This window comes from Paenibacillus sp. EKM10P, from assembly GCF_011800655.1.
GTDB lineage: Bacteria > Bacillota > Bacilli > Paenibacillales > Paenibacillaceae > Paenibacillus > Paenibacillus polymyxa.
This window is the reverse complement of the sequence record NZ_JAALET010000021.1, coordinates 1-56,774: the sequence shown is the minus strand read 5'-3', so window position 1 is coordinate 56,774 and position 56,774 is coordinate 1. Positions and strand designations below refer to the sequence as shown.

The window sequence follows — 56,774 nt, the reverse complement described above, 5'->3', positions numbered from 1 at the left end:
CTCACTTTGGTGCCAGAGAGCGTCAAATGATGCTCCTTGGGATGTGGGCATGTTTTACTTGAGGCCATATTTCCACATTGGGTGCAGTAAAAGCTGTGTTCAAAAAACAACGGGGTAATCCCCAGCTCTTCAGGTGTAAAGTGCTTGAAAATTTCCTGCGCTTCATAGGTACCGTAATAGTCCCCTACACCCGCATGATCTCTTCCGACAATAAAATGAGTGCAGCCGAAGTTCTTCCGCACAATAGCATGGAAAATGGCCTCTCTAGGACCAGCGTATCGCATGGCAGCAGGAAAGACCCCCAGAAAGGCTCGATCAGCCGGATAATAGTTGTCCAGCAACACCAGATAGCTCTTCATACGCACATCTGCTGGAACGTCATCTGACTTGGTCTCTCCAACGAGCGGATTTAGAAATAAAGCATCCACAATTTCCATCGCGCTTTTTTGGATGTACTCATGTGCTCGGTGTACCGGATTTCGTGTTTGAAAACCGACCACTGTCTTCCAGCCCTTTTCAGCAAAATAGCTACGTGTCTGTGCTGGTGTGTAATAAAATTCGCTAAATTGTGTGGGTTCTGGTCGATTCAGCACTTGCACCGTTCCACCTACATAGGTAGCAGGTCGTTCTAACAATTTATTTACGCCAGGATGGGCCGGGTCAGCCGTCTTGAATACACATCTGGCTTCCTCTGCCTGGTCAACCTGATAAATACTCTCAATATCAAGTACAGCATAGATGATACCATCTGTTTCCCCCACCAAAGCCACCTGCTGACCTAGTTTCAGTTCACTGGCTATGGTTTCTACTACTGCAAGAGTAATGGGAATACTCCAGACTGTACCATCAGCAAGACGCATATCCGTTACCACTGAACGATAATCTGACTCATTCATAAATCCCGTCAATGGAGAAAAGGCACCTACTCCAATTAAATCCAAATCAGAAATCGTCCATGAGTTTACAGGGATAGGAAACAATTCACCTGCAACCTGCAACAGTGCTTCTTGCTCCGGTCCTGTAATATTTCTATCAACGAGCGTTCCGCCATGCGGAAGAATTGCAGTCATAATGCACTTCCTTTCTATTCATAAATAAGTCTCAGAGCTACCTACATACCACTTTTTATTGGTGGAGCCCACACTCCGTTTTCTCATTGCCTGACCAACGGCCAGCACGTGGATCTTCACCTGGCAGGACTTCACGTGTGCATTGCTCACAGCCAATACTGGGAAAATTACGGTCATGCAATGGATTATACAATACATCATGAGTGCGAATATAGTTCCATACATCCTCGGAAGTCCAGCTTGCCAAGGGGTTAAATTTAACGAGACCAAACTTTTCATCATACTCTACCTTTTTTGCATTCGCACGCGTAGGAGCCTGATCGCGACGGATACCGGTAATCCATGCATCGTATTGAGACAGAATGCGTGTCAGCGGCTCAACCTTGCGTATACCACAGCATGCATTAGGATTTGATTTCCACAGCTCCTCTCCATGCTCCGCAGCTTGCTCTTCTGGAGTGATTAAGGGAGAGACTCTAACAAAATCCAAATTGTATCTAGCTTTCATCTGATCACGCGTATCATAAGTTTCTTGAAAATGAAAGTCAGTATCCAAGTAAAAAATATCGGTAGAAGGGCTAATTCTTTGTAGCATATCTACTAGTACTACATCTTCTGCTCCGAAGCTACAAGCAAAGGTGAGGTTGGGAAATGTATGAACAGCATATTGGATAATTTCTTCAGGCGTGGCCTCTTCCAGTTCACTTGCCTTGACTCTAATCAACGCTTCTTTCTCCAATAAATTCATTATCAATGCGCCTCCATATGAAGATTCATAAATAAGTGATACTTCAATGCCGACTAAACTAATAAGATTAAGTACAGTATAAAACTTTCATATTCAATGTCAATCCAAGCAAAATCGTCATACTGTAAACATTTATCATCCCGCATGAAGCAGGAACGTTGTTCTGTCAGCATTCTTAAACGCTCTCCTGCATATTCAACCAAGTTCAGTGGCTATATATAAAATATTCTTATACCAAACGTTTAAAAATTGCCTTAGATTGCTTAATAACTAAAAGTAACTAGTCATAGCAGAGGGTATGCCTGAACGTAAGTATTTTAGGTTAGCGAAAATGCTTCCTCTACTCCACCCGAGACAAAGATATACCCACTACTCGGCTGTCATCGTAATCCTGGATAGCTATGGCTATTATGATCAGGTAAAAATATCTGAGGATAAAAGCGCCCTTCCTTAGAGCCATGATTATCCTTGGATTTGGTCAAGGAAATATAATTAGGGTTCGTTCGTCATATTTACATTTGCATTCAAAGATGAAGCATACGTGGTCGTGCTCAGCTCAAGGTAAACCTGCTCTGACTATAAGGTTTACATCCGAAGAATCCCACTACCAAATCGGGAGCTCTGATGCTAATCGTGCTTCTATTAAGGAATATTACAAAGAAATGGCACCCAGATCGATAATAAGCCTCTCAACACTCCTATAGCGCTCACAGAGGCCCTCCCTGAGAAATTAAAGCATTCAGATATACAGATAGCCCTTAACGTAACTTGAGCCCTATTTTAGCCCATTCTCAATGGTTAAAAATACTCACATCATCATCGCTGCAATTACGGAAGCCGAGGAGATGGGCAGTACCAAGCTAAAGATTGCTCTGCAAAAGTTCCCTGATCTTTTTAATTAGTCACAGGTTGTGAACATTACAGGATAAACTGTGTTGAAATAGCAAACTATATTTGTGCATAAGTATACCGATCTTAGTTACATCGTGGATAACTTACGTATTCCAGATAGTATATGCACCTTTTTATGTATCGCAGGGCAGACGTAGCCATAAAATTCTAGTGTAGATCCATTTATCCACATGTAGTTAATGTGCAGCAAATGATCTAAATAAAAAAGAACCCTTTCCATAAGGAAAAGGTTCTTCTGTATTCGAAATATTAACGTTTCGAGAACTGTGGTGCACGACGAGCGGCTTTGAGGCCGTATTTTTTACGTTCTTTCATACGTGGGTCACGAGTCAAGAATCCTGCTTTTTTCAAAGCTGGACGGAATTCTGGGTCTGCTTTCAACAGAGCACGGGAAATACCGTGGCGAATTGCGCCTGCTTGACCAGAGATACCACCACCATGAGCGATAACGAGTACGTCATAGCTACCAAGTGTTTCTGTCAGATTCAGTGGTTGTTTTACGATCAGTTTGAGAGTTTCCAAACCGAAATATTCATTAATATCACGCTTATTGATGACAATGCGTCCTTCACCCGGTACGAGACGAACACGAGCTACCGAATGTTTACGACGACCTGTCCCATAGTATTGTACTTGTGCCATGAAACTGTCCTCCCTTTTAATTATCCGCGAAGTTCGTAAACTTCAGGTTTTTGTGCTGCATGTGGATGCTCTGTACCTCTGTAAGCTTTAAGTCTCAGCTTCATTTTGTCGCCTTGACGAGTTTTAGGAAGCATACCGTGAACAGCCAATTCCAACATACGTTCAGGTTTGTTCTTAACCATATCTTGTGCAACTGTTACTTTCAGACCACCTGGGTGCAGGGAGTGACGATAGTATTTTTTGTTCTCCATTTTTTTACCGGTCAATACGATTTTCTCCGCATTGATTACAACAACAAAATCACCTGTGTCCACATGTGGTGTAAACTGTGGCTTGTGTTTGCCGCGAATCAACGCAGCCGCTTCGCTTGCCAGACGGCCGAGCGTTTTGCCTTCGGCATCAATGATGTGCCAATTGCGCTCAACTTCATTTGGCTTCGCCATATACGTAGTACGCATGAAAAGTATCCTCCTTAAGTTCGTTAACAGAAATCATCATTTATCTTCGTTCGTTAAGTTGCTGCATTATCGATGGATTAGATGTTGCTATAAAGTGATTATCTTAATTGGGGCTGTGGGAAAGCCATTAAGAAAACACAACTTTTATATTACAGGATAACCATCAATTCTGCAAGGAAAAAATCAATGTTTTTTGATGTTTTCTTCGTACTCTACATTCCAGAGCGTTAAAGCGTGTCCAACGGCTGTAGGGCCAGCCTTTGAACGGTTTTTTGCTTCCAAAATGGAAGGAATATCATCCGGCGATTTTTTGCCTTCTCCCACTTCCAGCAAAGTCCCCATTATAATCCGAACCATGTGCTGCAAAAATCCGCTACCTGTAATATAAGTATGAATAATTCCCTGATCGTCCGACCCTGGACGTGAAAAGGAATGGTCTACCGTTATATAGGCTTCGTAAATAGTGCGAACATGATTCGTCTTTTGGGAACGTCGAGATGCGAACGAAGTATAGTCAAAGGTGCCCACTAAATGAGCCAACCCCTTTTCCATCGCTCTTACATCCAGACTCGTTGGATGATGGGCCTGTGTACGACGGTGAAAGATGTCTGGAAACCGGTTCGCATTAATACTGTACCGATACGTCTTCCGCTTCGCCATGCGGCGTGCATGAAAGGACAGTGGCACCTCTCTCGCATCCGTAACGATGATATCACGAGGCAGCCAGGCATTAAGTGCCAGACACCAGCGATGTATCGGAATCGGCGATTCAGTATGAAAATTGAATACCTGCCCGTATGCATGCACACCTGCATCTGTACGTCCTGAGCCCGTAATTTTAAGACGTTCGCCCGTCAATGAGTATATAGCATTTTCAAGACAGTCCTGAATGGTGTTGCCACTAGGCTGCGTCTGAAAGCCATCATAGTGGGTTCCATCATAGTTCACCTTCATGCACAAGTTCCGCATGCTTCTCACACCTTTGCAGGGGTATTCTCTGGTCTTACAGGAAATAACCGAACATAACAAAGGAGAAGCCCCTCAAGGACTCCTCCAAGAGAAAAAAAGGGTTGTTCAGAATCAAGCCGATTCTGTCCACCCTTCCCTCATCTTCGCCTGTTTACGCGCGGTCAACCAATTCCAGATATACCATTGGAGCGGCGTCGCCACGACGAGGTCCCAGTTTCAAGATACGAGTGTATCCACCTGGACGCTCATTGTAACGTGTAGCCAATTCGCTAAACAGCTTTTGGATTGCATCCTGCTCACCATCCAAAGTTTCACGGCGAACGAACGCAGCCACTTGACGACGTGCGTGCAGATCTCCTTTTTTCGCTTTGGTGATCAGTTTTTCAGCAATAGAACGAACTTCTTTCGCTTTAGCCTCAGTAGTTTGGATACGCTCATACAAGAACAGATCGGTTACCAAATCACGAAACAAAGCTTTACGGGCACTGGAATTACGGCCCAATTTTTGGTATGCCATGTAGTTTCCCCTCCTTCACAAAAACGTTGCTGTGCTATTCTTCCGTACGAAGTCCTAAACCAAGTTCCTCGAGCTTCTCTTGTACTTCTTCCAAAGATTTGCGACCCAAGTTACGGACCTTCATCATATCTTCTTCAGATTTAGTCGTGAGTTCTTGTACCGTATTGATACCAGCGCGCTTAAGGCAGTTATAGGAACGGACGGAGAGATCCAGCTCTTCGATCGTCATTTCAAGAACTTTTTCTTTCTTATCTTCTTCTTTTTCGACCATAATTTCTGCATCTTTTGCTTCATCCGTGAGACCCACGAATAGCATCACATGCTCGGTCAAAATTTTGGCTCCAAGGCTCACAGCTTCTTCAGGACGAATAGTTCCGTCTGTCCAAACCTCAAGTGTCAGCTTGTCATAATTCGTAACCTGGCCGACACGCGTATTTTCTACGCCGTAGTTCACGCGTGCAATCGGAGTGTAGATGGAGTCGACGGGAATGACGCCGATCGGCTGGTCATCACGTTTATTCCGATCCTGCTTAACGTAACCGCGACCGCGATTGGCAAAAATACGCATGTGAAGTCTCGAACCCGGTCCGAGCGTTGCAATGTGAAGATCCGGATTAAGAATTTCCACATCACTATCCGCACGGATATCACCTGCCGTTACAACTCCTTCGCCTTCCGCATCGATTTCGAGTACTTTCTCTTCATCTGAGTGGATTTTAAGCGATAAAGCTTTCAAGTTCAGAATGATCTCCGTTACGTCTTCCTTCACACCGGGAACCGTTGCAAACTCGTGCAGAACCCCATCGATCTGAACCGATGTGACTGCTGCCCCCGGTAACGAGGATAACAGAATACGGCGAAGCGAGTTCCCCAGCGTCGTACCGTATCCGCGTTCCAGCGGTTCTACTACGAATTTTCCATAGGTGCCATCATCATTGACGTCAACCGTCTCAATTTTCGGCTTTTCGATTTCTATCACTGCAATATCCCTCCTTCAAAACGTCGCTCCTATATGAAACATTCACCTTATCCATAGTCTATCATGCAGTATACCTAAACATCCATTCTTGGCAGTTTGTGCCGGATCTATACTACACGCAGAGGAGAAATCTCATTAGACGCGACGACGTTTTGGAGGACGGCATCCGTTATGAGGTACCGGAGTTACGTCTTTGATCAGGTTAACTTCCAGACCAGCAGCTTGCAAAGAGCGGATTGCTGCTTCGCGACCTGCACCAGGTCCTTTAACCATGACTTCGACTGTCTTCATGCCGTGTTCCATAGCAGCTTTAGCAGCAGTTTCTGCGGCCATTTGCGCTGCGAATGGAGTAGATTTACGGGAACCACGGAATCCCATGCCGCCTGAGCTGGCCCAAGAGATTGCGTTACCGTGTGGATCTGTGATCGTAACGATCGTGTTGTTGAACGTGGAACGGATGTGTGCCACGCCACTCTCGATATTTTTACGGTCACGGCGTTTTGTGCGTACAACTTTTTTCGGTTTAGCCATTGAATGTTATCCTCCCTTCTTATTTCTTCTTGTTCGCTACAGTCCGACGAGGACCTTTACGGGTACGAGCATTAGTTTTAGTACGTTGTCCGCGAACAGGCAATCCACGACGGTGACGAACACCACGGTAGCAGCCAATCTCAGTCAGACGTTTAATATTCAAGGAAATTTCACGACGCAGATCGCCTTCTACTTTAACTTCTTTGTCGATCGTTTCACGTAATTTGCTCACTTCATCTTCAGTCAAATCACGAACACGCGTGTTTGCACTGATGCCTGTTTCCTTCAAAATTTTCTGAGAAGTCGTCTTACCGATTCCGAAAATGTAAGTCAAGGCGATCTCAACGCGTTTGTCACGTGGCAAATCCACACCAGCTATACGAGCCATTTTACGCTACACCCCCTTCTATTAACCTTGTTTTTGTTTGTGTTTCGGATTTTCGCAAATAACCATTACATTCCCTTTGCGGCGAATGACTTTGCATTTCTCGCAAATAGGTTTTACAGAAGGTCTTACCTTCATGTTGATTACCTCCTCCAAGCTTTACCCTGGTAAAACTCGCTTCGTGAACATTCACATCGTTTTGCCGAGCAAAACAAGTTTTTTTAAATGACGTACGTTTAATAAAAACCTGCATGAATTACTTGCGGTACGTTATACGGCCTTTGGTTAAATCGTAAGGCGATAACTGTACAACCACCTTGTCGCCTGTCAAAATACGGATAAAGTGCATCCGCAGCTTTCCGGAAACATGAGCAAGAATTTGATGACCGTTCTCCAGCTCTACCTTGAACGTAGCGTTCGGCAGTGGCTCGATTACCGTACCTTCAACCTCAATGACATCTTCTTTGGCCAAAGTCAGTCTCCTTTCTCTTCAGCTTGGTATTCGGACGAGTCCAGGAAAGTTTTCACTGCATGCCGCAGTTTTCCGTTCGTCACCCGACCGCTTTCGTTTAAACTATTTACAATCTCGCTACTAATCTTTGGCTGAGGTACCAAATGAAGAACATTTTTCTTCTTCGCTTGATCAAACTTTCGTTTATCCCCATCCGCAATATACACAAACCTGCTATCTGCTATTGAAACGACAACCGCAATCTGTCCGGCACCTCTGCCCTTCAGAATCTTCACCAGCTGACCGATTTGCAGGTTTCCTTGCTGATTCATTCCAATCACCTACGCACTCAGTTTCGTGAAAATGTCCATGCCGTCCGCTTCGCCCGTCACCACTTGCTCAAAATGAGTACAAGGGATTACGTTCATCGTAACGACCGTCCAGTTGTCTTCCAGCGTCCCTACAAGGCGAGCACCTATTGGAATCATTGATTCAATAGCCAGCACAATGCCGATTTTCAGCCTCGGTCCCTGCTCAGGAATACCACGGTTTGGATTCTCAATATATTGCCGAATGGCATGCGACATTGTAAACTGGCGAGTTTTCGTAATGACATCGCCTTTGTTTAACTTGCGTTTGCCGGGAAATCCGTGCACCAGTTGTTCGTTGACTGAAGCGCAAATGCTAGCAGGAAAACCGTTATAACCTTTAAAAGACGGCACAGCTCCCTGACTGCGAATATACCGATCAGCTAAATGATCAAGTTCACCGGTCGTAATACCGGGCTCGATGTGTCCTGCTAAGAAATAACTCGTTGCCGAATTCATTTTCCTAGCTTTCCTCATAAAGCTTGATTCCGTCCCCGACTTGCAAATGATCATTACAGCTAACCCCGCAACAAGGACACGATATTTTGGGAAACCACATCAATATCCTGTTCTCCGTCAATATGACGCAGAAGATTCTGGTTCTCATAAAACGTGAGGAGTGGTGCTGTTTTATTACTATATTCGTCAAGTCGTGTTCTTACGCTATCTTCGTTATCGTCAGGACGCTGATAGAGTTCACCACCGTCTTTATCGCAAATGCCTTCAACCTTAGGAGGATTAAAGACAATATGATAGCTAGCTCCGCAGCTTTTACAAACTCGCCGTCCTGTGATTCGTGCCAACAAGTTGTCACGATCCACTTTCAGGTTGATGACATCATCCAGCTTCGTATTCAAACGGCCCAAAATTTGATCCAAGGCTTCAGCTTGAGCTAAAGTTCTTGGAAAACCGTCCAGCAAGAAACCTTTCTTGCAATCAGGCTGCTGCAGCCGTTCTTCAACAATACCGATTGTTACATCATCCGGAACAAGTTCACCCTTGTCAATATACTCTTTGGCTTTAATGCCAATAGGTGTTCCCTGTTTCATCGCTAGGCGAAACGCATCACCTGTCGAGATATGAGGAATGCCGAACTCCTTCACAATGACATCTGCTTGTGTACCTTTACCAGCCCCCGGAGGGCCCATGATCAAAATATTCACAATCTGTCACTCCTCAAGACGACCCCTACACAAGAAACAGCACAAAAGGTGCCGGTAAGCATGCGAACATCCTATGCCGGTACCTATTGCCTATTTGTTGATGAAGCCTTTGTAATGGCGTTTGATCAGTTGGCTTTCGATTTGCTTCATCGTATCCAATGCTACACCAATAATGATGAGCAATGAAGTACCGCCAATTTGCACGGAACGAGGCAAGCCCGAAAGCGAACCGAAGAATACCGGCAAAACGGATATGACTGCCAGGAACAAAGCTCCTGTCATTGTCAAACGTGACATTACTCGTGTCAAGTATTTCTCCGTGGCTTTACCTGGGCGAATGCCTGGGATATAACCGCCGTTTTTCTTCATATTGTCGGCCATTTGCTGCGGATTCATCTGTACAAAGGTATAGAAGAATGTGAAACCGATAATCATTACGACATACAAAACCATGCCCAGTGGCTTGTCATAATACAAGTAAGTGGTAATCCACTTAGCCCAAGCATGATCTGCCCAGAAACTCGCAATAATTGTCGGGAATTGCAGCAATGATACCGCAAAGATTACCGGAATAACGCCTGCCGCATTAATTTTCATCGGAATATGCGTATTCTGGCCACCGTACATTTTGTTGCCAACTACACGTTTTGCGTATTGTACTGGAATTTTCCGAATACCTTGCTGGATGTAGATAACACCAACGATAATCAGAACAACCACCAAGGCAATGATAATTGCCTTCAGAATATTCATAAACAGCTGATCTGCTTGAATAAACTGAGATTCTACAATCGTCCGAATATGTCTTGGAATACCTGCCGCAATCCCTGCAAAGATTACAATAGAGATACCATTACCGATTCCCTTTTCGGTAATTTGCTCACCGAGCCACATAAGGAACGTAGTTCCTGCAGTAAGCACAATGGCAATAACCAGATAATCAGCAAAAGTAGCACCTGGAATCATTGCTGCACCGTACAGTCGATTAAATCCAATCGACGTTCCGAATGCTTGGATTAAGCCCAGTATTACAGTACCATACCGTGTAATTTGAGCCAATTTCTTTTTACCATGCTCTCCTTGTTTAGCCCATTCCGCAAGTTTCGGAATCACGTCCATTGACAGCAGCTGTACAATGATGGACGCTGTAATATATGGCATAATCCCGAGGGCGAAGATCGAAAACTGATACAACGCGCCCCCTGAGAAGGTGTTAAGGAGTCCAAACAACTCGCTTCCTGCCTGATCCTGAGAAGTAAAGACTTGCTTATTCACACCGGGAACCGGCACGAAGGAGCCAATACGATATACAAAGAGTATAAACAGGGTAAACAGGATTCGGGTTCTAAGATCCTCAACCCGCCATATATTTTTCAGGGTCTTGAACATTAGATCACCTCGGTTTTACCGCCGGCAGCTTCAATTTTCTCTACCGCAGATTGAGAGAACTTGTTCGCTTTAACTGTCAATTTCACAGTGATTTCACCGTTACCCAGAATTTTAATTCCGGATTTCGCGTTCTTCACAATACCATTGTTCAGCAAAAACTCAGGGCTTACTTCTGTACCCGCTGCAAAACTGTTCAAATCTTCGATATTCAAAACCGCATACTCTTTACGAGTAGGATTTACGAAACCGCGTTTAGGCAAGCGACGATACAGTGGGTTTTGACCACCCTCGAAGCCCGGACGTACACCACCGCCGGAACGAGCGTTTTGACCCTTATGACCACGACCAGAAGTTTTACCCGTACCGCTACTAGGACCACGACCCAAACGTTTACGTTCTTTGCGGGAGCCTGGAGCTGGGGAAAGCTCATGTAACTTCATCGTTCGTTGCACCTCCTTGATTATTGTTAAAATACTTTATTTCTTAAGCTTCGATTTCTTTAACAGAAACCAAATGGCTAACTTGATTAATCATCCCGCGAATTGCTGCATTGTCGGGTTGAACTACTTTATGGTTGATTTTACGCAAGCCGAGCGTTTTAACAGTCGTTCTCTGAGTACCAGGACGGCCGATCAACGAACGAACGAGGGTAATTTCTAATTTCGCCATGATATTCCCTCCTTAGCCCAGCAGCTCTTCGATGGATTTGCCGCGCAATTTAGCAACATCTTCAGCGCGTTTCAAGCGGGACAAACCTTCCAAAGTCGCATTGACCATATTCATGGAATTCGAAGAACCCAAAGATTTTGTCAAGATATCACCTACACCAGCAAGTTCCAGAACTGCACGAACTGGACCACCAGCGATAACCCCAGTACCTTCCGATGCCGGTTTCAACAGAACCCGGCCAGCACCGAACTTACCTGTAACAAGGTGAGGAATTGTTGTGCCTACGAGTGGAACGTGAACCAGGTTTTTCTTAGCATCTTCAATACCTTTGCGAATCGCATCAGGTACTTCGCCCGCTTTACCGATTCCAGCGCCTACCCAGCCGTTGCCGTCGCCCACTACTACCAGAGCACTGAAGCTAAAACGGCGTCCGCCTTTGACAACTTTAGCTACACGATTAATATTTACTACTCTTTCAGTCAGTTCCAAAGTATTCGGATCTACACGCAAGTCGTTAACCTCCTTTTGAGAAATGTCTTAGAATTCAAGGCCTGCTTCGCGAGCTGCATCAGCCAAAGCTTGAATCCGTCCATGATACAAGTATCCACCACGATCAAATACGATGTTAGCATGGCCTTTTTCTTTCGCACGTTTAGCAACGAGTTCGCCAACCTTACGAGCTGCTTCTACACTACCACCGTTTTTGATTTCGCTGCTCAGTTCTTTATCCATAGTGGATGCAGAAACCAATGTTACACCAGCAACATCATCAATCAGTTGTGCGTAGATATGCTTGGAAGAGCGGAATACGTTCAAACGAGGACGTACAGCCGTACCTTCGATTTTCTTACGTACACGCAGATGTCTTCTGACACGTGCTTTATTTTTATCTTGTTTTGTAATCATCTCAAGTTTTCACTCCCTTCAGTTTGCCTTTTAAAACTTTATACTAAGACGCACTGGGTAAAAAAGAGTACAAGTCTTTCCAGTAGAAAGACCGCACAAAGTCGGTAAGAAACTTATTTCTTCTTACCGGCTTTACCTTCTTTACGGATGATGCGCTCGCCTTCGTATTTAATCCCTTTACCTTTGTACGGTTCAGGTTCACGAACGGAACGAATCTTAGCAGCATAGGCACCTACACGCTCTTTATCAATTCCGCGAACGATAATTTTAGTGTTCGAAGGAACTTCGAACTCGATGCCCGCTTCCGGTGTAATTTCAACCGGGTGAGAGTATCCAACGTTCAGAACGATTTTATCTCCGGATTTGCTTGCACGATATCCGACCCCAACCAGCTCCAGAGATTTTGAAAAACCTTCAGTTACACCACTTACCATGTTATTGACAACGCTGCGGGTTGTTCCATGCAAAGAGCGGTGAAGTTTATTGTCCGAAGGACGAACTACATTAATTTCATTATTTTCCACAGTAACGGACATGTCTTTATGAAGCTCACGAGTCAATGTTCCTTTAGGACCTTTAACTGTGATCACTGTGTTGTTCAAAGTCACGTCAACACCACTTGGTACTGTGATTGGTTTACGACCAATACGGGACATATCTGTTGCACCTCCTATCTTTTAAACGTTAAATTACCAAACGTAGCAAACCACTTCTCCGCCGGCTTTGGACTGACGCGCTTCTTTGTCGGTCATGATACCTTTGGATGTTGAAATGATTGCGATCCCGAGTCCACCCAATACGCGTGGAATCTCATTGCTCTTCGTGTAAACGCGAAGACCTGGTTTACTGATTCTTTTCAAACCTGTGATAACACGCTCGTTGTTCGCACCGTATTTCAAGAAAATACGGATGATCCCTTGTTTGCTATCTTCAACAAATTCCGCATCACGAATGAATCCTTCACGTTTCAGGATGTCGGCGATTTGTTTTTTCATTGTAGATGCAGGCATTTCTACTGTTTCGTGGCGAACAGTGTTCGCGTTACGAATACGAGTAAGCATATCTGCAATTGGATCAGACATAGTCATTGTGTATAAACCTCCTTCCCAAACAGGACTTTTTACCAGCTTGCTTTTTTCACGCCAGGAATCTGGCCTTTATAAGCTAATTCACGGAAGCAAATTCTGCAGATCTTAAACTTTTGCAGCACCGAATGTGGACGACCACAACGTTCGCAACGAGTATAAGCACGAACTTTAAACTTTGGTGCGCGTTGTTGTTTGACTTTCATTGAAGTTTTTGCCACTTAGCCTGACACCTCCTAAATAGTTTCGGAGAACAGGGAGTCTTTAAATCAGACGCCCGAAACGTTATGCCAACATTATTTCGCGAAAGGCATGCCCAGCTGAGTCAGAAGCTCACGGGACTCTTCGTCAGTCTTGGCAGTCGTTACGATAACGATGTCCATACCACGAACTTTATCAACTTGATCATACTCGATTTCCGGGAAGATCAACTGTTCTTTCAGACCAAGCGTGTAGTTACCACGTCCGTCGAAAGCTTTTGTTGATACACCATGGAAGTCACGTACGCGAGGAAGTGTAATGTTGAACAATTTGTCCAAGAAATAATACATACGCTCGCCACGAAGTGTTACCTTTACACCGATCGGCATGTTTTCACGCAATTTAAAACCTGCGATAGATTTTTTCGCGCGAGTGATAACTGGTTTTTGACCAGCGATCAGCTGCATGTCGTTGAGAGCCGAATCAAGCACTTTGGAGTTTTGGACTGCGTCACCAACACCCATGTTGATTACAACTTTCTCGATTTTAGGCACTTGCATCACTGTTGTATAGTTGAACTTCTGCATCAAAGCAGGAGTGATTTCTTTCAAGAAACGTTCTTTCATTCTTGTTGTTGCCATGAATCATAGTCCTCCTTTCTTCAAAAAATAATTAGTCGATCACTTCGCCTGAACGTTTTGCAATGCGCACTTTTTTTCCGTTGTCCAAAACCTTGTAACCCACACGAGTTACTTTTCCGCTCTTCGGATCAATGTGCATAACGTTGGAAACGTGAATCGGAGCTTCTTTCTCGATGATGCCGCCTTGTGGATTCAGCTGATTAGGCTTTTGGTGTTTTTTAATCATGTTAACACCTTCCACAAGCACACGGTTTTGACGAGGGTAAGCAGCGATAACGCGACCTTTTTTACCTTTATCTTTACCTGTAATCACCAGAACAGTGTCGTCTTTTTTGACGTGCAGCTTGTTGTTATGGGATTCCAGAACTTTTTTCACTTTTGGCATTTCGTACACCTCCTACGGGCACATTTTAAGGTGAATTTAGATCACTTCCGGAGCCAAGGAAACGATTTTCATGAAGTCCTTGTCACGAAGTTCGCGAGCAACTGGTCCGAAAATACGAGTACCGCGTGGGCTCTTGTCTTCTTTAACGACCACTGCTGCGTTCTCATCAAATCCGATGTAGGAACCGTCTTTACGGCGGATAGAACGTTTAGTGCGAACGACAACCGCTCTTACTACATCACCCTTTTTGACAACGCCGCCTGGTGTTGCTTGTTTTACGGAACAAACGATCAGGTCACCAATTTGAGCTGTACGACGTCCCGTACCACCGAGCACACGGATACACATCAGTTCCTTCGCGCCGGAATTGTCAGCTACAGTCAAACGTGTAAATGGTTGAATCATTTATTTATCCTCCTTTCGGAAAAACTACACTACATTAGATTATAACAGCTTTTTCAACGATTTCGACCAGTCTCCAGTTTTTGTCTTTGGACAAAGGACGAGTTTCCATGATTTTAACAGTATCACCGATTTGTGCAGTGTTGTTTTCATCATGAGCTTTGAATTTTTTAGTCACTTTAATGCGTTTATGATAGAGATCATGTTTTTTGTAAGTTTCTACAGCAATCACAATCGTTTTATCCATTTTGTCGCTGACTACTTTACCGACTAATACTTTACGGGCATTACGTTCGCTCATTGTTGGCCTCCTTCCTAATTACAGGCGGAATTTCCACCCGGTCTAATATCTTAGCTAATCCCAAGTTCTCTTTCACGGATCACAGTTTTAGCACGAGCAATTTCCTTACGCACAGCACCGATCCGAGTCGGGTTATCAAGCTGACCGGTAGCGAGTTGAAAACGAAGGTTGAAAAGTTCTTCTTTAAAACCAGAGATCTTTTGTTCGATTTCAGCAGTGGTAAGGTTGCGGAATTCACTAGCCTTCATTTGCTTCACCACCCAATTCTTCACGTTTCACAAACTTAGTTTTGATTGGCAGTTTGTGAGCGGCAAGACGCATTGCTTCACGAGCAATCTCTTCCGGTACACCAGCAAGTTCAAACATGATCTTACCTGGTTTCACTACTGCAACCCATTTTTCTACGTTACCTTTACCACTACCCATACGAACCTCAAGAGGCTTTTGAGTAATTGGTTTGTCAGGGAATATTTTAATCCAAACCTTACCACCACGTTTGATGTAACGAGTCATCGCAATACGAGCAGCTTCGATTTGACGGTTAGTGATCCATGCTGGTTCAGTAGCTTGCAAACCGTACTCACCGAAATTCAGTGTAGTACCGCCTTTTGCACGACCCTTCATATGACCACGTTGTTGTTTACGATGTTTTACGCGTTTAGGTACCAACATGATTAGTTGCCTCCTTCCTGAGGAGCTTGTTTCTTAGCTGGAGGAAGAACCTCTCCACGATAGATCCATACTTTTACGCCAAGACGGCCATAAGTAGTATGAGCCTCTGCTGTACCGTAGTCGATGTCAGCACGAAGCGTATGCAGTGGAACAGTTCCTTCGCTGTATCCTTCGGAACGAGCGATTTCGGCACCGCCAAGACGTCCGCCTACTTGAGTTTTAATTCCTTTTGCACCGGAACGCATAGTTCTTTGAATTGCTTGTTTCAACGCACGACGGAAAGAAACACGACGTTCCAATTGTTGTGCAATGCTTTCAGCAACAAGAATTGCATCCAGCTCAGGATTTTTAATTTCAGAAATATTGATGTGTACCTTTTTACCGCCTGCGATTTTAGTGATTTCATTACGCAGATTTTCAACTTCGGAACCACCCTTACCGATAACCATACCTGGTTTCGCAGTGTGAATCGTTACGTTGACACGGTTAGCTGCTCTCTCGATTTCAACACGGGATACAGCGGAGTCTTTCAATCTTTTCTTCAGATGCTCACGAATCTTAACGTCTTCTAGCAAAAGATCACCGAAATCTTTGCCTGCATACCATTTGGATTCCCAATCACGAATAATACCGATTCGGAGTCCGACGGGATTTACCTTTTGGCCCACACGTTTTCCCTCCTTATTTTTCAGATACCACCAGAGTAATATGACTGGTGCGTTTATTGATGCGGCTTGCACGACCCATTGCACGCGGGCGGAACCGTTTCATTGTAGGACCTTGGTTTACAAAAACCTCAGACACTACCAATTTATTTACGTCCATGGAGTAGTTGTGATCTGCATTTGCGATAGCAGAATTCAGCAATTTCTCAACGACTGGAGAAGCGGATTTCGGAGTGTGACGAAGAATTGCAATCGCCTCACCTACCTGCTTGCCACGAATCAAATCGATAACAAGTTTCACTTTGCGAGCGGAAATCCGCACGGATTTAGCATGTGCTTTTGCTTCCATTGAGTTACCTCCTCTCAAACACTACGCTGTGTTGATTATCTTCTTGTTTTCTTATCGTCATCCGTATGGCCTTTGTACGTACGCGTTGGAGCGAATTCGCCCAATTTGTGTCCAACCATATCTTCCGTTACGTATACAGGCACGTGTTTACGACCATCATATACACCAAACGTGTGTCCGATAAATTGCGGGAAAATTGTAGAGCGACGGGACCAAGTTTTGATCACGACTTTTTTGTCAGACTCGTTCAAAACCTCTACTTTTTTCAACAGGTAACCATCAATAAATGGTCCTTTTTTGAGACTGCGACCCATTTGTGAATCCTCCCTTCGTTAAAACGTAGTCGTTCTTTAATATGTTAACGTGCGACTTAAGCGCACGTTTTATTACTTAGTACGACGACGAACGATGTACTTATCAGATGCTTTGCCTTTTTTACGTGTCTTGTAACCAAGGGTTGGTTTACCCCATGGAGACATTGGAGATTTACGTCCGATTGGAGCGCGACCTTCACCACCACCGTGTGGGTGATCGTTAGGGTTCATAACAACACCGCGAACTTCAGGACGTTGTCCCAACCAACGACTACGACCAGCTTTACCGATCTTAACAAGCTCGTGGTCTTCGTTACCTACAGATCCGATTGTAGCACGGCAAACTTTCAGAATGCGACGCACTTCACCAGAAGTCAAACGAATTGTAACATACTTCTCTTCTTTACCAAGAAGTTGGGCTTCCGTACCAGCAGCACGAACAAGTTGGCCACCTTTACCCGGTTTCAATTCGATATTGTGGATAACCGTACCTACTGGAATGTTTTCCAATGGCAAGGAGTTACCGATTTTAATATCGGAGTCCGGACCGGATACCACTACATCTCCTACTTTCAGACCTTTAGGAGCGATGATGTAACGTTTTTCACCATCCACATAGTGGATAAGTGCGATGTTGGACGTACGGTTTGGATCATATTCGATCGTAGCAACGCGGCCCGGTATTCCATCTTTGTTACGTTTGAAGTCAATAATACGGTATTTACGTTTATGTCCGCCGCCATGATGACGAACTGTAATTTTACCTTGGTTATTACGTCCAGCTTGCTTGCTCAGAGGTGCCAGCAACGATTTCTCGGGCTGATTTGTTGTGATCTCCTCGAAAGTAGATACAGACATTGCACGTCTGGCCGGGGACGTCGGTTTATACTTTTTAATTGGCACTGAGTTTCCCTCCTTACTTTACAGATTCAATTATACTGTTTCAAAAAACTCAAGCGGCTTACTGTCTTTGCTCAGCGTTACGAACGCTTTTTTCCACTCGCTCGTATAGCCGGAATGACGTCCGTAGCGTTTTGGTTTTGCAGGAACACGAAGTGTGTTAACGTTACTTACTTTCACGTTAAAAATCGCTTCGATTGCTTTCTTGACTTCGACTTTATTGGAACGAATGTCAACTTCGAAAACATATTTCAAGTCATTCATCATACCAGCCGTACGTTCGGTGATAATCGGACGCTTGATAATATCACGAGGATCCTTCATTACGCGAGCACCTCCTCTACCTTCTGAACTGCTTCCTTCGTAATGATCAGTTTGTCGTGTCCGAGCACATCAAGAACATTAATGCCGTCTGCGGCTACAAACTTCACACCAGGAATATTACGTGCGGACAGTGCTACATTATCATCATAGCTAGGAGCTACAATCAATGCTTTACGATCTGCTTTAAGGTTATTCAAAATGGCTGCGAATTCTTTCGTTTTAGGTCCGTTCAGCGTAAGAGCGTCCAATACGATGATTTCATTCTCAATCACTTTGGATGACAGTGCCGATTTGATCGCCAGACGACGAACTTTTTTAGGCAATTTGTAAGCATAGCTGCGTGGAGTCGGACCGAATACAGTACCGCCGCCAACCCATTGTGGTGCACGAATCGAACCTTGACGAGCGCGACCAGTACCTTTTTGTTTCCAAGGTTTACGTCCGCCGCCACGTACTTCAGAACGTCCTTTTACTTTGTGAGTACCTTGACGCAGGGAAGCCAATTGCATAACAACAGCGTCATGAAGAACGTGTTTATTCGGCTCGATACCGAACACTGCATCATTCAATTCAATTTCGCCAACTTGGCTGCCGCTAATATTAAATAGTGCTACTTTTGGCATTTCGTGTTCCTCCTTTCTTCAGTTAATTATTTTTTCACCGTTTCTAATACTTTAACGAAGCTGTTTTTAGGTCCTGGAATGGAACCTTTCACGAGCAATACATTACGTTCTGTATCAATCTTAACAACTTCAAGGCGTTGGATTGTTACCGTTTCATGCCCCATGTGTCCTGGCAGGTGTTTACCTTTAGGAACGCGGTTAGCTTGAATGGAACCCATAGAACCTGGACCTCTGTGGTAGCGCGAGCCGTGTGCCATTGGTCCGCGGCTTTGTCCCCAACGTTTGATAACGCCGGCAAAACCTTTACCTTTAGAAATACCTGTTACGTCAACGAATTCGCCTTCTGTGAAGACATCAGCCTTCAGTTCTTGGCCAACCTCGTACGCAGCAAGGTCGATGCCACGAAGTTCACGAACGTAGCGCTTAGGTGCAGTATTTGCTTTTTTAGCATGCCCTGCTTCAGGTTTATTGGATCTTTTTTCTTTTTTATCAGAGAACCCGAGTTGGATAGCTTCGTATCCATCGTTTTCCAGATCTTTCTTTTGCAGAACAACACAAGGACCAGCTTCGATAACCGTAACAGCAAGTACGTTACCTTCAGGGGTAAACACTTGAGTCATTCCGAGTTTTTTTCCTAAGATACCTTTCATGTTGACACCTCTTTTCTTTTCCTGATTACATATTACAATTTAATTTCGATATCTACACCGGACGGCAGGTCCAAGCGCATCAAGGCATCCACAGTTTGTGGAGTCGGATTAACAATGTCGATCAAACGCTTGTGTGTGCGCATTTCGAATTGTTCCCGAGAATCCTTGTACTTGTGTACCGCACGGAGAATAGTAATGATTTGTTTTTCAGTTGGCAGCGGAATTGGTCCGGAAACACCTGCACCCGAACGTTTAGCTGTTTCAACAATTTTCTCAGCGGATTGATCAAGAATTCTGTGATCGTAAGCTTTCAAACGAATACGAATTTTTTGCTTTGCCATTTTAGTCCCTCCTTCTATCGCCCAATTTGGTATCGGACATACTCCGTGAAAATTTTCCGACAGCCCTCCCATGGCAAAGGGGCCGGGTGTGTCAGTAACCTCTCACATCATCGCACAGTCACAAACAACATTAGTTATTATATCGAATACTTCTGCCTATTGCAAGCAAAAACGAAAAAAACAATGTATCTTATTTTCAAAGATAACAATTGTGCTCGCAGCTCGCGATTTTCCTCAAGAGAAAAGCCCCCGCACCATGGCAGGGGCTCGTTTTGCTTCGTTCCAATACAATGTTACTCGTTCCAGTACAATGTTGCTATATTCAAGGCTCGAAGCCTTATTATTTAGAGATTGTTGCTACAGCGCCTGCACCAACTGTACGTCCGCCTTCACGAATGGAGAACTTAGTTCCTTCTTCAATCGCGATTGGGCTGATCAGTTGAACAGTAACCGTAATGTTATCACCAGGCATTACCATTTCGGAACCTTCTGGCAAAGTAATGATACCAGTTACGTCAGTTGTACGGAAGTAGAACTGTGGACGGTAACCAGTGAAGAAAGGTTTGTGACGTCCGCCTTCTTCTTTAGTCAAAACGTAAATTTGAGCAGAGAATTCTGTATGTGGGTTAACAGAACCTGGCTTAGCCAATACTTGGCCACGCTCGATTTGTGCACGATCTACACCGCGAAGCAGTGCGCCGATGTTGTCACCAGCTTGAGCGGAGTCAAGCAATTTGCGGAACATTTCTACGCCTGTTACTACGGATTTACGGGATTCTTCTTGAATACCGATGATTTCGATTTCGTCGCCCACTTTAACTGTACCACGCTCTACACGGCCTGTAGCAACTGTACCACGACCAGTGATGGAGAATACGTCCTCGACAGGCATAAGGAAAGGCTTGTCAGTGTCGCGTTCTGGAGTTGGGATGTAAGTGTCGATTGTTTCGAACATTTCAACGATTTTCTTAGCCCAGTCGCCATCTGGGTTTTGCAGTGCTTCACGAGCGGATCCACGAGTGATTGGAGTGTCGTCGCCTGGGAAGTCATACTCGCTCAGCAAGTCGCGAACTTCCATTTCAACCAATTCCAGCAACTCTTCGTCTTCAACCATGTCGCATTTGTTCAGGAATACAACGATGTATGGAACACCTACTTGACGGGACAAGAGGATGTGTTCGCGAGTTTGTGGCATAGGACCGTCAGCTGCGGATACAACCAGAATAGCTCCGTCCATTTGTGCAGCGCCAGTGATCATGTTTTTAACATAGTCGGCGTGACCTGGGCAGTCAACGTGTGCATAGTGACGGTTAGGTGTTTCATATTCCACGTGTGCAGTGGAGATTGTGATACCGCGTTCGCGCTCTTCTGGAGCTTTATCGATTTGATCGAATGCTACAGCAGCACCACCGTAAGTTTTGGAAAGTACAGTTGTGATTGCAGCAGTCAAAGTTGTTTTACCATGATCGACGTGACCAATTGTACCGATATTAACGTGCGGTTTGTTACGTTCAAACTTAGCCTTTGCCATTTGAACAATTCCTCCTCAATAACATGTTTTATTTTTAGGCTGTCGGAAACCTCTTGGAAAACCTAGAGTATCCGATCAGCTAATACACTGTATTACTCGCCGCCTTTGGTTTTGGCAACGATCTCTTCAGCAATGCTCTTCGGAACTTCTTCATAGTGATGAAGCTCCATGGAGAACACACCGCGTCCTTGTGTACCGGAACGAAGTGTAGTGGAATATCCAAACATTTCGGACAATGGAACCATTGCACGAATAATTTGGGCACCGCCACGGGAATCCATACCTTCAATCCGACCACGACGGGAGTTCAACATACCCATTACGTCTCCCATGTATTCCTCTGGAACCGTTACTTCAACTTTCATAATCGGCTCAAGCAATACAGGTTTACATTTGTCTTTCGCTGCTTTCAGCGCCATTGAACCGGCAATTTTAAATGCCATCTCATTGGAATCGACATCATGGTATGATCCATCCACAATTGTAGCTTTAACGTCCACAAGCGGGAAGCCTGCAAGGACACCGTTCTTCATTTGCTCTTCAATACCAGCAAGTGCAGGTCCGATGTATTCTCTTGGAACAGAGCCACCGACAACCTTGCTTTCAAACTGGCTACCAGTACCTGCCTCAAGTGGTTCGAACTCAACCCATACGTGACCATATTGACCACGACCACCGGATTGACGAACAAACTTACCTTCAACACGTGCTGGAGCACGGAATGTTTCACGGTATGCTACCTGTGGTTTACCAACATTGGTTTCCACTTTGAACTCACGACGCATACGGTCAATGATAATGTCCAAGTGAAGCTCACCCATACCTGCCAAGATAGTTTGACCAGTTTCTTCGTTAGTCGAAGCGCGAAGAGTTGGATCCTCTTCGGTCAACTTACCGAGTGCAACTGCCATTTTGTCTTGGTCAGCTTTGGTTTTAGGCTCAACCGCGATTTCGATAACCGGATCAGGGAAGTTCATGGATTCGAGAATAACAGGATTCTTCTCATCACACAGTGTATCACCTGTACCTGTATCTTTCAAACCTACGGCTGCCGCAATGTCACCGGAGTATACTTCAGTGATTTCTTGACGGCTGTTCGCATGCATTTGAAGGATACGTCCGATACGTTCGCGTTTGCCTTTTGTTGCATTCAATACGTAAGAACCGGATTGAAGAACACCGGAATATACGCGGAAGAATGTCAATTTACCAACGTAAGGGTCCGTCATGATTTTGAAGGCCAATGCGGAGAAAGGCTCTTCATCAGAAGAATGACGTTCAACTTCCGTTCCATCTTCCAGATGACCTTGAATACTTGGTACATCAATAGGAGCTGGCAGGTAATCAACAACTGCATCCAGCATCAGCTGAACACCTTTGTTACGGTAAGAAGATCCACAGATAACTGGGAAGATCTTAACTTCTACAACACCTTTACGGAGAGCGGCTTTAATTTCTTCAACCGTGATCTCTTCGCCTTCAAGGTATTTCATAGTCAAATCTTCATCCAGTTCAGCAACCTTCTCGATCAATTCGTTGCGGAGTTCCTCAACTTTGTCTTTGTAGTCCGCAGGAATTTCGGCTTCTTCGATATTTTGACCAAGGTCATCTTTGTACATATGAGCCTTTTGTTCAACAATATCGATGATACCTAAAAAGTCATTTTCTGCACCGATTGGAAGTTGAATAGCAACTGCGTTCGCTTGAAGGCGATCACGCATATCAGCTACAACGTTCAAGAAGTCGGCACCGATAATATCCATTTTGTTTACATATGCGATCCGTGGAACGCCATAGCGATCAGCCTGTCTCCATACGGTTTCAGACTGAGGCTCAACGCCTTCTTTCGCACTGAAAACACCAACTGCTCCGTCCAATACACGAAGGGAACGTTCAACTTCAACAGTGAAGTCAACGTGCCCCGGGGTGTCGATGATATTGACGCGGTGACCTTTCCAGGCAGCGGTCGTCGCAGCGGAAGTAATCGTGATTCCGCGCTCTTGTTCTTGTTCCATCCAGTCCATTGTCGCAGCACCTTCGTGAACTTCACCGATTTTGTGCGTACGGCCTGTGTAGAACAAGATCCGCTCTGTTGTTGTGGTTTTACCCGCGTCAATATGAGCCATGATCCCGATATTACGTGTATTTTTCAAGGAGAACTCTCTTGCCATGAAATGGGTCTCCCTTCAAAATTGAAGTTATTTTTTTTAGCTGAATCCTACCAACGATAGTGAGCAAACGCTTTGTTCGCTTCAGCCATTTTGTGCGTGTCTTCACGTTTCTTCACGGAAGCGCCTGTGTTGTTGGAAGCATCGATAATCTCAGCCGCCAAACGCTCTTCCATAGTTTTCTCGCCGCGGTTGCGGGAGTAGTTTACGAGCCAACGTAATCCCAGGGACGTACGTCTTTCTGGTTTTACCTCGATTGGTACTTGGTAGTTGGCACCGCCGACACGGCGTGCTTTAACTTCCAGGACTGGCATGATATTCTTGATAGCTGCTTCAAATACTTCCATCGGGTCATTACCCGTACGTTCTTGGATAAGCTTGAACGCATTATACAGAATGCTTTGAGCAACGCCTCGTTTTCCGTCGAGCATGATGCGGTTGATCAAGCGAGTAACCAACTTGCTGTTGTATACCGGATCTGGCAACACGTCTCTTTTGGTAACTGGACCTTTGCGTGGCATGGATATCCCCCTTTCTTACATGTTAAACCTGCATACGCGGTTTATATTCATTAGGATTTTTTAGCTTTAGGGCGTTTTGCGCCGTATTTGGAACGAGCTTGCATGCGGTTGTTTACGCCTGCAGTATCCAAAGCACCGCGAACGATGTGGTAACGCACACCCGGAAGGTCTTTTACACGACCGCCACGAATCAGCACTACGCTGTGTTCTTGAAGGTTATGTCCAATACCTGGAATGTAAGCAGTCACCTCTACACGGTTCGTCAAGCGAACACGAGCATATTTACGAAGTGCGGAGTTTGGTTTTTTCGGAGTCATAGTACCTACACGAGTGCAAACTCCGCGTTTTTGCGGGGCACTGATGTCGGTAGCTTCACGTTTCAAGGCATTAAAACCTTTTTGCAAAGCCGGTGATTTCGATTTCTCGATTTTGGCTTGACGTCCTTTACGAACCAGTTGATTAATAGTTGGCATGTTGGTTGCCACCCCCTTCCTCAATTTTTGCTGTTACTTTACAAACCTTATCTAAGCCCACAGACCCAGGCGGTTCATAAAAGAACAAATGAAAAGTCTTTGCCGCCAAGAATAACGATTCCCTAGACAAAAACGTTCCTTACCCTATTGTTTTACGATAGCAGCCATCGCGGCTCCCACTTCAATCCCGCATGCAGCTCCGAGATTTTTCATTGTATCTACGAGAGTCACTTTGACCCCGTGCTTGTTGCACAAATCAATGATGTTGGAAGTGAAACGCTGATCTGCATCTTCTGCCACATATACTTCCGAGGCGAAGCCCATTTCTACCATACGAATGGTTTGTTTGGTACCGATTTTGACATGAGCATCTTGCAGTCCCTGTTCTTTAGACATATCTCATTCCTCCGAAAAGACCCAATAGCATATAGGCTGCTCACGCACCTTTGCTATATTAGCATTGACTATGAACAATGTCAAGACAATTATCAACTATAATCTATTTAAACACAGTAATACGTTACATTTTTATAAGAAGTACCGGAGCACCGTTGCTACAGCCTTTACCAAAGCTTATATCTACGGTGTTCCGGGCTTATCATATTATTTTTATATTACTACTCAGCTGAAATGGGTTCGAGTTCCTCAGATGAGGATTGCCCCTCTTCAGGCTGGGCAAATTTCACGCTACGGTAACGATTCATACCTGTTCCCGCAGGGATCAATTTACCGATAATTACATTCTCTTTCAATCCAAGCAACTGATCGACTTTTCCTTTGATAGCTGCATCTGTCAGGACACGAGTAGTTTCTTGGAAGGAAGCTGCTGACAAGAAGGAGTCCGTTTCCAGAGAGGCCTTGGTAATACCAAGGAGAACCGGTTTGGCTACCGCTGGTTCTTGGCCGCTGAGAATCGCTATCTTGTTTGCATTTTCATACTCATGTACATCCACAAATGAACCTGGAAGTAGTGTTGTGTCACCCGCATCAATGATACGAATTTTACGCAACATTTGACGAATCATAACTTCTACGTGCTTGTCGTTGATTTCAACACCTTGGTTCCGGTATACACGTTGAACTTCCTGAAGGATATAGTTCTGCACCCCGCGAATACCTTTAATACGCAGCATTTCTTTAGGGTCAATCGAACCATCCGTCAGTTCGTCCCCGGCTTCAACAGTCATGCCTTCGCTTACGCGCAAACGTGAACCATAAGTGACCGAATAGGTTTTTGTTTCAGCTTCACCCTGAATGTCGATTTCGCGACGGTCTTTCCCTTCACGAACTTCTTTAACTACACCGTCAATTTCACTGATGGTTGCCTGACCTTTAGGATTACGTGCTTCAAAAAGCTCCTGGATACGAGGCAAACCTTGTGTGATATCGTCGCCCGCTACACCACCTGTGTGGAACGTACGCATGGTGAGCTGTGTCCCTGGTTCACCGATGGATTGAGCCGCGATAATACCAACCGCTTCACCAATCTCAACGTGTTTGCCAGTAGCCAGATTACGGCCGTAACATTTTTTGCAGACGCCATGTTTGGCACGGCAGCTTAGCACGGAACGAATTTGAACTTTATCCACACCAGCTTTGACGATCGCCTCAGCTTTGTTGGAGTCAATCAATTCGTTGCGTCTAGCCAAGATCTCACCCGTCTCAGGATGACGTACGGTTTCGAAACAATAACGACCTTCCAGACGATCGTACAGGTCCTCAATGACTTCTTTACCGTCTTGGATGCGGCTTACTGTAAAGCCTTTATCCGTTCCGCAGTCATCTTCGCGCACGATAACATCTTGTGCCACATCAACGAGACGACGAGTCAGGTAACCGGAGTCAGCCGTACGTAACGCTGTATCCGCCAAACCTTTACGCGCTCCGTGAGTGGAGATGAAGTACTCGAGTACTGTCAGACCTTCACGGAAATTCGATTTAATTGGGAGCTCGATAATACGACCCGATGGATTCGCCATCAGTCCACGCATACCGCCAAGCTGGGTAATCTGAGATTTGTTACCACGCGCTTTGGAGTCAACCATCATCATGATAGAGTTGTAGCGATCCATGGATTTCATCAAAATGTCTGTAATATCGTCTTTGGCCTTGGACCAAATATCAATAATCCGATCATAGCGTTCCTCGTTCGTAATCAGACCACGACGGTACTGATTGGTCACGACTTGCGCTTTATCATCAGACGCTTTAAGAATATCCTGTTTCTCTTGAGGTACAACTACGTCTGCCACAGCAACCGTCACACCTGCACGAGTAGAATACGTAAAGCCAAGCTGTTTGATTTTATCCAAAATCACAGCAGTTTCTGTCGTATGGTAAATCTCAAAGCAACGGGCGATGATATTACCAAGGTAATCCTTGCCCACTCCACTAGCTTGCGGAGCGTTCTGGATGGCTTCAGTGAGGTTTACACCCTTATCGTAAACAAAGAACTCTTCAGCAGTACCATAGAGCAGGTTGGCACGAGTAGCGTCATTGATGTACGGGAAGCTTGCCGGGAAAATCTCATTAAAGATAATTTTACCCACGGTTGTAATCAACATTGCATCCTGTTGCTTCTCTGTAAAGCTAGTTTTATTCAAAGCCTTAACCGGAATAGCTACACGAGCATGAAGACCCGCTGTTCCACGTTGATAAGCCGAGATAGCCTCATTCGGGTTGCGAAGGATCATGTTGCTTCCCTCTTCTTCCTTGTTGTCCATAGTCAAATAGAATGAACCAAGGACCATATCCTGGGAAGGGGTAACAACAGGCTTGCCGTCTTTTGGATTCAAAATGTTGCCGGATGCCAGCATGAGCAAACGAGCTTCCGCTTGAGCTTCTGCAGACAACGGAACGTGAACCGCCATTTGGTCACCGTCAAAGTCGGCATTATACGCCGTACATACGAGTGGATGCAAACGAATTGCACGACCTTCAACCAAGATCGGTTCAAACGCTTGAATACCCAATCTATGCAGCGTAGGGGCACGGTTTAGAAGAACCGGATGTTCTTTGATTACTTCTTCGAGCACATCCCATACTTCAGCACTCACACGCTCTACTTTACGCTTCGCACTCTTAATGTTGTGTGCCAAACCTTTGTTAACAAGTTCTTTCATAACAAAAGGCTTAAACAGCTCCAGCGCCATCTCTTTTGGCAGACCGCATTGGTACATCTTCAAGTACGGACCTACTACGATAACGGAACGACCGGAGTAGTCAACACGTTTACCGAGCAAGTTTTGACGGAAACGTCCTTGTTTACCTTTCAGCATGTGGCTGAGGGATTTCAAAGGACGATTACCCGGACCTGTAACAGGACGACCACGACGACCATTATCAATCAGAGCGTCAACAGCTTCCTGCAGCATCCGTTTTTCATTTTGCACGATAATATCTGGCGCACCCAGATCTAACAAGCGTTTCAGACGGTTATTACGGTTAATAACACGACGATACAGATCATTAAGGTCAGAAGTAGCAAAACGTCCACCATCCAACTGTACCATTGGACGAAGCTCAGGAGGAATAACAGGCAGTACGTCCATGATCATCCAATCCGGTTGGTTGCCAGAGTTACGGAATGCCTCAATAACTTCAAGGCGCTTGATCGCACGGTTTCGACGTTGCCCTTGAGCTGTACGCAGCTCTTCTTTCAAAAATTCCAATTCTTTGTCTATATCTAAATCTTGAAGAAGCTTTTTAACCGCTTCAGCACCCATTCCTGCCTGGAATCCGTAGCCATATTTCTCACGATAGCTGCGGTATTCTTTCTCGGACAGGAGTTGCTTTTTCTCCAAAGGCGTATCTCCTGGATCGGTTACAACATAAGATGCGAAGTAAATGATCTCTTCCAAAGATCTTGGAGACATATCAAGAGCAAGACCCATACGACTCGGAATGCCTTTGAAGTACCAAATGTGCGATACAGGAGCTGCCAACTCAATGTGGCCCATACGCTCACGGCGAACCTTAGCGCGAGTAACTTCTACTCCACAACGGTCACAGACAACACCTTTATAGCGTACACGTTTGTACTTACCACAGTGACATTCCCAATCTTTCGTAGGTCCGAAAATTTTCTCGCAAAATAGTCCTTCTTTTTCCGGTTTAAGCGTACGATAGTTAATCGTCTCCGGTTTTTTGACTTCTCCGCGGGACCAAGAACGAATCTTTTCGGGGGAAGCAAGCCCGATTTTCATATATTCGAAATTGTTAACGTCCAACAAGGAGCAACCCTCCTTAACCAAATCCTGAGTTTTTAGGTTTGATACCGCCCGGCAGCACCGGGCGGTATCAAGAAGCCTGATCCATCCAAAAATGGATCGAGGCATATAACAAAGCTGATATGAGTCAGTCAGCAGTCAAATTACTCTACGCCAACCTCAGAGCCTTCCAGATTCAAACTCAGCTTATCGCCAGTTGTGTCATCTTCATCATCAAGCTCTCTCATTTCGATCTCTTGTTCGTCTTCAGACAGAATCTTCACGTCCATACCCAAGCTTTGCAGCTCTTTGATCAAGACCTTGAATGATTCAGGAACACCCGGTTCAGGGACATTTTCACCTTTGACGATGGATTCGTAAGTTTTAACACGTCCAACCACATCATCGGATTTCACAGTCAAAATTTCCTGAAGCGTGTATGCTGCACCGTAGGCTTCCAGTGCCCATACTTCCATCTCCCCGAAGCGCTGACCACCGAATTGGGCTTTACCACCCAACGGCTGTTGCGTAACGAGAGAGTAAGGACCTGTAGAACGGGCATGGATCTTATCGTCGACCATGTGCGCCAGTTTGATCATGTGCATGACACCGACAGTAACTTCACGTTCAAAACGATCACCTGTACGTCCATCATACAACACCGTCTTACCATTGCGTTGCATACCCGCTTCTTCCATCGTATCAAATACGTCATACTCCTTGGCACCATCGAATACTGGAGTTGCCACATGAATACCAAGACGCATTGCAGCCATACCCAGATGCACTTCGAGCACCTGTCCGATGTTCATCCGTGAAGGTACGCCCAGTGGGTTCAGTACGACTTGTACTGGGGTACCATCTGGCAAGAATGGCATATCTTCTTCAGGCAGAATACGGGCAACGACACCCTTGTTACCGTGACGTCCGGCCATTTTATCGCCTTCGGAAATTTTACGTTTTTGAGCAATGTATACGCGTACCAGCTGGTTTACACCCGGTGGCAGCTCATCGCCATTTTCACGTGTAAATACTTTAACATCTACAACGATCCCGTCAGTTCCATGAGGAACTCTCAAGGAAGTATCGCGAACCTCGCGCGCCTTCTCACCGAAGATTGCATGCAAGAGACGTTCTTCAGCTGTCAGCTCAGTCACACCCTTAGGTGTTACTTTACCAACAAGAATGTCACCTGCGGCAATTTCCGCACCGATGCGAATGATGCCGCGCTCATCTAGATTACGAAGCGCTTCTTCACCAACATTCGGAATATCACGAGTGATTTCTTCTGGTCCAAGCTTCGTATCACGAGCCTCGGATTCGTATTCCTCGATATGGATCGAGGTGTATACATCCTCTTTAACCAACTTCTCGCTCAGCAAGATCGCATCCTCGTAGTTGTAACCTTCCCAAGTCATGAACGCTACGACAACGTTACGTCCCAATGCCAACTCGCCCATTTCTGTGGATGGACCATCCGCTAGAATATCGCCAACCTTGACAATATCGCCTCTGTTTACGATTGGACGCTGGTTGATGCATGTTCCTTGGTTAGAACGCATAAATTTGTGTAATTTATACTTAACAATATCGCCTTTTACTTCAGTACCATCTACATTTTCAATACGACGCAACCAAATTTCGTTAGCCGAAGAACGTTCAATTACCCCGTTGTACTTGGACACAACGCAAACACCAGAATCTTTTGCAGACTTATGTTCCATCCCTGTTCCTACCAAAGGCGCTTTCGGAATCAGTAGTGGAACAGCCTGCCGCTGCATGTTGGAACCCATCAATGCGCGGTTCGAGTCATCATTCTCCAGGAACGGAATCAGTGCAGTAGCGACCGATACGACCTGTTTAGGCGATACATCCATGTAATCAACACGGCTACTTGCCATCGGAATAATGTTATCAGACTGCTTGTTATAACGGACAATAACGATTTCATCCTTAAAGGTGTTTTCTTCCGTCAATTCCGCATTTGCCTGAGCAACGATGTAGTTATCTTCTTCATCAGCAGTCAGGTAATCAATCTGATCTGTAACTTTTCCGGTTTTCGGATCTACCCAGCGATAAGGAGCTTCGATAAATCCGTACTCGTTGATACGTGCGAAAGTGGACAAAGAGTTGATCAAACCAATGTTTGGTCCCTCTGGTGTCTCGATAGGACACATACGGCCGTAGTGACTCGGATGGACGTCACGTACTTCCATGCCCGCGCGTTCGCGCGTCAAACCGCCGGGTCCGAGTGCAGACAGACGACGTTTGTGCGTTAATTCAGCAAGCGGGTTTGTCTGATCCATGAACTGAGACAGCTGGGAGCTACCAAAGAACTCTTTAATCGACGCAATGACCGGACGTATGTTAATCAGCGCCTGTGGCGTAATTACATTAGCATCCTGAATTGACATTCTTTCGCGTACCACGCGTTCCATACGGGACAGACCAATACGGAACTGATTTTGCAGCAACTCACCTACAGAACGCAAACGACGGTTACCCAAATGGTCAATGTCGTCTGTACTTCCGATTCCGTGAAGCAAGTTAATAAAATAACTGATGGAGGAAATAATATCGGCAGGCGTAATGTTCTTAACCGATTTATCGATATTTCCATTGGCAATCAGCTTCACTACTTTACCATCTTCAATTGGCGAGAATACATCGATCGTTTGAAGCGGAATATCGTTGCTTTCCAATACGCCACTAGCAACATGATACGTACGATGTCCAACCGACTCTTCTAGTTGTGCCAAAATCTCGTCCAACAGGCGGCGGTCTACCATTTGCCCTGCTTCAGCGATGATTTCACCAGTTGTCGTATCAATCAGTGTCTCAGCAAGACGTTGATTGAACAGACGGTTTTTGATGTGAAGCTTTTTATTGATTTTGTAACGGCCTACGTTGGCCAGGTCATACCGTTTTGGATCAAAGAAGCGTGCAACAAGCAAGCTCTTTGCGTTATCCAATGTTGGTGGCTCACCCGGACGAAGACGCTCATAAATTTCAATCAGCGCTTTCTCCGTGGAATCCGTGTTGTCTTTATCAAGTGTGTTGCGGATATATTCGTCATTGCCGAGCAAATCCAGAATCTCAGCATCAGTGCCAAAGCCAAGCGCACGCAGCAACACCGTAACCGGAATTTTACGGGTACGGTCAATCCGGACATAGATAATATCCTTCGCATCCATCTCCAGTTCGAGCCAAGCCCCCCGGTTAGGAATTACCGTTGCGGTGTATGTTGTTTTCGCATTCTTGTCGACTTTTGTGCTGAAATAGACGCTGGGAGAGCGAACCAACTGGCTGACAATAACCCGTTCCGCACCGTTAATAATAAACGTACCCGTTTCAGTCATCAGCGGGAAGTCTCCCATGAATACTTCCTGCTCTTTCACTTCCCCGGTTTCTTTATTAATAAGCCGGACTTTTACCCGAAGCGGTGCTGCATACGTAACGTCGCGTTCCTTTGCGTCGTCAACGGTATATTTGGGTTCTCCGAGAGAGTAATCGATAAACTCCAGAATCAGATTTCCTGTGAAATCTTGAATTGGAGAAATATCCCGAAACATTTCCCGTAATCCTTCCTCCAAAAACCAATCATAGGATTTTTGTTGGATCTCAATCAGGTTGGGAACCTCGAGTACCTCATTAATACGTGCATAACTGCGCCGAGTGCGTCGACCATATTGAACAAGATGTCCTGCCAACTTAAACTCACCCCTCATGTCTACTCACTTTAAAAATACATTGCGAACCTCTGTTTGTGACCTTATAATAAGACACATACAGATGATTCGATCTTACAAATACAGAAAAGCCCTTACTCGAATGCATTCGAAAAAAGAGCGACGTATCTGCAGAATCCTCATACCGGAAGATCTTCATCACTTGTAGATTTGCCCAAAATGGTTATATTATACGTAAGAGATATAAATACTATACCCTGTTACGCATAAATCTATTGACATTTCAACAAACTAAAGCCATGGAGGGCATCCTAATACTGACATTTTATAATGATATCACAGACCAGGATTCAAGTCAATGGTCCTATTGCATTTTTCTAAAACTTTTTTCAGCCTTTAAAATCCGATAACCTTTATCCTTCGTAACTTCTTCCACATGACCGAAAAGGCTCTCTATTTTAGCGCTCGCCGAAGGAGCACCCTGCTTTTTCTGAATGACGACCCATAAAGCTCCACCCTCATTTAAATGCTCATACGCAAGCTCAAATATGGTATGAACCGTTTCTTTCCCTGCACGTATAGGAGGATTCGTCAAGATCACGTCAAAACGTTCGTGTTGCACTTCTGCAAACAAATCACTTTGCTTAATGGTGACATTTTTAATTCCATTACGCTCCGCATTCTCTATCGCTAGTTGAACGGCTCGCTCGTTAATATCAACCATTGTAACGTGTCCGTCCGGGACAAGCGTAGCCGCCGTCAAACCAATCGGCCCGTAACCACATCCTACATCCAATACCGAGGCATTTGCAGGAAGTTGCATAGCTTCAATCAACACACGACTCCCATAATCAATCCCCTGCTTTGAGAAAACGCCTGAATCGCTGGCAAATCGATAGGAACGTCCACGCAGCACCGTCTCCAGACTTCGCCGTTCATGTGCCGTCTCTGGCCGTCTGGAGTAATAATGATCAGCCATTCACGCCCACCTCTTTCGGTTGTACGGTTATACTAACATCATAGCCTTTAGAATAATATTTCAGACCTGTTTGTACTACCGCTTTACAGCAACAAACCCCTTGAAGATCACCTCAAGGGGTTTGTTTTAATTCATTGTCTGCTAAAGAGCAGTCAATTATTTTACTTCTACAGAAGCGCCTGCTTCTTCCAATTTTGCTTTAACGGATTCAGCTTCTTCTTTTGCAACTTTTTCTTTCAATGGTTTTGGAGCGTTGTCAACCAGTTCTTTTGCTTCTTTCAGGCCAAGACCTGTAATTTCGCGAACTGCTTTGATAACGTTGATTTTGGAAGCGCCAGCGCTTGTCAAGATTACGTCGAACTCGGATTGCTCAGCTTCTGCTGCGCCACCTGCTGCGCCACCTGCTACAGCTACTGGAGCTGCTGCAGTTACGCCGAATTCTTCTTCGATTGCTTTCACGAGATCGTTCAGTTCCAATACGGACATACCTTTAATCGCTTCCAAGATTTGCTCTTTACTCATGGTTGAACCTCCATTTAAATTCGTATTTTTTTGTTCTTAACTGCTATACAGCAGGTTTAAATCCCAACTTATGCACTTTGCTCTTCTTTATCTGCAACAGCTTTAACCGCAAGCGCGAAGTTGCGCATAGGAGCTTGAAGCACGCTGAGGAGCATGGAAAGGAGACCTTCGCGGGATGGCAGTTCTGCCAGCGCTTTGATTTCCTCAACACCGATCACACGACCTTCTACAACTGCACCTTTCAGTTCCAATGCATTGTTTTTCTTAGCGAAATCGTTCAAGATTTTAGCTGCAGACACTGCATCATCTTTGCCGAACGCGATTGCAGTAGGACCTGTCAATACTGCGTCCAGTTCAGTCAATTCTGCTGCCGCAGTTGCACGGCGGAGCAGTGTGTTTTTCAGCACTTGAAATTCGATTCCGGCTTCGCGAAGCTGCTTACGCAGCTCAGTTACTTGGGCAACATTCAGACCGCGATAGTCTGCAACTACAGTTGTTACGCTCTCGCGCAATTTTGCAGCTACAACTTCAACAGCTTCTTGTTTTGCTTGAATCACCTTTGCATTTGCCAAACTGTACACCTCCTGATCAATTTATCTACTTTGTTCGAAACACCCATTCTGGCGTTCTACCAAAGTCGTTTTCATGAGCATGAAAAAAGCCTCCGTAGAGTACGAAGGCTTGATAAATCCACATGGACGGGACAAGCCCGTCGCATGAAACGTTCTATCATAACACCTCGGTAGGAAATTAAGCCCGAAAGCACCTACTGTCTACGGTAAGCATATTCAACTTTAACGGTCAGTCACAAGGACTCACAACTTTTACAGAATAACAAATTTGATTGAACGTGTCAACCGAAATATTATCTGTAAACAGATGTGTTCACACGTGCACTTGGTCCCATAGTCGAAGAAATAGCGATGTTTTTCAGGTATACACCTTTAGCAGACGCTGGCTTCGCACGGTTCAAGGCTTCAATCAAGGCTTTAAGGTTCTCGTTCAGTTGTTCAGCACTGAAGGAAGCTTTGCCAATTGGCGCATGAATTTGAGCGGTTCTGTCGAGACGGTATTCGATTTTACCGGCTTTAATTTCTTGAACAGCCTTGGCAACGTCGAAAGTAACTGTACCTGCTTTAGGATTAGGCATCAAACCTTTACCACCGAGCAAACGACCCAGTTTACCAACCTCACTCATCATATCAGGTGTCGCAACGCAGACATCGAATTCGAACCAGCCTTGTTGGATTTTGTTGATCATATCTTGATCGCCAACAAAATCAGCGCCAGCCGCTTCCGCTTCTTTCACTTTGTCACCTTTTGCAAATACCAGAACGCGTTGTGTTTTACCCGTACCATGTGGCAGGACAACAACACCACGAACAGCCTGGTCTTGTTTACGGGAATCTACGCCCAGACGAACTGCTGCTTCAACGGTTTCGTCAAATTTAGCAGTCGCAGCCTTTTTCACCAATTCAACGGCTTCCAAAGGCTCGTAAGTTGCTTCGCTATCAATCAGCTTAGCAGCTTCCAGGTACTTCTTACCATGTTTAGCCATAATATTTTTCCTCCTTATGTGGTATTAGCGGATATTCCTCCCACACTGCCGGACAGTCAAACTGCCGGCACACGTAGATTAATAAAATTAATCTACGATGGTGATACCCATGCTACGAGCAGTACCTTCAACCATACGCATTGCCGATTCTACGGAAGCTGCGTTAAGGTCAGGCATTTTTTGCTCTGCAATTTGACGAACAGCAGCGCGATTTACAGTTGCAACTTTCGTTTTATTCGGTTCACCGGAACCTTTTTCGATTTTAGCAGCAACTTTCAACAGAACAGCAGCCGGTGGAGTTTTGGTGATGAACGTAAAAGAACGATCCTCAAATACCGAAATTTCAACCGGAATAATCAGGCCTGCTTGATCAGCAGTACGAGCATTGAACTCTTTACAGAATGCCATAATGTTGACACCTGCTTGACCCAAAGCTGGACCTACTGGAGGCGCTGGATTAGCTTTCCCTGCAGGGATCTGCAGTTTTACCATTTTAATTACCTTTTTTGCCATGGATGACACCTCCTTGACTCAATAGTGGTAGACGGATCTATCGATCCTCCCACAAGAAACCTGTAAGAAAAATCTATATTTTCTCCACTTGAGTATAATCCAACTCAAGCGGGGTTTCCCGTCCAAACATGTTGACGTGAACCTTAAGCTTGCTCTTCTCAACCAAAATTTCTTCCACGGAGCCCACAAAATTCGCAAAAGGACCAACTTTAATTCGCACGGATTCCTTAACATCGAATTCAATCTTCGGTTTCGGCTCTACCATGCCCATATGCTTCAGAATCTGTTCAACTTCTTCTGGAAGCAATGGCGTCGGTTTGGAACCCGAGCCTGTCGATCCTACAAACCCCGTAACACCTGGTGTGTTGCGTACAACATACCAAGAATCATCGGTTTGGACCATTTCGACTAAGACATAACCAGGGTAGACTTTACGCATAACGGTTTTTTTCTTACCGTCCTTGGTTACCAGTTCTTCTTCCATAGGAACAAGAACACGGAATATCTTGTCTTCCATGCCCATGGACTCAACGCGTTTTTCCAAATTGGCTTTGACTTTGTTCTCATACCCTGAATAGGTATGAACGACGTACCATCTTTTTTCCATATCAAGCCACCTGGAACCCTTCCTAGATAATCGCTTCGATCACAGCGGAAATGCCGATATCGAGAACCCAAAAATAAATCGTGACGAACGCAATCGTCCCTATGACAATCAGCGTATAGTTGGTCAGTTCTTTACGATTGGGCCAGCGAACTTTCTTGAGTTCAGCCCAGCTTTCAGAGAAAAAGGAAAACAGAGACTTGAAACTGCGTTTCACGCCGACTACACCTCCAAAAACTATCTGGTTTCCCGATGAGAAGTCTGTTCGTTACAGGACTTACAGAATTTCTTCATCTCCATGCGGTCGGGGTGATTACGCTTGTTTTTCGTCGTTGTGTAATTTCTTTGTTTGCAATTTGTACAAGCCAAAGTAATAATTACCCGCATGATGTGCACCTCCCGAAGACATCCAACACCGGAAGTCTCATAATTGATCCTAAAAAAAACCGCGAATTTAGGCCTACCTAAAACACTTTATCACACGGGGTTTTCCATGTCAACGAATGTTTGCATACATTTCGCAGTCCCGGTTGTGGTGCATTTTACATCTGTCCATCCTTTGAAGCTGTTCTCTGAAATACTGCTTCAAAATCAAAGCGATATCTATTATTCATCTTTTTTAGTATAAATCATTTACAACACTTATAAACCTGCACAGCATACCCAAAACGAATAAAAAAAGACTCAAACTCGAGCCTTTTCCATGTCAGCCTCTACTTTCAACTATCCCTTACTTCCAGATACTTTTCAAGTTTACGTTTGACCCGTTGCAGCGCGTTATCGATGGATTTCACATGACGATCCAGATCTTCAGCAATCTCCTGATACGAACGTCCGTCCAGATACAACATAAGTACCTTGCGTTCTAGCTCGCTCAGAATCTCGGACATTTTGTCCTCAAGACCCACAAACTCTTCCTGATTGATAATCAGCTCTTCAGGATCACTTACTTGTGTTCCGCAAATCACATCGAGCAACGTCCGGTCTGACTCTTCATCATAGATGGGCTTGTCCAGAGATACGTAAGAGTTCAGAGGAATGTGCTTTTGTCGTGTAGCCGTCTTAATTGCCGTAATAATCTGTCGTGTTATGCACAACTCGGCGAAAGCCTTGAACGAAGCAAGCTTGTCTCCCTTAAAATCACGGATGGATTTGTAGAGACCAATCATGCCCTCCTGAATAATATCCTCGCGATCAGCCCCAATCAGGAAGTAGGATCTGGCCTTGGCCCGCACAAAGTTTCGATATTTGTTAATCAGAAACTCCAGCGCTTCCCCATCACCTTCATGGACTGCTCCGACAATGTCTTCATCATTTTTGTAATCAAACTTTGACAACATGATATCCTTGAGGTCCACACTCACTAACAATCCCTCCGGCTGCAACGCAAGGTACCCGTTACTCTCTCAAATATACGACAAGTATACGCGATGTAACCTGATACCGTCAACCACAACAACCTAAAAAAGAAGAGCGCTAACAAAATTGTCAATGGTTTCAAAATGGAGAGTATCCCAATTACTGGATCATTCTCTTCTCCAGCGTTCAAACAACTTTCGAAGCTCCGGACTCAGCTTGCCATCCAGCGAATTGCGGGACAATTTGGCGTTATCCTGCTGGATTCGCTTCTGGACTTCCCTTTCAGATTCCTCAATCTCGATCAGTAATTCTCGTGCCGATACTCTGAGTGCTCCCTGGCCAAAGGCCACATGCTGCTCTACCTGATCACTTGTCGCTACGTAAATGCTTCTCCTCTTGCTGCTCAGCTCACGAACTAATCGCTCGATGCACTCGTCGGCTGTCTCTTTTTCTCTCGTAAAATAAATCTGGACTTTGCTCTGGGCAAAGGTTTTACCTAATCCTGGCACCCTGTAAGCATCAAATACGACGATGACTCTTCTGCCCGAATACGCCTGATGATCCGCCAGTCGTTCAAGAAGTCTGTCCCTCGCTTCCTGCATACCAGATTGTACCAGTGCGGAAAGTTCGGGCCAGGCTCCAATCATGTTGTAACCGTCCACAAGCAGAACATCCCGCGTGTCAGCCATATCGTTAGCCCCGTGCCTGTCGTCCGCGCAAAACTTCGTACATGACGACACCTGCAGCTACAGAAGCATTGAGGGAATTGATTTGTCCCGCCATTGGCAGCTTGACGAGTACATCACATTTCTCGCGGATCAAACGGCCCATTCCTTTATTTTCGTTACCAATGACAATCGCTACGGGACCGGTGAATACTCCATTCCCAAAGACGGGATCGGTTGCTGTAACATCCGTGCCAACTACCCATACACCTTCTTCTTTAAGACGGTCAATGGTTTGTCCCAAATTGCTCACACGCGCCACCGGGACGTACTCCACAGCACCTGCCGATGTTTTAGACACCGTTACAGTTACAGCTGCTGAACGCCTTTTCGGCACTATAATACCGTGTGCTCCAGTGCAGTCCGCCGTACGAAGGATAGAGCCCAAGTTATGAGGGTCTTCAATCTCATCCAGCAAAATCAAAAACGGCTCTTCTCCCTTAGCGCGAGCACTAGCAAGCAAGTCCTCCACCTCAGCGTAGGCAAAAGGTGCAGCTTGCGCGACCACTCCCTGATGCTGAATGCCTGGAACCATTTGATCGAGCTTACGCTTGTCCACCTGCAAAACAATGATTCCTGCTTTTTTCGCCTCAGCCGTAATCGGCAGTGTCAAATGCTTTTGTGCATTATCCGCAATCCATATTTTATTTATCGTCCTGCCTGAACGCAGCGCCTCTGTTACCGAATGCTTACCGGCAATCCATTCTTCTTCCATCTCTAGCTTCCTCCCGGGAAACGGTCGATATCAATTCGTTCAATCCGTCTCCAATTTATGATTTTTCTGCATTTTCCATTTGTGCAATTCCGTACGTAATCAACTCTCTCAATCTGTCCAAATGTCCATCACAATAAAGATAACCAATCAAGCCTTCCAGCGCCGTGGCATGCCGATACTCAAGCACATCAGCATTTTTGGGCAGGCTCCCTGATTTGGCATTTCTTCCTTGTCGGACAATATCACGTTCTTCATCCGTCAGCACCGTTTCTAGCAATCCCAACATACGGCTCTGTGCTTTGGCGGAGACAAGCCTTGTAGCTCGTCGATGTAAATGATTGGGACGCAGGTTGGGCTGTGCCAACAGATATTGCCGGACAGCCACCTCATACACTGCATCACCAATGTAAGCTAACGCAATGGGGGGCATCAAGCGAGCCGGCTTGGACGCAGGATACGGAAACCAGTTTCCTGCGCCTTCCACAGCTCCTGAGTTCAGTGGCTTATTACTCATTTCCGCCGCCACCGCATACCCTGCGCCGTATCTTCAAGCACAATGCCTTTAGTAGCTAACAGATCACGAATTTCGTCAGCTCTACCCCAGTTTTTAGTTTTACGAGCTTCGACACGTTCTGCAATTAACTGCTCAATTTCGTCATCCAGCAGTTCTTCACTCGGTTCCGAATAAATGCGAAGCACCGTATTCATCGAATGGAAGGTATGCAGCACCGCTTGCAATTCCGCCTGATTGACAACATCACGCTGCAACAAAAGATTGGCTTCGCTGACCCATTCGAACACCGCAGTAATCGCATCAGGCGTATTGAAATCATCATCCATTTTTTCGCCAAATTGCTGTAATATCCCGTCAAGCTTCATTTGCAGCTCAGCCGATACTGCTTCATTACCTTTCAAAGCCATGGATAAACGATGCTTTACATTGGCGACTGCATTGGCAATCCGTTCGACACTATTCTCCGCCTGACTCATCGTCTCTTGGTTGTAGTTCAAAGGGTTGCGGTAATGTGTCGACAGCATAAAATAACGTAAAGCTTCGGGCTTGTGACGAGCACGCAGATCTTTAACCAAAATACCGTTACCGAGTGATTTCGACATTTTTTCATTATCTATGCGAATATATCCGTTATGCATCCAGTAGCGAGATAATGGTTTACCCGTAATCACTTCGGATTGTGCGCATTCACATTCATGATGCGGAAATTGCAGATCCTGTCCGCCTCCGTGAATATCCAGTGTATCCCCCAAATAGTGACGAGCCATAGCAGAGCATTCGATATGCCAGCCTGGGCGTCCATCCCCCCAAGGACTTGACCAGTAAATTTCTCCCGGTTTCGCTGCTTTCCAGAGTACAAAATCCTCGGCATTCTCCTTGCGTTCATCCACATTGATGCGAATCCCAAACTGGAGTTCCTCCAAATTTTGGCCTGACAGCTGTCCGTAGTCTTTAAACATTTTGGTCCGGTAGAAGACATCACCATCATTCTCGTAGGCATAGCCTTTGTCTACCAGGTCCTTGATAAAATCAATAATCAGATCCATGCTTTCGGTTACACGAGGATTTATGCTGGCAGCAGGAACATTCAATCCTGTCAGATCCTCATGATAGGCAGCAATAAACTTCTCGGCAACTGCCGGAACCTCCATATTAAGTTCCCGAGCTTTGCGGATCAACTTATCATCAACGTCCGTAAAATTCACCACATAGTTTACATCATAGCCCAAATACTCCAAGTAGCTGCGTACCACGTCGAACACAATTACAGGTCGTGCATTACCAATATGAATGTAATCATACACTGTAGGACCACATACATACATTTTAACCTTTCCAGGCTCCAGTGGCACAAAAGGCTCCCGGCTCCTCGTCATTGTATTATAAATTTGAAGCGACATCGTTATGTTCCTCCCTCATGAAAATTATCCTTGTAATTTATTCTCTTGGGTCACCTGATGTTTCTGAGCAGATTGCTCCTCCTTCAAATCAGACAATTCTGCTCGTAATCGTTCTATTTCCATTTGAAGAGACCGTATGGAATCGACGACCGGGTCAGGCAGCTGGTGACTAAGTCGATCTGGACGTCTGCCATCCTGCCTGACCACTCGCCCGGGGATACCCACTACCGTACTGTTTGGCGGAACTTCTTTTAGCACAACCGAGTTGGAGCCAATATTGGATTGCGCCCCAATCGTAAATGAACCCAATATTTTTGCACCGGAGCCTATAACGACATTATTCCCAATGGTGGGGTGGCGCTTCCCTTTCTCTTTTCCAGTTCCTCCAAGAGTAACCCCCTGATACAATACGACATCATCGCCAATTTCACAGGTTTCGCCAATGACAACACCCATGCCGTGGTCAATGAACAGCCGATCTCCAATACGAGCGCCAGGATGAATTTCAATTCCTGTCATAAACCTCGATACCTGGGATATAACACGGGCTAGAGTACACCACTTTCGCAAATAAAACCAATGTGCAATTCGGTGTGCCCAAAGGGCATGAACGCCAGAATACGTAAAAATGACTTCCAGCTTACTCCGGGCGGCCGGATCATTATCCAAAACAGTTTGAATATCGGATTTGAAATGCCTGAACATGTCGCCCTCCTATTCCCTCCATATCCTTGCCGCATCACACTTCACATTTTGCCAATTTTCGTAGTCACCAGCATTCTTCGACAATTTTCAGTCTACAGCGAGTCTGAATCTGATAAAAATGAAAAAGCGCCTCCGCAGCCTAGGCTGCAGAGACGCATATACGTGGTCCCACTCTGCTTCGAACATATCTGCTACAAAAAAAGCAGAAAAGTCCGTCTTTGGCGTCCTGTAACGGGAACGAATCGGCAAGCCCTTGCCACATTAGCATTGTAGGCTAACGAGGGTTCGGGCGCACGGCTCCCAGGCGCATTTCCTCCGCAGGTCATCTAGACGGTTCTCAGCCTGGGGTTTCCCCTCGACCGTCCTCTCTGGCAGATGCCCTTATGCAGTGTACTTCTCCTGTTCGCAGCCTTTACACGTAAGTATCAATCCATATCAATGGAGTCATTATAGCGAAAAGACAACAAATTGACAAGAAATATCAGCCTTTAATTTGTGCCTTAAGACGGTCCAATACCTTGTCACGTCCAAGTAGATAGATGGTCTCGTTCAGATCCCGTCCATGAGTTTGACCTGTAAGGGCCACACGAATCGGCATGAACAGCTGTTTCCCCTTAAAACCAGTTTCCTTTTGGACTTCTTTGATCAGCTTGGCCATTTGTGAAGCTGTAAATTCCTCGCTCGTTTCAACCTTAGCTGCAAAGGCTCTAAGTACATCAGGAACCTGTTCTTCAGCCAGAACAGCCGCCGCATCAGCATCCAACTCCAGATGTGAACGAAAAAACAACTCAGACAACGCCACAATATCAGACGCTGAAGTCATTTGTTCTTGGTATAAGCGGACAAGAGCTTTAGCCCAATCCTGTTGTTCAGCCGATAAATCATTCGGCAACAGTCCTGCTGCCTGCAAATGTGGAATTGCCATACTGGCAATCCGTTCAGGATCAGCTTTTTTAATATAATGATTATTCAAATAAGCAAGCTTGTTTGTATCAAATACAGCTGGGCTTTTGGACAAACGATTAGGATCGAAAATCGAGATTAATTGTTCCCGATCATAGATCTCTTCCTCGCCTTCCGGAGACCAGCCCAACAATGCAATAAAGTTGAATATAGCTTCCGGCAGATAGCCCAGCTTATCGTACTGCTCCATGAACTGAATAATGGATTCATTTCGTTTGCTGAGCTTTTTGTGATCCTCGCCTACGATCAGCGTCATATGACCAAAGCGTGGAGGCTCCCAGCCGAGAGCTTCAAAAATCATCAACTGCCGCGGTGTATTGGATACATGATCCTCACCCCGTAGTACATGTGATATTTTCATCAAATAGTCGTCAACCGCTACAGCGAAGTTATATGTCGGAATACCGTCTTTTTTGACGATAACAAAATCGCCGCTTTCTTTGGAATTGAACGTAATTTGACCTTTAACAATATCATCAAACGTATATTCACGATCTTCTGGTACGCGAAAACGAATACTTGGTACACGGCCCTCTGCTTCAAACGCCTGACACTGTTCTTCTGTTAAATCACGGTGTTTTCCTGAGTAACGTGGTGTCTCCCCACGTTCCATCTGTTCTTCACGCTCGCGTTCAAGTTCTTCTTCCGTGCAATAACAGCGGTATGCCAAACCGCGATCCAGCAAGTCCTGCCAGTATGTTTTGTAGATGTCCAAGCGCTCGGTCTGGCGATAAGGTCCGAACTCGCCGCCCACGTCTATACTTTCATCCCAGTCCATACCCAACCATTTCAAATATTTAAGCTGGCTTTCTTCTCCGCCCTCAATATTGCGCTTCACATCTGTATCTTCAATGCGAATAATAAATTTACCGCCTTGATTGCGGGCAAACAAATAATTAAATAATGCCGTTCTGGCATTTCCAATATGCAGATGTCCTGTTGGACTTGGTGCATAGCGTACACGAACTTCCGTGCTCATATAATCTCCTCCAAATAGAATTACTCAAGATGATAGCATTTACTTGATTAGACAGACAACCGACTGAGCCGCGATTCCCTCGCTTCGCCCGGTAAACCCGAGTTGCTCCGTCGTCGTCGCCTTGACATTTACCTGGGATGACTCCTCTGCTTCCAGCACCCGGGCGATGATTTCATTCATCTGCGGGATGTACGATGCCATCTTGGGCTTCTGCGCAATAATTGTAGAATCGATGTTCCCCAATCGGTATCCCCGCTCTTTAGCCAGCCCCCACACATGCTCCAGTAGCTTAAGACTATCCGCGTCCTTAAATTCAGGGTCATTATCTGGAAAATGCTTTCCGATGTCTCCCAAGCCAAGCGCACCCAGGATAGCATCGCTAATGGCATGCAGCAGCACGTCTGCATCGGAATGACCCAGTAAACCTTTTTCATACGGAATATTTACTCCTCCGATGATGCATGGCCTTCCTTCCACCAGCTGGTGGACGTCAAATCCTTGCCCCACTCTAATCATTTGATATCCTCTCCCTCTGTCTTTACCCATAACGCCGCCATCTCCAAATCCTCAGGCGTAGTAATTTTGATATTCTTGTAGCTGCCCTGAACGACAGTAACTGGAATGCCTATTCGCTCCACCAGCATGGAATCATCTGTCCCCAAAAATCCTGTCTGCTCCGCTTCCTCATAGGCCCGCAGCAGGTCGGAAAGACGAAAAGTCTGTGGCGTTTGAATACTCCACAGACTTCGGCGATCCGGCGTTGCTGTAATGATACCATCCCCGTTCACTTGCTTGATCGTATCCTTTACAGGTACTGCCGCTACAGAAGCACCAGTACGCTGAGCAGCCTCCAGGCATGAACGTACAAGCTCAGGCTGAATCAATGGCCGCACACCATCATGCACCATCACCCAATCTGTTCGCAAGTGGCGCAAACCGCGATAAACCGAATGCTGGCGTTCACTGCCACCAGCCACCACCCGTACATTTTTACCAATCTTGTATTGATGAATCCAGTCTCTGCAGCGTTCCACATCTCCAGCTCCAGTAACCATCACCATTTCATCCACTTCAGGCATTGCTGCGAATATTTCAAGTGTATGTATGAAGATGGGCTTGTCTCGCAAAAGCAGAAATTGCTTGCTCTCCTGCGTTCCCATACGGGAGCCGCGCCCGGCCGCCACAATCACGACTCCTACCTGATTGTTCATTCAAATAACTCCTGCCCTGATCGCACTTGGACGATCCGTATGATAACACATCTACTTCATCATACCTCGTTTATTGAGCTTTTTCCAATAATTTCGGTTTAGCAAAGATCATACGGCCCGCAGAGGTCTGAAGTACGCTTGTGACCAGTACTTCCATGAGAGAGCCAATATAGTCACGTCCACCCTCCACAACAATCATCGTACCATCATCCAGATAAGCTACACCTTGCCCATGCTCCTTGCCATCTTTGATAATCTGCACCATAATCTCCTCACCGGGCAGTACGACAGGCTTCACTGCATTCGCCAAATCATTAATGTTCAGCACAGACACACCTTGAAGTTCGCATACTTTATTCAGGTTAAAATCATTAGTTACAACTTTACCCTGCAACACCTTTGCAAGCTTAACCAGCTTACTGTCGACCTCTGAAATTTCCTCAAAATCCCCCTCATAGATGAGCACATTCACATCTAGCTCTTTTTGAATTTTATTCAAAATATCCAGACCCCGCCGCCCACGATTACGCTTAAGTAAATCTGAAGAATCTGCGATATGCTGAAGCTCCTCCAACACAAATTCAGGAATCACAATGGTCCCTTCAATAAAACCTGTCTTGCAGATATCCGCAATACGCCCATCTATAATGACGCTGGTGTCCAAAATTTTATGTTCCTCCAGCTTGCGTTCTTCTACATCCGTTCCCCGACCAAAAAAGCCTGAACTCCAAAAGGATGACAACTCGTCCCGTTTTTCTAGCCCAACCATCAACCCCACATATCCACATACCAAGGTAACCGCGGTCTGGATAAGTAAACCAGGTGCTCCTAACCCTGAAAAGAGTGGATAAACTGCCAAGGAAAGGATCAGCCCCACCGCTAAGCCCATGACACCTGCTATCATCTCATTCATCGGAATTCGTACCAAACCTTCAATACCCTGCTGCAATCGATTCGCCACGGACGCCCCTGCGAATGAGCAGCCAACCATAAATACCACCGCTCCCGCTAACATCCAAACAGCCATTCCTGGTAAAGAACCATCACTCAACCATTGTGGCATCCACGTTACTAAGCCTCCTATCCGCTGGTATAACGTATAGCCAAACCACGCGCCGCACAATCCTGTAAAAGTTAAAATAGCCTTTCTCCACATTGAGTCTCTATACCTCCTTTATTTTCTTTTCAATAGTCTGCTATTTATTGGATACATAGCACTTCCCTTACCAGTATGGTCCATTTCCCACATAACTAACCCTGTGTTTTCACTTTTTATGCATAAAAAAAGCATTTATCCCCTTGAATGAATCAAGGAAATAAATGCTTCTTGTAGTTCTTGTCTGACACTAACGTTGCGAATGACGATATTGATCGTCCTGTTCTTCCTGTTTAGAACGATCCCGCTCACGTCCACGTCTGCGTGATAACTTCCGAATGTTCAGCTTCATACCGTACAACGCATAAAGCACCAGTGGTACAAAAATCAGCTTCGACAGCTGATCAGGAAATTTAACAGCTAGAACCACCGCTGCAATTACGACCCACGGAGCAACCCAGATCGCTTTTTTCGGAAGGCCGACCTTTTTGAAATTTGGATATCTCATGGAGCTAACCATCAAATAAGAGACTAGCAACATGGCAATCGACATGTATAACAATGAAATCTCGTTATGGAATAAGGACAACGTGGCTAATACGCCACCTGCTGCCGGAATGGGTAAACCTGTGAAATAACCTGGTACACCGGGACGTACGTTAAATCGAGCCAAACGCAATGCTCCGCACATCGGAAAAATGGCTGTAACCGTCCAAGCCAAAGCCGAATTCGCATCATGAAAAGCAACCATGTACATAATAACTGCGGGAGCAACACCAAAAGATATCATATCTGATAAGGAGTCCAGTTCTTTACCGAATTCGCTCTGGGCATTCAAAGCCCGGGCCATCCTTCCATCCAGTCCGTCCAACAACATGGCGACAATAACCATAATAGCGGCAAGACTGTATTTTCCGTCTACGGCCAATAAAATGGCGATCATTCCGAGAAACAAGTTACCCAAGGTACACATGTTCGGAATTGATTTGGTAATCATCTCTTCACCTCAATGTATGAATTGTTCCATTATAATCCTTTCACTGTATTACATTTACATTTGTCTGTCAATGAAAACTTGTTCCTGTAAACGTTTAAGCCCTTCTTTAATCGTACGTGCACGAACCTCTCCTATACCATCCACTTCATCCAGTTCTTCTATCGTTGCTGTGATGACATGTGGAAAACGTCCAAACCGCTCTACCAGATTATGAATAATCACATTGGGCAAACGAGGTATTTTGTTCAGCACCCGATATCCGCGTGCAGCAATATATTCTTCTGATGTCGCTGCTGAAGAAGGGTAGCCTAATAAACGTACTATATGATTCACATCCAGTAATTCGTCGTCCGTAGAACGTTTGAGTCCCAATATAATTTCACGGATCTTCTCGTCGCTGTCGTCTTTGGCATAATCCTTATACAGCAACCAAGCTTCTTCCTCGATATTACTGACAAGCTCCTCCATCTGCATGCTAATCAGCCTGCCCTCATTCCCGAGCTCGTTAATAAATCGTTTGATCTCCATTTTGATGCGCAGCACCATTTCGATCCGTTGAATGACATTAACGACCTCCGGCATGGTAACCAGTTCTTCGAATTCAGATGCAGTTAAATTCGTTGAGGCTTGCCCCAATACGGATCTATATTTTTCTAACGTCTGAATAGCCTGATTAGCTTTCGTTAAAATAACCCCGATTTCCTTGAGCGCATACCGTAAAGTCCCCTGATACAACGTAATAATATTACGACGCTGGGAAATAGACACAACCAGTTTGCCAGTCTGCTTTGCAACTCGTTCCGCCGTCCGATGCCGAATCCCTGTTTCTATGGACGAAATGGAGGAATCGGGAATCAATTGCGTATTGGCATATAAAATTCGCTTTAAATCCTCACTCAATATGATTGCGCCGTCCATTTTAGCCAGCTCATACAAATAGTTCGGCGAAAAGTCACAATTAATAGAGAAACCGCCATCCACGACTTCCATTACTTCCGGGCTATAGCCAACGACCAGAAGAGCACCCGTTTTGGCACGCAAAACGTTTTCCAATCCGTCGCGAAAGGGAGTTCCCGGTGCCACAAGCCGTAGCAAATCGTTCATTTTATCCAGTTGGCTCGCTTCCTTCATCCTCAATGCCCCCTAATCTAATGCGGCTGCCAGTGCATCTGCCACCGTTCCAACTCCGATAATTTGTATCCCTTTTGGATGTGTCCAGCCCTTCAAGCTTTTCTCGGGCATGATCACCCGTTTGAAACCTAATTTCTCTGCTTCTCGCACTCGCTGTTCTGCTCGGGATACAGCCCGCACCTCGCCTGTCAGTCCTACTTCACCAAAAATCACATCGTACGGCTTGGTAGGAGCATCCCTAAAGCTGGAAGCAATGCTCACCGCTATGGCTAAATCCACCGCTGGTTCATCCAGCTTTACGCCTCCAGCAACATTGAGATAAGCGTCCTGGTTTTGCAAAAACATGCCCATCCGCTTTTCTAGTACGGCAATGATTAATCCCATCCGATGATGGTCAATCCCCGTACCCATTCGGCGTGGAGATGGAAAATGCGTAGCCGCAATGAGTGCTTGCAGTTCAACCAATACAGGTCGGGTTCCCTCCATACTGGCAACGACTGTGGAACCAGCCACCCCCAGTGGCCGTTCGGACAGGAAGAGCTCAGAAGGATTCGCCACCTCACGCAAACCACTTTCGGCCATTTCAAAAATACCAATTTCATTCGTAGAACCGAAACGATTCTTAACCGCACGCAACAGCCGATACGTATGATGGCGCTCTCCTTCAAAATAAAGTACACAATCGACCATATGCTCCAACAAACGCGGACCTGCAATAGCGCCTTCTTTGGTCACATGCCCTACCAGTACTGTAGCAATACCTAATCCCTTGGCAATCCGCATAAATCGTGAAGTACACTCGCGCACCTGAGCTACACTACCAGGCGCACTTGTCACCTCAGGCAAATATACAGTCTGTATCGAGTCGATGACCAAAAACTCCGGCTTCAAGCTGTCCACTGCTTCTTCAATCGTCTCCAAATTCGTCTCACATAATACGTACAGACTGGGAGACAAAGCACCGAGGCGATCTGCACGTAGCTTCGTTTGGCGGACGGATTCCTCACCAGACACGTAGAGTACCTTTAAACCAGTTAAAGCCAGCTCATTAGAGGTTTGCAGCATAAGCGTAGACTTACCGATCCCCGGGTCTCCACCCACCAGAACAAGTGAACCTGGCACCACACCTCCACCGAGTACACGATTTAATTCACCAATTCCCGTCAAAATTCGTGTTTCTTTGCCACTCTCCACTTCAATAATAGGAAGCGGTTTGTCTTTTGTGCTATGAGTAAGAAGGGAAGATCCCATTCCTTGAGTTTTTACAACGCTTTCCGTTTCTTCGACCATGGAATTCCATGCCTGGCATCCAGGACATTTTCCGTACCATTTAGGCGATTCATAGCCACATTCTGTACAGGAAAATTTAGTTTTCACTTTAGCCATACTTTATTCCTTGGCTCCTTCTTGACAACGATGATGTCAATTTTATCTTCACACAGCACCTGAAAGAGCTGTAACAATAAAAGTTTACCATTGAAGCTTGGCGGACGTAAAGCAATATCACAAACTTTCCCAAAGCTTTTACCCTACCCTTTCAAGGTGTTCAATACACAAAAAGGGTGCCTTCGCAATAGCTTTCCAGCCTGCGAGACACCCTTTTCTAATGTTTTATTTACTAAACTGCTTTAGGACTTCGCGGATACATTATCCTTTTTCGTTACTGTCAATGCACCGTTCTCTTCATCAATATAGAGAGAGTCGCCTTTAGAAATGTTTCCAGTCAACAGTTCCTCGGACAGGCGATCTTCAATATGCTTCTGGATTGCACGACGCAATGGACGCGCACCATACGCTGGATCGAAGCCTTCCTTGGCAAGGAAATTCTTAGCCTTGTCTGTCAACTCAAAGTCAACCTCATACTCATTCAGACGCTTACGCAGCTCCTCAGACATGAGTGAAACAATTTCGGCAATATGTTTTTCTTCAAGAGAATGGAACACGATAATTTCATCTATCCGATTCAAGAACTCAGGACGGAAGCTCTTCTTCAGTTCATCCATCACTTTGCCCTTCATGTTATCGTAATCCGCCCCAGCGTCCACAACAGCTGTAAAGCCAAGCGTGGAGTTACGCTTGATCGCCTGTGCACCAACGTTGGATGTTAGGATGATGAGAGTGTTACGGAAGTCAACAACACGTCCTTTGGAATCCGTCAGACGTCCATCCTCCAACACTTGCAGCAGAATATTGAATACTTCCGGGTGTGCTTTTTCAATTTCATCCAGCAACACAACAGAGTAAGGCTTACGACGTACCTTTTCAGTCAGTTGGCCACCTTCTTCATATCCTACGTATCCTGGAGGCGCTCCTACCAAACGGGATGTGGAGTGTTTCTCCATATATTCGGACATATCAATACGGATAACCGCATTTTCATCACCAAACATAGATTCAGCCAAGGCGCGTGCCAGCTCTGTTTTACCAACCCCAGTTGGACCGAGGAAAATAAAGGAGCCAATTGGACGTTTCGGATCTTTCAGACCGGCGCGTGCCCGGCGAATCGCCCGACTTACTGCCTTAACAGCTTCGTCCTGCCCAATCACCCGTTCATGCAACAGTTGCTCCATATTCAGCAAACGATGTGTTTCTTCTTCCTTCAGCTTGCTGACTGGGACACCAGTCCAGATGGCAACAACCTGAGCAATATCCTCTGGTGTAACTTCGGAATCTGTACGCCCCTGTTGTTCTTTCCATTGGTTTTTAGTGACATCCAGCTCTTCACGAATTTTTTGCTCTGTATCGCGCAGCGCAGCTGCCTTTTCAAACTCCTGGCTTTGTACCGCTGAATCTTTTTCCTTACGGATATCCTCCAGACGGTTTTCCAGCTGTTTCAGGTTTGGCGGTACTGTATAGGAATTGAGCCTTACCTTGGAGCCCGCTTCATCAATAAGGTCAATAGCCTTATCCGGTAGGAAGCGATCCGTAATATAACGATCTGACAATCTTACTGCAGCTTCAATAGCCTCATCAGTGATTTTCACACGGTGATGCGCTTCGTAACGGTCGCGCAGACCATACAAGATTTGAATCGCTTCTTCTGGAGAAGGTTGATCCACGGTTATAGGTTGAAAACGACGCTCCAAAGCAGCATCTTTCTCAATATATTTGCGGTATTCATCCAGCGTGGTGGCACCGATACATTGCAGCTCGCCACGTGCCAGAGCAGGTTTCAGGATGTTGGACGCATCAATTGCGCCTTCCGCTCCACCAGCACCAATCAGCGTATGCAGCTCATCAATGAACAATACGATATTTCCAGCTTGACGAATCTCGTCCATAATCTTCTTCAAGCGATCCTCAAATTCACCACGATACTTAGTACCTGCTACTACAGAACCCATATCGAGTGTCATTACGCGTTTGTCGCGCAACGTTTCGGGAATCTCATTCGCTATGATTTTTTGTGCCAATCCTTCGGCAATCGCCGTTTTACCTACCCCAGGTTCACCGATCAAAACAGGATTGTTCTTTGTACGACGGCTGAGCACTTGAATAACGCGCTCAATTTCCTTGCTGCGCCCAATAACGGGGTCCAGGTTATTTTCCTTCGCAGAAGCCGTCAGATCGCGTGCCAGACTGTCCAGAGTTGGCGTGCTGACATTAGCTGGAGCACCGTGATGGCTGGAAACCGCCTCGCTGCTGCCGAGCAATTGAAGCACTTGCTGACGCGCTTTGTTCAGACTGATACCCAGGTTGTTCAGTACACGTGCTGCTACGCCTTCACCTTCACGAATAAGGCCTAGCAAAATATGCTCGGTACCTACATAGGTATGACCCAATTTACGTGCTTCGTCCATAGACAGCTCAATGACTTTCTTGGCACGTGGAGTATAGGCAATGTTCGTCGGTTGCTCTTGACCGCGTCCAATCAGTGTTTCCACTTCATCCTGGATTTTTTCCAGTCCCAGCCCTAAACCGATTAAGGCTTTCGCTGCTATTCCTTCACCTTCACGAATGAGTCCTAGCAAAATGTGCTCTGTGCCAATGTTGTTGTGTCCCAATCGAACAGCTTCTTCCTGGGCCAAGGCAAGCACTTTCTGTGCACGTTCCGTAAATCTTCCAAACATCATATATCCTGCACCTCCACAGTGTGTATTTCAGTTCATTCTATATATTAAAGGGTTGTGCCTAATTTTTGCCGGATCAGCTTCGCCCGGTACATATCGCGCTCACCGGTATTCATTTTATCCCCAAAGCTTTTTTGTAAAAAGCCGGGTTGCGTCATCACATTAAGCTCATTCATCGCTGCAATGGAAGGACGCTCCAAAATTCCTAAATCTACACCGAGACGTACATCGGACAGCCGCTGTGCAGCCTCCTTGGAATCCAAAACTGCTGCATATGACAAAATACCGAATGAACGCATCACCCGATCTGTAATCCGCAGCATGGATTCATTCATCAATCGTTCTCTGGCAGAACGTTCATGCTCTATAATTTGCAGCACCACGCCATGCAGATTCTCGATAATCTCCGCTTCGGTTTGTCCCAGTGTAATCTGATTAGACACCTGAAACAAATTTCCGACCGCTTCGCTGCCTTCACCGTAAATGCCGCGAACTGTAAGACCTACCTGTGAAACAGCAGACAATATACGATTGATTTGATGAGTCATGACTAATGCGGGCAAATGCATCATCACCGAAGCTCTCATACCTGTGCCGACATTCGTCGGACAACTGGTTAGAAAACCTCTCCGATCATCAAATGCATAATCAACATGCGCTTCAAATGCATCATCAATAACCATAGCGCGTTCCCAAGCTTCTCTAACCTGACATCCGGGATATAAGCACTGAATACGCAAATGATCCTCTTCATTTATCATAACACTAACTGATTCATCATCACTAATCAACACAGCACCGTTGCGAGATTCGTTCGCCAAATTAGGACTAATCAAGTGCTTCTCAACCAGTACCTGTTTGTCGATCTCATCCAACTCGGATATTTTCAAGGTATGAAAAGTACCAAAACGACGCAAATCATCATACTGAAGGATATCCGTTAAGCGTTGAAGCACTTCTTCCGACTGCTGATTGGTAGCAAGCATGGGAAAAGGCAGATGCTGCAAGTTACGCGCAATTCTTACCCGGCTGCTAATGACAATCTCCGAATCCGCAGCATCACCACGCATCCAATCACTTAGCGGCTTTTCCGTAAATCGGATATTGGGCATCACGCATTCCCTCCTACTCTTCACAAACTTTACTCTTCAGTCATTTCTTTTTCAAGCTTTCTGATTTGATCCCTAAGCTCAGCAGCTGATTCGAATTCTTCCTGTACAATGTGTTGTTGCATCTCTTTTTTCAAATCATCAATTTGCCGTTTAACCTTTAATCGGCCTCCAGTACGGACCGGAACCTTCCCAACATGACTCGTACTACCATGCACACGCTTGAACAGAGGGTCCAGACGACTATCAAAATATTGATAGCATGATGGACATCCAAAGCGTCCTAGCTTACTAAACTGTGTATAAGTCATACCGCAATCCTTGCATTGTAGATTTTGGGGAACACTGTGACCTGAAGACTGGCTTTTAGTGCTGGAGTCAAAATCCAACATCCCCGACAACAAGCTATGAATTGAAAAGCCATTAGGTGTTCCAGGGATCATCTCCCCTTTTTCCTTCGCACATGTCTCACAAATATGAAACTCTGTCTTTTCGCCATTCACAATTTTGGTGAAATGCAAAGTTGCCGGCCGCATATTACATTCTTGGCACAGCATAAAAGCACCTCCTTCAACGTCAGGATTTTTACAAATCCCTACATCTGAATTGCAAATCTCTATTCACTGGTTAATGGATACTAGCTATTTGGCCGCCAGCAACGAGATCAGCATAGCCTTAAGCAATCTTGCTCGCAGTTGGTCACGATAGGGAAGCTTCAGCAATAACGTATCTCTTGATAAAGCAGCCTTTATTAGACCCGCTTCCCTTTTGCTTAAAAAATGAGCTTCCTCTAACTGATAAATCAATCCTTCTGCTGCCGATTGGCTAATTTCCTCCCCGATGCTCTGATGAAGGTGTGTATGGATTGCATGCTGTGCAGGTAATTGAATTCGCTGAATCCGAATATAACCTCCACCACCGCGTTTACTTTCCACCACATAACCTTTTTCCAGCGTAAACCGGGTACTAATAACATAATTAATTTGCGACGGTACGCAGGAAAAGCGGTCAGCCAGATCATTGCGCTGAATCTCCACTAAGCCTTGGGGACTTTCCAGCAGCATGCTCTTCAAATATTGTTCAATAATGTCGGAAACATTGCGCATTTCATCATCCTCCACTAACGGAAACGCAAGTATTCAAATACATTTCACGCTCCACAGAGTCCGCCGTATATTGAACTTAACCAAACGGTATAGTCACGAATCTAAGCTGTATTCAGGCTATTGCCTGTTCTACATCCATTGGAATTGTACCGTTTCGTTTCTAGTGTGACCTTTATTTGCGATAAATCATACACTTCTCTTCTATCCATAAGAAGCAGCTCCTAACTATACGCAAATCATGTCATTATTGCTACACTTCTGTAGATTCACACTGGTTCTGATTGACTTTGACTTTCTTTGACTATATTCGTATTATAGCACAAATTTCATTTTTGCCAAGGGGTCAATACCATTTTTCGCAATCTAATTATGTTTTATACCATAGAATAAAAAAACTCTTCCCATTATGGAAAGAGCTTTGAATAATTATGATATCCCACATCCAATTTGGTTAAAAAGAGTTGGGCATTAAGAAAATCTAATTGGGCCTTTATCAGAAAAAATCCATTAGGAACGTTTGTTTTGTTGGTATTACACGTTTAAGTGCAGCCACAGACTCACTGCTTCCTTCAATGCGCCCCCAATTAAACAGGTTATCAGCTTGCTGGTAGCCGAGCATTAAAGTTGTTAATGACTGAATTCCCAGTTCCAAGTCAGCTACTGTATCGTTCTCAGATAAATTACTTGTATCCACTCTTGCCAGATGTCCTTGCCCCTCCGTAGTAATCGTTAATCTCCATACTCCTTCATTCCAAGGAGCATACCGATCTGTCAGATGTAAGGTTAGACTTGTTTCCTCTCCAATCTGCTCAAAAGGGTATCTCTCTACAAAAGCAACAGCATCCACAATACGCCCCATAAAATAAGGCACCGTTTCCTGTTGAATTCGCGGATCATCGAGTAAAAAAGGCAGATTGTCATCTGCTGGAACGTAAATAAATTTACCTTGGGTTATCATTGAGTCATGATTTGCAAAATAAGTCCACAAAGCCCGACGTGCCGTCTCATTTTCATATACCAACTCATCACAATTTAACTGTTTATCTTCTATTTTGTATAGTGCATATCCCTGAGGATCGCCTGCATCTGTGTAATATACTACAGTTCGATAATTCTCATTTAAAATCCGTTCCTGCCACCATTCCTTATCTCGTACCAGCGTACCATTGTAACGTGAAGCATACGATTGATACACTTGGTCTAGTTCTGAAATATTTTTGATATCCCGTTTGACTATACCTTCTGTTTTAAGTTTAGCAGGGAATTTATCAATTGGAATGACGTATTTTTTGTACTCAGTATACGTTTCCCATCCAAATTTACGATAGAAGGCAAAAGAAAATGGATGCAGAAAAGAAAGGCTTTGTCCTGCAGTCTTCATTTCTTCAAGCGCATGCGTCAACAAACGTGAAACCATACCTCCGCGACGCTTTTCCGGCCACGTTGCCACACCAGCAATGCCTCCCATATCAAAAACCTGACCATGTATGTATACCTGTAGTGGTAGCAAAGTCAGTTTAGCGTTCAAGTCAGGTCCGTCGAATATCCCCCATGTTTGTTCTGGTTTGAATTTCTTCTTGGCTTTCTCCAGATCCTCCGGGGTCATTGTAAACTGAAAAGCATACTGGGATAATCCTATAGCTGCTTCAAATTCCTCACGTTGTAATTGTCTGATCTCCATAACTTCGTCACCTCGCTCGTATACTTGGACCTTTAAAAAAATACACACTTAGAGTGTCGCAAAGCCTCTTCTCTCTGTCAACCTTAGAAGCAGATACCCTTCCACAAAATGCATAAAAAAAGGATGATACCCTCAGTGAGGTTATCATCCTTTTTCACTTTTGCTTGGCAACGTCCTACTCTCCCAGGACCCTGCGGTCCAAGTACCATCGGCGCTGGAGGGCTTAACGGTCGTGTT

69 protein-coding genes, 1 rRNA gene and 1 other annotated feature (1 of these 71 running past the window's edge) are annotated in these 56,774 nt (G+C 45.3%); all 70 genes read right to left on the bottom strand.

Annotated features, from left to right (window positions below):
• On the bottom strand, positions 1-1,070 hold the 5' portion of the coding sequence (gene sat / locus HFE01_RS25390) for a sulfate adenylyltransferase (RefSeq protein ID WP_031462303.1). The gene continues 100 nt to the left of window position 1, outside the view; only the first 1,070 of its 1,170 coding nucleotides appear in the window; its start codon is at positions 1,068-1,070; its stop codon lies off the left edge, out of view.
• A gap of 55 nt (positions 1,071-1,125) precedes the next feature.
• Complete coding sequence (locus tag HFE01_RS25385) at positions 1,126-1,818, bottom strand: phosphoadenylyl-sulfate reductase (RefSeq protein ID WP_019688711.1); 693 nt, start codon at positions 1,816-1,818, stop codon at positions 1,126-1,128.
• Between the two features lie 1,161 nt (positions 1,819-2,979).
• Positions 2,980-3,372: a 30S ribosomal protein S9 gene (gene rpsI, locus HFE01_RS25380; protein WP_013373250.1), complete on the bottom strand. Its 393-nt coding sequence runs from the start codon at positions 3,370-3,372 to the stop codon at positions 2,980-2,982.
• A 20-nt stretch (positions 3,373-3,392) separates the two neighbouring features.
• The gene (gene rplM, locus HFE01_RS25375; protein ID WP_013373251.1) at positions 3,393-3,830 is read right to left on the bottom strand and encodes a 50S ribosomal protein L13; all 438 of its coding nucleotides are present in this window, start codon (positions 3,828-3,830) and stop codon (positions 3,393-3,395) included.
• Positions 3,831-4,013: 183 nt separating this feature from the next.
• Positions 4,014-4,799, bottom strand: coding sequence for a tRNA pseudouridine(38-40) synthase TruA (gene truA, locus HFE01_RS25370; protein WP_025365929.1), 786 nt, complete (start codon positions 4,797-4,799; stop codon positions 4,014-4,016).
• 151 nt (positions 4,800-4,950) lie between these two features.
• The gene (gene rplQ, locus HFE01_RS25365) at positions 4,951-5,316 is read right to left on the bottom strand and encodes a 50S ribosomal protein L17 (RefSeq protein WP_013373253.1); all 366 of its coding nucleotides are present in this window, start codon (positions 5,314-5,316) and stop codon (positions 4,951-4,953) included.
• A 34-nt stretch (positions 5,317-5,350) separates the two neighbouring features.
• On the bottom strand, positions 5,351-6,295 hold the full coding sequence (locus HFE01_RS25360; protein ID WP_013373254.1) for a DNA-directed RNA polymerase subunit alpha: 945 nt from the start codon (positions 6,293-6,295) through the stop codon (positions 5,351-5,353).
• Between the two features lie 135 nt (positions 6,296-6,430).
• Positions 6,431-6,826 carry a 30S ribosomal protein S11 gene (rpsK, locus tag HFE01_RS25355; protein WP_007432559.1) on the bottom strand — a complete coding sequence of 132 codons (396 nt, stop codon included), beginning with the start codon at positions 6,824-6,826 and terminating at the stop codon, positions 6,431-6,433.
• 19 nt (positions 6,827-6,845) lie between these two features.
• Positions 6,846-7,214 carry a 30S ribosomal protein S13 gene (rpsM, locus tag HFE01_RS25350; protein ID WP_007432560.1) on the bottom strand — a complete coding sequence of 123 codons (369 nt, stop codon included), beginning with the start codon at positions 7,212-7,214 and terminating at the stop codon, positions 6,846-6,848.
• A 21-nt stretch (positions 7,215-7,235) separates the two neighbouring features.
• The gene (rpmJ, locus tag HFE01_RS25345) at positions 7,236-7,349 is read right to left on the bottom strand and encodes a 50S ribosomal protein L36 (RefSeq protein WP_003333770.1); all 114 of its coding nucleotides are present in this window, start codon (positions 7,347-7,349) and stop codon (positions 7,236-7,238) included.
• A gap of 118 nt (positions 7,350-7,467) precedes the next feature.
• The gene (gene infA / locus HFE01_RS25340) at positions 7,468-7,683 is read right to left on the bottom strand and encodes a translation initiation factor IF-1 (RefSeq protein WP_006212898.1); all 216 of its coding nucleotides are present in this window, start codon (positions 7,681-7,683) and stop codon (positions 7,468-7,470) included.
• Positions 7,684-7,685: 2 nt separating this feature from the next.
• Positions 7,686-7,994, bottom strand: a complete 309-nt coding sequence (locus tag HFE01_RS25335; protein ID WP_013373256.1) for a KOW domain-containing RNA-binding protein — start codon at positions 7,992-7,994, stop codon at positions 7,686-7,688.
• Between the two features lie 9 nt (positions 7,995-8,003).
• Positions 8,004-8,543, bottom strand: coding sequence for a M24 family metallopeptidase (locus HFE01_RS25330; protein WP_107735225.1), 540 nt, complete (start codon positions 8,541-8,543; stop codon positions 8,004-8,006).
• A gap of 5 nt (positions 8,544-8,548) precedes the next feature.
• Positions 8,549-9,193 carry an adenylate kinase gene (locus HFE01_RS25325; protein WP_013373258.1) on the bottom strand — a complete coding sequence of 215 codons (645 nt, stop codon included), beginning with the start codon at positions 9,191-9,193 and terminating at the stop codon, positions 8,549-8,551.
• A gap of 90 nt (positions 9,194-9,283) precedes the next feature.
• Entirely contained in the window at positions 9,284-10,582 is a 1,299-nt protein-coding gene (gene secY / locus HFE01_RS25320; RefSeq protein ID WP_013373259.1) for a preprotein translocase subunit SecY, read from the bottom strand.
• On the bottom strand, positions 10,582-11,022 hold the full coding sequence (gene rplO / locus HFE01_RS25315) for a 50S ribosomal protein L15 (protein ID WP_013312149.1): 441 nt from the start codon (positions 11,020-11,022) through the stop codon (positions 10,582-10,584). Before rplO ends, secY begins: the two co-directional genes overlap by 1 nt.
• Positions 11,023-11,065: 43 nt before the next feature.
• On the bottom strand, positions 11,066-11,251 hold the full coding sequence (gene rpmD / locus HFE01_RS25310; protein ID WP_013373260.1) for a 50S ribosomal protein L30: 186 nt from the start codon (positions 11,249-11,251) through the stop codon (positions 11,066-11,068).
• A gap of 12 nt (positions 11,252-11,263) precedes the next feature.
• The gene (gene rpsE, locus HFE01_RS25305) at positions 11,264-11,761 is read right to left on the bottom strand and encodes a 30S ribosomal protein S5 (protein WP_013373261.1); all 498 of its coding nucleotides are present in this window, start codon (positions 11,759-11,761) and stop codon (positions 11,264-11,266) included.
• Positions 11,762-11,788: 27 nt separating this feature from the next.
• On the bottom strand, positions 11,789-12,157 hold the full coding sequence (gene rplR, locus HFE01_RS25300) for a 50S ribosomal protein L18 (protein WP_007432568.1): 369 nt from the start codon (positions 12,155-12,157) through the stop codon (positions 11,789-11,791).
• Positions 12,158-12,270: 113 nt separating this feature from the next.
• Positions 12,271-12,813, bottom strand: a complete 543-nt coding sequence (rplF, locus tag HFE01_RS25295; RefSeq protein ID WP_016818652.1) for a 50S ribosomal protein L6 — start codon at positions 12,811-12,813, stop codon at positions 12,271-12,273.
• Between the two features lie 33 nt (positions 12,814-12,846).
• Complete coding sequence (gene rpsH, locus HFE01_RS25290; protein ID WP_007432570.1) at positions 12,847-13,245, bottom strand: 30S ribosomal protein S8; 399 nt, start codon at positions 13,243-13,245, stop codon at positions 12,847-12,849.
• Between the two features lie 32 nt (positions 13,246-13,277).
• Complete coding sequence (locus HFE01_RS25285; RefSeq protein ID WP_010348808.1) at positions 13,278-13,463, bottom strand: type Z 30S ribosomal protein S14; 186 nt, start codon at positions 13,461-13,463, stop codon at positions 13,278-13,280.
• Between the two features lie 75 nt (positions 13,464-13,538).
• A complete protein-coding gene (gene rplE, locus HFE01_RS25280; protein ID WP_007432571.1) occupies positions 13,539-14,084 on the bottom strand; it encodes a 50S ribosomal protein L5 in 546 nt (181 codons plus the stop codon).
• Between the two features lie 31 nt (positions 14,085-14,115).
• Positions 14,116-14,469, bottom strand: a complete 354-nt coding sequence (gene rplX / locus HFE01_RS25275) for a 50S ribosomal protein L24 (RefSeq protein ID WP_013312155.1) — start codon at positions 14,467-14,469, stop codon at positions 14,116-14,118.
• A 36-nt stretch (positions 14,470-14,505) separates the two neighbouring features.
• Positions 14,506-14,874, bottom strand: a complete 369-nt coding sequence (rplN, locus tag HFE01_RS25270) for a 50S ribosomal protein L14 (protein ID WP_007432573.1) — start codon at positions 14,872-14,874, stop codon at positions 14,506-14,508.
• 34 nt (positions 14,875-14,908) lie between these two features.
• The gene (gene rpsQ / locus HFE01_RS25265; RefSeq protein WP_007432574.1) at positions 14,909-15,172 is read right to left on the bottom strand and encodes a 30S ribosomal protein S17; all 264 of its coding nucleotides are present in this window, start codon (positions 15,170-15,172) and stop codon (positions 14,909-14,911) included.
• Positions 15,173-15,222: 50 nt separating this feature from the next.
• Positions 15,223-15,420, bottom strand: coding sequence for a 50S ribosomal protein L29 (rpmC, locus tag HFE01_RS25260; protein ID WP_007432575.1), 198 nt, complete (start codon positions 15,418-15,420; stop codon positions 15,223-15,225).
• Positions 15,410-15,844 carry a 50S ribosomal protein L16 gene (gene rplP / locus HFE01_RS25255; RefSeq protein WP_007432576.1) on the bottom strand — a complete coding sequence of 145 codons (435 nt, stop codon included), beginning with the start codon at positions 15,842-15,844 and terminating at the stop codon, positions 15,410-15,412. Before rplP ends, rpmC begins: the two co-directional genes overlap by 11 nt.
• A gap of 2 nt (positions 15,845-15,846) precedes the next feature.
• Positions 15,847-16,512, bottom strand: coding sequence for a 30S ribosomal protein S3 (gene rpsC, locus HFE01_RS25250; RefSeq protein ID WP_007432577.1), 666 nt, complete (start codon positions 16,510-16,512; stop codon positions 15,847-15,849).
• A gap of 13 nt (positions 16,513-16,525) precedes the next feature.
• Complete coding sequence (rplV, locus tag HFE01_RS25245) at positions 16,526-16,858, bottom strand: 50S ribosomal protein L22 (RefSeq protein WP_007432578.1); 333 nt, start codon at positions 16,856-16,858, stop codon at positions 16,526-16,528.
• Positions 16,859-16,893: 35 nt separating this feature from the next.
• Positions 16,894-17,172, bottom strand: a complete 279-nt coding sequence (gene rpsS, locus HFE01_RS25240) for a 30S ribosomal protein S19 (protein WP_007432579.1) — start codon at positions 17,170-17,172, stop codon at positions 16,894-16,896.
• A 72-nt stretch (positions 17,173-17,244) separates the two neighbouring features.
• Positions 17,245-18,075, bottom strand: a complete 831-nt coding sequence (gene rplB, locus HFE01_RS25235) for a 50S ribosomal protein L2 (protein WP_016818651.1) — start codon at positions 18,073-18,075, stop codon at positions 17,245-17,247.
• Between the two features lie 30 nt (positions 18,076-18,105).
• On the bottom strand, positions 18,106-18,396 hold the full coding sequence (gene rplW / locus HFE01_RS25230; RefSeq protein WP_013373266.1) for a 50S ribosomal protein L23: 291 nt from the start codon (positions 18,394-18,396) through the stop codon (positions 18,106-18,108).
• Positions 18,396-19,019 carry a 50S ribosomal protein L4 gene (gene rplD, locus HFE01_RS25225; RefSeq protein WP_013312160.1) on the bottom strand — a complete coding sequence of 208 codons (624 nt, stop codon included), beginning with the start codon at positions 19,017-19,019 and terminating at the stop codon, positions 18,396-18,398. Before rplD ends, rplW begins: the two co-directional genes overlap by 1 nt.
• A gap of 26 nt (positions 19,020-19,045) precedes the next feature.
• Positions 19,046-19,669 (bottom strand): 50S ribosomal protein L3, encoded by a 624-nt coding sequence (gene rplC / locus HFE01_RS25220; RefSeq protein WP_013312161.1) that lies wholly within the window; start codon positions 19,667-19,669, stop codon positions 19,046-19,048.
• 32 nt (positions 19,670-19,701) lie between these two features.
• Entirely contained in the window at positions 19,702-20,010 is a 309-nt protein-coding gene (gene rpsJ / locus HFE01_RS25215) for a 30S ribosomal protein S10 (protein WP_005544556.1), read from the bottom strand.
• Between the two features lie 340 nt (positions 20,011-20,350).
• Positions 20,351-21,541 carry an elongation factor Tu gene (tuf, locus tag HFE01_RS25210; RefSeq protein WP_013373267.1) on the bottom strand — a complete coding sequence of 397 codons (1,191 nt, stop codon included), beginning with the start codon at positions 21,539-21,541 and terminating at the stop codon, positions 20,351-20,353.
• 92 nt (positions 21,542-21,633) lie between these two features.
• Complete coding sequence (fusA, locus tag HFE01_RS25205; RefSeq protein ID WP_016818650.1) at positions 21,634-23,712, bottom strand: elongation factor G; 2,079 nt, start codon at positions 23,710-23,712, stop codon at positions 21,634-21,636.
• A gap of 47 nt (positions 23,713-23,759) precedes the next feature.
• The gene (rpsG, locus tag HFE01_RS25200) at positions 23,760-24,230 is read right to left on the bottom strand and encodes a 30S ribosomal protein S7 (RefSeq protein ID WP_007432586.1); all 471 of its coding nucleotides are present in this window, start codon (positions 24,228-24,230) and stop codon (positions 23,760-23,762) included.
• A gap of 50 nt (positions 24,231-24,280) precedes the next feature.
• Complete coding sequence (gene rpsL, locus HFE01_RS25195) at positions 24,281-24,703, bottom strand: 30S ribosomal protein S12 (RefSeq protein WP_007432587.1); 423 nt, start codon at positions 24,701-24,703, stop codon at positions 24,281-24,283.
• Positions 24,704-24,847: 144 nt separating this feature from the next.
• Positions 24,848-25,099 carry a ribosomal L7Ae/L30e/S12e/Gadd45 family protein gene (locus tag HFE01_RS25190; RefSeq protein WP_016818649.1) on the bottom strand — a complete coding sequence of 84 codons (252 nt, stop codon included), beginning with the start codon at positions 25,097-25,099 and terminating at the stop codon, positions 24,848-24,850.
• A gap of 221 nt (positions 25,100-25,320) precedes the next feature.
• Positions 25,321-28,935 (bottom strand): DNA-directed RNA polymerase subunit beta', encoded by a 3,615-nt coding sequence (gene rpoC / locus HFE01_RS25185; RefSeq protein WP_016818648.1) that lies wholly within the window; start codon positions 28,933-28,935, stop codon positions 25,321-25,323.
• 140 nt (positions 28,936-29,075) lie between these two features.
• Complete coding sequence (gene rpoB, locus HFE01_RS25180; protein ID WP_016818647.1) at positions 29,076-32,621, bottom strand: DNA-directed RNA polymerase subunit beta; 3,546 nt, start codon at positions 32,619-32,621, stop codon at positions 29,076-29,078.
• 343 nt (positions 32,622-32,964) lie between these two features.
• Positions 32,965-33,579 (bottom strand): class I SAM-dependent methyltransferase, encoded by a 615-nt coding sequence (locus tag HFE01_RS25175; protein ID WP_016818646.1) that lies wholly within the window; start codon positions 33,577-33,579, stop codon positions 32,965-32,967.
• Positions 33,580-33,735: 156 nt separating this feature from the next.
• On the bottom strand, positions 33,736-34,101 hold the full coding sequence (gene rplL / locus HFE01_RS25170; protein WP_013373275.1) for a 50S ribosomal protein L7/L12: 366 nt from the start codon (positions 34,099-34,101) through the stop codon (positions 33,736-33,738).
• Between the two features lie 68 nt (positions 34,102-34,169).
• Positions 34,170-34,673: a 50S ribosomal protein L10 gene (gene rplJ, locus HFE01_RS25165; RefSeq protein WP_016818645.1), complete on the bottom strand. Its 504-nt coding sequence runs from the start codon at positions 34,671-34,673 to the stop codon at positions 34,170-34,172.
• Positions 34,674-34,746: 73 nt separating this feature from the next.
• Positions 34,747-34,898: a sequence feature (ribosomal protein L10 leader region), on the bottom strand.
• A gap of 68 nt (positions 34,899-34,966) precedes the next feature.
• A complete protein-coding gene (gene rplA, locus HFE01_RS25160) occupies positions 34,967-35,659 on the bottom strand; it encodes a 50S ribosomal protein L1 (protein WP_107735227.1) in 693 nt (230 codons plus the stop codon).
• Positions 35,660-35,746: 87 nt separating this feature from the next.
• The gene (gene rplK / locus HFE01_RS25155) at positions 35,747-36,172 is read right to left on the bottom strand and encodes a 50S ribosomal protein L11 (protein WP_007432595.1); all 426 of its coding nucleotides are present in this window, start codon (positions 36,170-36,172) and stop codon (positions 35,747-35,749) included.
• 73 nt (positions 36,173-36,245) lie between these two features.
• The gene (nusG, locus tag HFE01_RS25150) at positions 36,246-36,779 is read right to left on the bottom strand and encodes a transcription termination/antitermination protein NusG (RefSeq protein ID WP_007432596.1); all 534 of its coding nucleotides are present in this window, start codon (positions 36,777-36,779) and stop codon (positions 36,246-36,248) included.
• 22 nt (positions 36,780-36,801) lie between these two features.
• Positions 36,802-36,993 carry a preprotein translocase subunit SecE gene (gene secE / locus HFE01_RS25145; RefSeq protein WP_013312170.1) on the bottom strand — a complete coding sequence of 64 codons (192 nt, stop codon included), beginning with the start codon at positions 36,991-36,993 and terminating at the stop codon, positions 36,802-36,804.
• A gap of 20 nt (positions 36,994-37,013) precedes the next feature.
• Complete coding sequence (gene rpmG / locus HFE01_RS25140; protein WP_013373278.1) at positions 37,014-37,163, bottom strand: 50S ribosomal protein L33; 150 nt, start codon at positions 37,161-37,163, stop codon at positions 37,014-37,016.
• 332 nt (positions 37,164-37,495) lie between these two features.
• Entirely contained in the window at positions 37,496-38,140 is a 645-nt protein-coding gene (sigH, locus tag HFE01_RS25135) for an RNA polymerase sporulation sigma factor SigH (RefSeq protein WP_016324748.1), read from the bottom strand.
• Between the two features lie 162 nt (positions 38,141-38,302).
• Positions 38,303-38,824, bottom strand: coding sequence for an NYN domain-containing protein (locus HFE01_RS25130; protein ID WP_016818643.1), 522 nt, complete (start codon positions 38,822-38,824; stop codon positions 38,303-38,305).
• Positions 38,825-38,828: 4 nt separating this feature from the next.
• Complete coding sequence (gene rlmB / locus HFE01_RS25125; protein WP_025365931.1) at positions 38,829-39,575, bottom strand: 23S rRNA (guanosine(2251)-2'-O)-methyltransferase RlmB; 747 nt, start codon at positions 39,573-39,575, stop codon at positions 38,829-38,831.
• Between the two features lie 55 nt (positions 39,576-39,630).
• Positions 39,631-40,089, bottom strand: coding sequence for a Mini-ribonuclease 3 (locus HFE01_RS25120; protein WP_107735228.1), 459 nt, complete (start codon positions 40,087-40,089; stop codon positions 39,631-39,633).
• Positions 40,086-41,489 (bottom strand): cysteine--tRNA ligase, encoded by a 1,404-nt coding sequence (gene cysS, locus HFE01_RS25115; protein WP_107735229.1) that lies wholly within the window; start codon positions 41,487-41,489, stop codon positions 40,086-40,088. The genes HFE01_RS25120 and cysS overlap by 4 nt, the downstream gene beginning before the upstream one ends.
• Positions 41,490-41,513: 24 nt before the next feature.
• Positions 41,514-42,194 (bottom strand): serine O-acetyltransferase, encoded by a 681-nt coding sequence (cysE, locus tag HFE01_RS25110; RefSeq protein ID WP_013373284.1) that lies wholly within the window; start codon positions 42,192-42,194, stop codon positions 41,514-41,516.
• Between the two features lie 481 nt (positions 42,195-42,675).
• Positions 42,676-44,136, bottom strand: a complete 1,461-nt coding sequence (gene gltX / locus HFE01_RS25105; RefSeq protein WP_167438749.1) for a glutamate--tRNA ligase — start codon at positions 44,134-44,136, stop codon at positions 42,676-42,678.
• A gap of 39 nt (positions 44,137-44,175) precedes the next feature.
• Entirely contained in the window at positions 44,176-44,652 is a 477-nt protein-coding gene (ispF, locus tag HFE01_RS25100) for a 2-C-methyl-D-erythritol 2,4-cyclodiphosphate synthase (RefSeq protein WP_016818638.1), read from the bottom strand.
• Complete coding sequence (gene ispD / locus HFE01_RS25095; RefSeq protein ID WP_167438750.1) at positions 44,649-45,347, bottom strand: 2-C-methyl-D-erythritol 4-phosphate cytidylyltransferase; 699 nt, start codon at positions 45,345-45,347, stop codon at positions 44,649-44,651. The genes ispF and ispD overlap by 4 nt, the downstream gene beginning before the upstream one ends.
• A 70-nt stretch (positions 45,348-45,417) precedes the next feature.
• Complete coding sequence (locus HFE01_RS25090; RefSeq protein WP_107735231.1) at positions 45,418-46,503, bottom strand: PIN/TRAM domain-containing protein; 1,086 nt, start codon at positions 46,501-46,503, stop codon at positions 45,418-45,420.
• A 190-nt stretch (positions 46,504-46,693) separates the two neighbouring features.
• Complete coding sequence (pssA, locus tag HFE01_RS25085; RefSeq protein WP_016818635.1) at positions 46,694-47,440, bottom strand: CDP-diacylglycerol--serine O-phosphatidyltransferase; 747 nt, start codon at positions 47,438-47,440, stop codon at positions 46,694-46,696.
• A gap of 54 nt (positions 47,441-47,494) precedes the next feature.
• Positions 47,495-48,571, bottom strand: coding sequence for a DNA integrity scanning diadenylate cyclase DisA (disA, locus tag HFE01_RS25080; RefSeq protein ID WP_013312183.1), 1,077 nt, complete (start codon positions 48,569-48,571; stop codon positions 47,495-47,497).
• Between the two features lie 12 nt (positions 48,572-48,583).
• A complete protein-coding gene (gene radA / locus HFE01_RS25075; protein ID WP_013373291.1) occupies positions 48,584-49,957 on the bottom strand; it encodes a DNA repair protein RadA in 1,374 nt (457 codons plus the stop codon).
• Positions 49,958-50,199: 242 nt separating this feature from the next.
• The gene (gene clpC, locus HFE01_RS25070) at positions 50,200-52,644 is read right to left on the bottom strand and encodes an ATP-dependent protease ATP-binding subunit ClpC (protein ID WP_016818634.1); all 2,445 of its coding nucleotides are present in this window, start codon (positions 52,642-52,644) and stop codon (positions 50,200-50,202) included.
• A gap of 44 nt (positions 52,645-52,688) precedes the next feature.
• Complete coding sequence (gene mcsB / locus HFE01_RS25065) at positions 52,689-53,753, bottom strand: protein-arginine kinase McsB (protein ID WP_013373293.1); 1,065 nt, start codon at positions 53,751-53,753, stop codon at positions 52,689-52,691.
• Between the two features lie 29 nt (positions 53,754-53,782).
• On the bottom strand, positions 53,783-54,307 hold the full coding sequence (mcsA, locus tag HFE01_RS25060) for a protein-arginine kinase activator protein McsA (RefSeq protein WP_016818632.1): 525 nt from the start codon (positions 54,305-54,307) through the stop codon (positions 53,783-53,785).
• Positions 54,308-54,391: 84 nt separating this feature from the next.
• Positions 54,392-54,856, bottom strand: coding sequence for a CtsR family transcriptional regulator (locus HFE01_RS25055; RefSeq protein ID WP_016818631.1), 465 nt, complete (start codon positions 54,854-54,856; stop codon positions 54,392-54,394).
• A 493-nt stretch (positions 54,857-55,349) separates the two neighbouring features.
• A complete protein-coding gene (locus tag HFE01_RS25050) occupies positions 55,350-56,537 on the bottom strand; it encodes a GNAT family N-acetyltransferase (protein WP_107735232.1) in 1,188 nt (395 codons plus the stop codon).
• A gap of 162 nt (positions 56,538-56,699) precedes the next feature.
• Positions 56,700-56,774 (bottom strand): 5S ribosomal RNA (rrf, locus tag HFE01_RS27825); the annotation flags it as partial.

Bases quoted from the DNA above. Each gene is read 5' to 3' on its own strand.
- HFE01_RS25385 (WP_019688711.1), bottom strand. From the start codon at position 1,818: ATGAATTTATTGGAGAAAGAAGCGTTGATTAGAGTCAAGGCAAGTGAA.
- rpsI (WP_013373250.1), bottom strand. From the start codon at position 3,372: ATGGCACAAGTACAATACTATGGGACAGGTCGTCGTAAACATTCGGTA.
- rplM (WP_013373251.1), bottom strand. From the start codon at position 3,830: ATGCGTACTACGTATATGGCGAAGCCAAATGAAGTTGAGCGCAATTGG.
- truA (WP_025365929.1), bottom strand. From the start codon at position 4,799: ATGCGGAACTTGTGCATGAAGGTGAACTATGATGGAACCCACTATGAT.
- rplQ (WP_013373253.1), bottom strand. From the start codon at position 5,316: ATGGCATACCAAAAATTGGGCCGTAATTCCAGTGCCCGTAAAGCTTTG.
- rpsK (WP_007432559.1), bottom strand. From the start codon at position 6,826: ATGGCTAAACCGAAAAAAGTTGTACGCACAAAACGCCGTGACCGTAAA.
- rpsM (WP_007432560.1), bottom strand. From the start codon at position 7,214: ATGGCTCGTATAGCTGGTGTGGATTTGCCACGTGACAAACGCGTTGAG.
- rpmJ (WP_003333770.1), bottom strand. From the start codon at position 7,349: ATGAAGGTAAGACCTTCTGTAAAACCTATTTGCGAGAAATGCAAAGTC.
- HFE01_RS25335 (WP_013373256.1), bottom strand. From the start codon at position 7,994: ATGAATCAGCAAGGAAACCTGCAAATCGGTCAGCTGGTGAAGATTCTG.
- HFE01_RS25330 (WP_107735225.1), bottom strand. From the start codon at position 8,543: ATGATCATTTGCAAGTCGGGGACGGAATCAAGCTTTATGAGGAAAGCT.
- secY (WP_013373259.1), bottom strand. From the start codon at position 10,582: ATGTTCAAGACCCTGAAAAATATATGGCGGGTTGAGGATCTTAGAACC.
- rplO (WP_013312149.1), bottom strand. From the start codon at position 11,022: ATGAAGTTACATGAGCTTTCCCCAGCTCCAGGCTCCCGCAAAGAACGT.
- rpmD (WP_013373260.1), bottom strand. From the start codon at position 11,251: ATGGCGAAATTAGAAATTACCCTCGTTCGTTCGTTGATCGGCCGTCCT.
- rplR (WP_007432568.1), bottom strand. From the start codon at position 12,157: ATGATTACAAAACAAGATAAAAATAAAGCACGTGTCAGAAGACATCTG.
- rplF (WP_016818652.1), bottom strand. From the start codon at position 12,813: ATGTCCCGTATTGGTCGTAAACCAATCACAGTACCAAGTGGTGTTGAC.
- rpsH (WP_007432570.1), bottom strand. From the start codon at position 13,245: ATGACTATGTCTGATCCAATTGCAGATATGCTTACTCGTATTCGTAAC.
- rplE (WP_007432571.1), bottom strand. From the start codon at position 14,084: ATGGCAACAACAAGAATGAAAGAACGTTTCTTGAAAGAAATCACTCCT.
- rplX (WP_013312155.1), bottom strand. From the start codon at position 14,469: ATGCCAAAAGTGAAAAAAGTTCTGGAATCCCATAACAACAAGCTGCAC.
- rplN (WP_007432573.1), bottom strand. From the start codon at position 14,874: ATGATTCAACCATTTACACGTTTGACTGTAGCTGACAATTCCGGCGCG.
- rpsQ (WP_007432574.1), bottom strand. From the start codon at position 15,172: ATGAGCGAACGTAATGCCCGTAAAGTATTAGTCGGTAAAGTAGTCAGC.
- rpmC (WP_007432575.1), bottom strand. From the start codon at position 15,420: ATGAAGGCTAGTGAATTCCGCAACCTTACCACTGCTGAAATCGAACAA.
- rplP (WP_007432576.1), bottom strand. From the start codon at position 15,844: ATGTTGGTACCTAAACGCGTAAAACATCGTAAACAACAACGTGGTCAT.
- rplV (WP_007432578.1), bottom strand. From the start codon at position 16,858: ATGGAAGCAAAAGCACATGCTAAATCCGTGCGGATTTCCGCTCGCAAA.
- rpsS (WP_007432579.1), bottom strand. From the start codon at position 17,172: ATGGGTCGCAGTCTCAAAAAAGGACCATTTATTGATGGTTACCTGTTG.
- rplW (WP_013373266.1), bottom strand. From the start codon at position 18,396: ATGAAGGATCCTCGTGATATTATCAAGCGTCCGATTATCACCGAACGT.
- rplD (WP_013312160.1), bottom strand. From the start codon at position 19,019: ATGCCAAAAGTAGCACTATTTAATATTAGCGGCAGCCAAGTTGGCGAA.
- rplC (WP_013312161.1), bottom strand. From the start codon at position 19,669: ATGAAAGGTATCTTAGGAAAAAAACTCGGAATGACTCAAGTGTTTACC.
- rpsJ (WP_005544556.1), bottom strand. From the start codon at position 20,010: ATGGCAAAGCAAAAAATTCGTATTCGTTTGAAAGCTTACGATCACAGA.
- tuf (WP_013373267.1), bottom strand. From the start codon at position 21,541: ATGGCAAAGGCTAAGTTTGAACGTAACAAACCGCACGTTAATATCGGT.
- fusA (WP_016818650.1), bottom strand. From the start codon at position 23,712: ATGGCAAGAGAGTTCTCCTTGAAAAATACACGTAATATCGGGATCATG.
- rpsG (WP_007432586.1), bottom strand. From the start codon at position 24,230: ATGCCACGCAAAGGTCCAGTTACCAAAAGAGACGTGTTGCCAGATCCG.
- rpsL (WP_007432587.1), bottom strand. From the start codon at position 24,703: ATGCCAACTATTAATCAACTGGTTCGTAAAGGACGTCAAGCCAAAATC.
- HFE01_RS25190 (WP_016818649.1), bottom strand. From the start codon at position 25,099: ATGTCTAAAGAACAGGGACTGCAAGATGCTCATGTCAAAATCGGTACC.
- HFE01_RS25175 (WP_016818646.1), bottom strand. From the start codon at position 33,579: ATGGCTGATCATTATTACTCCAGACGGCCAGAGACGGCACATGAACGG.
- rplL (WP_013373275.1), bottom strand. From the start codon at position 34,101: ATGAGTAAAGAGCAAATCTTGGAAGCGATTAAAGGTATGTCCGTATTG.
- rplA (WP_107735227.1), bottom strand. From the start codon at position 35,659: ATGGCTAAACATGGTAAGAAGTACCTGGAAGCTGCTAAGCTGATTGAT.
- rplK (WP_007432595.1), bottom strand. From the start codon at position 36,172: ATGGCAAAAAAGGTAATTAAAATGGTAAAACTGCAGATCCCTGCAGGG.
- nusG (WP_007432596.1), bottom strand. From the start codon at position 36,779: ATGGAAAAAAGATGGTACGTCGTTCATACCTATTCAGGGTATGAGAAC.
- rpmG (WP_013373278.1), bottom strand. From the start codon at position 37,163: ATGCGGGTAATTATTACTTTGGCTTGTACAAATTGCAAACAAAGAAAT.
- HFE01_RS25130 (WP_016818643.1), bottom strand. From the start codon at position 38,824: ATGGCTGACACGCGGGATGTTCTGCTTGTGGACGGTTACAACATGATT.
- rlmB (WP_025365931.1), bottom strand. From the start codon at position 39,575: ATGGAAGAAGAATGGATTGCCGGTAAGCATTCGGTAACAGAGGCGCTG.
- HFE01_RS25120 (WP_107735228.1), bottom strand. From the start codon at position 40,089: ATGAGTAATAAGCCACTGAACTCAGGAGCTGTGGAAGGCGCAGGAAAC.
- cysS (WP_107735229.1), bottom strand. From the start codon at position 41,489: ATGTCGCTTCAAATTTATAATACAATGACGAGGAGCCGGGAGCCTTTT.
- cysE (WP_013373284.1), bottom strand. From the start codon at position 42,194: ATGTTCAGGCATTTCAAATCCGATATTCAAACTGTTTTGGATAATGAT.
- gltX (WP_167438749.1), bottom strand. From the start codon at position 44,136: ATGAGCACGGAAGTTCGTGTACGCTATGCACCAAGTCCAACAGGACAT.
- ispF (WP_016818638.1), bottom strand. From the start codon at position 44,652: ATGATTAGAGTGGGGCAAGGATTTGACGTCCACCAGCTGGTGGAAGGA.
- ispD (WP_167438750.1), bottom strand. From the start codon at position 45,347: ATGAACAATCAGGTAGGAGTCGTGATTGTGGCGGCCGGGCGCGGCTCC.
- HFE01_RS25090 (WP_107735231.1), bottom strand. From the start codon at position 46,503: ATGTGGAGAAAGGCTATTTTAACTTTTACAGGATTGTGCGGCGCGTGG.
- pssA (WP_016818635.1), bottom strand. From the start codon at position 47,440: ATGATTACCAAATCAATTCCGAACATGTGTACCTTGGGTAACTTGTTT.
- disA (WP_013312183.1), bottom strand. From the start codon at position 48,571: ATGAAGGAAGCGAGCCAACTGGATAAAATGAACGATTTGCTACGGCTT.
- radA (WP_013373291.1), bottom strand. From the start codon at position 49,957: ATGGCTAAAGTGAAAACTAAATTTTCCTGTACAGAATGTGGCTATGAA.
- clpC (WP_016818634.1), bottom strand. From the start codon at position 52,644: ATGATGTTTGGAAGATTTACGGAACGTGCACAGAAAGTGCTTGCCTTG.
- mcsB (WP_013373293.1), bottom strand. From the start codon at position 53,753: ATGCCCAATATCCGATTTACGGAAAAGCCGCTAAGTGATTGGATGCGT.
- mcsA (WP_016818632.1), bottom strand. From the start codon at position 54,307: ATGCTGTGCCAAGAATGTAATATGCGGCCGGCAACTTTGCATTTCACC.
- HFE01_RS25055 (WP_016818631.1), bottom strand. From the start codon at position 54,856: ATGCGCAATGTTTCCGACATTATTGAACAATATTTGAAGAGCATGCTG.
- HFE01_RS25050 (WP_107735232.1), bottom strand. From the start codon at position 56,537: ATGGAGATCAGACAATTACAACGTGAGGAATTTGAAGCAGCTATAGGA.